Below are 57,671 nucleotides of genomic sequence, written 5' to 3'. Positions count from 1 at the left end.
CTGATCGCCTTGGTGCAGCTCGACCGACAGCGGATCGTAGCCCAGCTCCCGGGTCATTTCACCGCGGGCCTGCCCGTCTTCCTCCCACTCGACTTTCCACTGCGGGTCCCAGTTCCAGACGTTCGCCACCAGGTGGTCGGGCTTTTCGGGTACTGCACCCACCGGGTAGAGCCGCAACTGGTGGGTTTTGTCATGCCCCACGGACTTGTAAAACCAGGCGATGTCGCCGCCCTTTACTTCGTAGACGCCGTAGCCGCTGGGCGTGCCGTCGTAACAAATCGGGCCGGTCCACCACGCGCCACAGACCGTGCCGTGCACGTGCTCGATCACGTTTTCATGTTCCTCGTCTAATACCTTTTCATTGAAGTGCGTATGGCCGGATAGGATGTGCGCGCGGTAGGGTTGCAACAGGCGGTACAGTTCTTTGCGGTTCGCCACGGTGCCACCCAGCGAAGGCTCGATTTTTTCGCGCGTGCTGTTGCGTCGGATCTGTCCGGTGTTGGCCGGAATGTGGAGCGACACCACCACCGTGTGACCTTCCGGCACGTGGGCGAGGTCCTGTTCAAGCCACGCCAGTTGTCGCTCCGTCAGGTACCCGATGTACTGTTTGGCGACGCCGATGAAAAAGACGTCGTCCAGCACCACGTAGTGGACTTCGCCCCGGTTGAAGGAATAGTAGGTCGGCCCGAAACGCTCTTTGAAGGTGTTCGCGGAGTGATCGTCCGTGCGGGCCTCCAAATCCATGTCGTGGTTGCCGATCACCTGAAAGAACGGAATGCCCGTCGTCGCGACGGCCTCCTGGTAATCGTCGAACAGTTCGAAGTGGTCCCAGACCAGATCCCCGCAGCCGATGCCGTGCAACAGGGTTCCCTGCGGGTAGCTGTCGACCAGTGCGCGGGTGTCAGGCGCCGAAACGGTTTTGAGCTGGGCAGCGTCCTCTTTCGAAATGATTTGCGGATCGGCCCACACGATGAAATGGTGGTTGGTGTCGTCGCCCGATAGGGGTTCGAGTTCAAAATCCGCTTTGAACTGTTTCTGCCCCCCGCTCGGTTCGATACGGCGGTAGAAGCGAGCGATGCCCCGCTCGTGCGGAAAGGCGTAACCGCGGGGCACCGAGAGGTACACAAACTCGGCGGTGGCCGGACTGTCGAAGGCGTAGCGTCCTTTGGCGTCGGTCCGCACCACGTTGATGCCGTCGGTGACCGCCACGTTGGCGAGGCCCTGCCCGTTGGCAAGCACGCGGCCACTGAGGCGAACGACGGACACATCCTGCGGCAGTTTGGGTTCGGGGGCCGCGACTACGGCGGGGGCCAGCGGAAACGCCAGGCTACTCAGGCCCAGGGTTTTGAGAAAAAAGCGTCGATTGTGAGACATAGAAGAATAGGGGAGAATGTGAAGCCATCGGTAAAGGGCCGGACGGGAGTGGGCTCCGCCCGGCCACAGGCAAATGCAAAACAGGAGTTTACTGGTCCCACCACATGTGGGAATTCACGTCGTCGCCTCCCATGCGTTCGGAGGCCTCCTGGTAGTGCGTCGCGTTGACTGACTGCACCAGAACGGGATAGAGCAGCCGCCGGGGCATCTGCCCGCCGTTGAGTGTGCCTTCGCCCACGGGCAGTTTCGGGAAGCCGGTACGGCGGTGTTCGAACCACTGCTGGAAGTCGGTGAACAGCAGCGCGTAGTATTTCTGTAGCATGATCTGTTCGAGCGTGCCGTCGTAGGCCACGCCTTCCCTGGCCAGAAACCCGTTGAGCATTTCCACCTCCCAGTAGGCCAGCGAAGCCTCCACGCCCGTTTCGTAGAGCGGTTGGGCGTCGGCGGGGATGAGGTCGCGCTGCGCGAGTTCTGCCAGAATAAAGGCCACTTCCGGGTAGCCCATGATCACACCCAACAGCGGCGACGTTTTCAGGTCGAGCTGGTAGGTGGAGGCCGCAATGGTGTTCATCTCGGCGGTCGCCGTTACCGGATAGCCGCTGGGCAGGCCCGTGTAGCTGCCTTCGGGTTGGGTGGCCCACACCGGAAGGCGCGGATCGTCCGTCGCGGTCAGGTGTGCTAGGAAGAATTCACTGTAAGCCCGCTCGCCGTTGAAGTCGTAGTTCCGGTACGTGGTGAAGGGATTGATGTAGGGTGCCGTTTCGGTGTAGCGAATCACGGCCGCGTCGTCGTTGCTCTCAAAAATCGGGTACTGCGCCGGGTTGGCGACCATCGCGGCGAGGGTTTCGCGGGCCTGCGATGCGGGCTTGTCGAGGACCCGCAGCAACAGCCGCAACCGCAGCGAGTTGGTAAATTTCTGCCATTTGGCCACGTCGCCGTCGTAGAGCACATCCCCGCCGTACACGAGTCCTTCGTCGGGCGCATACAACCGGTTGGCCGTTTCCAGGTCCTGCAACATTCCGGCGTAAATGTCCTGTTGCGGATCGAAGTTGGGCTGGAAAATCTGCTCCTTGTAGCCCAGCGTCGCCTCGCGGTACGGCACGTCACCGTACAGGTCGGTGAGGAGCGAGAAAATCCAGGTGCGGAGCGTCAGGGCCACGGCCTGGTAGTTCACGTTTTCGGTCTCAACGGCGCGGTCGTAGATGTCTTCCACGTTGGTCAAGTGACGGTAGAGCCGGTCCCACAGGTAATCCGACTCGCTGGAGCGGATTTCGTAGCGGTGGAAGTCGTTGTTGGCGATCTTGGTCACCGAGACCTGCATCAGTTCGTTGTTGAGGCGGTGCGAGCGGCTCAGCGTAGCGGCTTTCACTTCGTACAGCACCGGCGTCAGCAGGCTGCCCGGCGTGGCCTCTTCCACCACGTTCGGGTTCAGGTTCATGTCGGTGAGCTGGTCGTTGCAGGAGGTCGTTAGCGCGAGCGTTCCTGCCAGGGTCAGTATCAAATAGCGTTTCATGCGCTTGGTTGGTTCTTGGTTACAGGGTAATGTTCAGGTCGATGCCTATCGTGCGGGTGGACGGAAACTGGCCGGTTTCGATGCCGGGCACGATGGAGCCGTCGTTCAGTGTCGCTGCTTCCGGGTCGTAGGCCGGGAAGGAGGTGAACAGCAGCAGGTTGCGGCCGTAGAGCCCGAGGTTGATCTTCTCGACGTGGATTTTGCGGGTGATCTGCGCTGGTATCGTGTAGTCGAAGCGGGCTTCACGCACCTTCAGGAACGAGGCGTCGAACACGCTGCTCTCCACGTTGTTGCGGTTGTAGTGACGTCCGTAGTACGTGCCGATCTCTTCGGCAACGATGTCGTTGGGGCGGTAGGTGCCGTCGCCGTTGGCAATAACGCCTTCGCCGATTAGCCCCTCGTAGCGGCCGGGAATCGTGCTGGTCAGTTTCCCCTGCGACGCGCCCGTCTGGTACGTCAGCGAGTAGACATCGCCGCCCCGCTGCCCGTCGACCAGCACGCTGAGGCCAAAGGCTCCCCATTTGAACTGGTTGTAGAGTCCGGCCCGGAAACCGGGGTTGGCGTTGCCGAGTTTCTTTACTTCCTGGGTCAGCAGCGGATAGCCCTGTTCGTCGTACACGATCTGCCCGTCGGGGGCGCGTTCGTAGCCCAGCCCGTACAGGTCGGAGATGCTGCCGCCGGGCCGGGCTTGGATGGTGACCCGGTTGGCGATGCTCGCGGCGCGGATAAAGGTTTCGACGCCGTCGGCCAGTTGCACCACTTTGTTGCGGTTCGCGGCCCAGTTGGCCGTCAGGTTCCAGCGGAACCGCTCGGTCTTGATCGGCGTGGCGTTGAACTGGATTTCCAGCCCCCGGTTGGTGATGAGCCCGGCGTTGAGCACGGCGTAGTTGTAGCCCGACGCCCGGTCGATCGGTACTTCCAGAATCTGGTTGCGGCTGTTGTTCTGGTAAGCCGTCACGTCCAGCCCCAGCCGTCCCCGCAACAGGCGGATGTCCAGTCCGAACTCGGTGCTGGAGGTGATTTCGGGTTTGAGCTGCGTATTGGGGATGAACGTTTGGTTCTCGAAACTGCCGCTGAACTGGCTGGCGGTGTAGTACTTCCGCAACTGGTACGGATCGGCGTCGTTGCCGACCTGCGCCCACGAGGCCCGCACCTTGGCGAACGAAATGGCTTGCGGCAACGGCAGAAGCTCGGAGACTACGGCGCTCAGGCTGGCGGACGGGTAGAAGTACGAATTACCGCCGGCAGGCAGAGTGCTCGACCAGTCGTTGCGGCCCGTCAGGTCGAGGAACAGTTTCTCGTCGAGCGCAAATTGCGCCATGCCGTAGAGGCTGTTGATGGCGCGCTCGGCGTAGGACGACCGCACCACGGGCGGGTCCATGCTGTTGGCCAGGTTGTAGACGTTCGGCAAAATGAGCCGGTCGGCGTAGGCGCGGAGCGAACTGCGGTAGGTGTAGCGGCGGTTGCCCCCGGCCGACAAGGAGAAGTCGAGGCGGTCGAACAACAGCTTGTGATACCGCGCCAGGAAGTCGGAGTTGATCTCGTAGTCGGTGAACTTCTGCTCACGGTACATCCCTTCCTTGAATTTCTCGGTGCTTTTGGGCCGTTGCTGCGACCGCTCGTCGTTTCCGAAGTCGATGCCGCTACGCACCATCAGGCTCAGGTCGTCGGTGAAGTGATACGTCGCCGACAGGTTCCCGATGAAGTTATGCTTCTGCATCTTGTTAAGCATCTCGTACACCTGTAGGTAGGGATTGTCGATCAGCCCACTGAAGGGGGCGTTTTGCACCAGCCCTTCCTGACCGGGCAGCCAATAAGGTTGGTACCAGTCGAGGTTGACGTTGGGCGACTGAAACATGATGAAGTACATCAGCGACTGGTTGTTGTAGCCCGCCGTGGGCAGGTTGTCGCTCTGCTTGTTCACGTAGTTGGCCTTGGCCTGGATTTGCAGCCGTTCCGAGACGTTGTGGTTCAGGGAAAACGACGTAGTGACACGTTCATACCCTGTGTTGGGCACGATCCAGCGGTTGTTCAGATGCGTGAGGGAGAGGCGGGCCTGCGTCTGGTCGTTGCCACCGAACACCGATAAGCTGTTGAGGGTGTTGACGCCGGTCTGAAAGAAATCCTTGCGGTTGTCGGGATAGGCCACCCAGGGCGTCCGCTCCAGCCGGTTGCCTTCTTCGTCCTGCGGCGAATTGTACTGGAAGTACGATTGCCCCTCGAAGCGCGGTCCCCAGGTCGAGCTGGTGTTGCGGGTGTTCGGGCCGTCCTCGCTTTCCCCGTACGAATACCAGGTGTCTTGTCCCGGTGTGCCTTGTCCGTACTCGTACTGGTAGTCGGGCCAGCGCAGCACATTTTCGAAACTGGTGTTGGAGTTGAACGCGATGCCCAGGCCCTTGCCCTGGCGTTTTCCCGATTTGGTGGTGATGATGATGGCACCGTTGGCCGCGCGCGAACCGTAGAGGGCGGCCGCCGTGGGGCCTTTCAGTACCGACACGCTGGCGATGTCTTCCGGGTTCAGGTCGCCGATGGTGTTGCCGTAGTCGACGGGCGACTCGCCCTGGAGGTAGGCGGTGCTGCCGGTGCCGTTGATCGTGTTGTTGAGGGGCACACCGTCAAGGACGATCAGCGCCTGGTTGTTGTCCAGGTTCAGGGAGGCGTCGCCGCGCAGCGTGATCCGTTGCGATCCCAGCGGCCCGCTTCCCGCCGAACTGAGGGACAGGCCTGGTACTTTGCCTTGCAGGGCGTTGGCCCAGTTGGTCGACATCGCGCCGGTCAGGTCGCGGTTGTCCAGCGTCTGCACGGCGTAGCCCAGCGCTTTTTCTTCCCGCTCGATGCCTAGCGCCGTCACCACCACCTCGCTGAGTTGCGCCACGTCGGGCTCCAGCGTAATGTCGATTTCTTGACGTGACCCGACTGTCACTTCCTGCGGCAGGTAGCCGATGAACCGCACCAGCAAAACGTCGGCTCCCTCGGGCAGCGTCAGTGAGAAGTGGCCGTTGACGTCGGTCACGGTGCCTTGCGTCGTGCCTTTGATCAGCACGTTGGCACCCGGCAGGGGTTGGTCGTTTTCGTCGTAGATCGTGCCCTGAATCGAACGGGCCGGGGCCGCGTCGGGGTTTGGAGCGATGGCGATCGAGGTGCCCACCACCTGGTACTGTAGGCCGGTATTTTTCAGCAAGGCGTCCAGTACGGTGTGCAGCGGCGCGTTCGTCACGTCCTGACTGACCGGCGGCACCCGGTCGAGCAAAGAATGGTTGTACGTAAAGGTGTAGGGAATCTGGGTTTCCAGTTGCGTCAGGGCGTCCTGCAACCGGATCTTCTGCACGTGGAGGGTCACCTGTGCTTGGAGTTCTGGTTCGGGTTGCGCACCCGCCTGTGCGGGCACCATCAGGGTAGACCCCAGGAATAAAACGAGGGTCCAGAGGGCAAAGCCGGCCGTGCGTCGGCGGGCAATTCCACCGCCTCCCGGCAAGAGATAAAAACTTTTCATACTTTTCACAGTTGTTAATGGCCTTTAGGGTTGTTACTCATTGCAATTGACGGGGGTGGAAACCACCTGCCGGAAGCAAGCCAGGTCCGCGGCAACGGGCCTGGCTTTTTTACAGACATGGTCCCACCCGGAGGGTTAGGGTTCGTCCATGTTGCTCATAGGTTAAGGGGGTTGTTAAACTCAATAAATCAAGGGCTTGGGTCAGGGTCAGGTGGTCGAGGGTTGTGGTGAAGCGGCAGGGCTGCGGCGTCTCCTGCACGAGCGTGATGTCCACGTCGTACCAGCGTTCCAGTTGTTGCACCAACTCGGGGAGCGGCGTGTTGATCAGCCGCAATTTCCCCTCCTGCCAGGCCGTCACCTCGTCGGCCCGCACCGAATCCCGCCGAACCTGCCCCGTCGCGGGCATGTAGGCCAGGCGTTGACCGGGGAGGAGTTGATCGAGCGGTTGTTGCAGTGAGTCGCGTACGTCCACTTTTCCGGTGGTGACGGCCACCGTTACCTCTTCTGCCTGCGGATAGGCCCGCACGTCGAACGACGTACCTAATACTTGCACCTGCACGCGACTCGTCATGACCCGAAACGGCCGATCCGGATCGGGCTTGACGTCGAAATAAGCTTCTCCCTGTAACCGGACGGTCCGCTCCGATTCGCCGAAGTGGCTCTCGTAGGCCAGCGTGCTTTCGGCATTCAGGTAGACCCGGCTGCCGTCGGGCAACTGCAACGCCGAGCGTTCGCCCCGTTCCGTTTGTTTGACGATCCAGTGCTCTGGCGCCGTCGTGTCGGCCAGCCAGAATCGATAGGCAATCGTTCCGACCACGAGGAGGAACAAGCCGCTGGCCAGCACGGCGAGGACGCGGCGGGGGCGCTTGCGGGAAGGAGAGGGTGGCGGAGTCGGGGCTGTAAACGGGGCCTGGGCGTCGATTTCCCGCGCGAGGCGTTCCCACGCCTGCGTCGGCGCTTCGAAGGCGGCCTGATCCAGGGCAATGTCCTGACCGTAGCGTTCCAGTTCCTGCAAAAAGGTGGCGTGGTCGGGGTGTTCGGCCAGCCAGGCGTCGACCCATTGGTGGTCGGCCGGAGAGGCGGTTCCCCGTACGTAGCGCAGCAGCCGGTCTAGTTCATGTTCCGTCACACCTCAAAGAGGCGAACGGCACAGGACTTCCCTGGAAGAAATCGTTAGGAAAAGGTTAAGGGATTGTTAACTCCGCTTACTTCTGCTGGTAGCCCCGCTTTACGCGCTCGATCGATTTCGCCAGCCGGTACTCTACGGTTTTGACCGAAAGCTCCAGCGTCTCGGCGATCTCTTTGTACGTAAGGCCGGACATTTTGAGGCGCAGCATCAGGCGGTCAGGGTCGGGAAGACGGTCGACCAGGTGATCGATGCGGTAGTTCAACTCACGGAACAGCAGCACGTCCAGCGGATTGAACGGCTCGGTTGCGGCGTGCTCGACCGATTCATCCAAACCGTCCCAGACGTGTTCTTTCTTGACGACCTGCAAGGCCCGACGGCGCACCGCCACGTACAGATACGCGCGCAGTGACGTATGAATTTCCAGCTCCCGGCGCTTTTGCCAGAGGATCAGAAAGATGTCGGCGACCACCTCTTCGGCCAGGTCAGGACTTTTCGTAAGCTGGCAGGCAAAGTCGCACAGCGGGCGGTAGTGCCGGGTAAAAAGAGTTTGCAGGGCAGCTTGTTCACCCGCACGGAGTCGGGCAAGGAGAGGAGAGTCTGTAGCGTCGTGCGGTAGCATCAAATTCAACGAACACCGGGGCCTCGGATCAGACTACGTCACCGGTAAGCCCCACCAAAAAGGCAACACGACAAAGCTATGGAGGAATCGGGGGGAGAGGCTGCCGTAGGGTATTATCAAATCATTAACTCCTGCGGAGAACCCGCAGGGCCAAGCTCCGTACGGTTGGCCGACCGCAGTCCGACGCACGTACGCAGCATTCCCTTCCTCGAACGTTGGGCAGACCCAGGCGCTACAGCGGAATGTTCCCGTGTTTCTTTTTGGGCAGGGTATCGACCTTGTTTTCCAACATTTTGAACGCGCGGATCAGTTTACGTCGGGTATCTTCCGGTTTGATCACCTCGTCGATGTACCCCCGGTGGGCGGCGCGGTACGGGTTGGCAAACTTGGCGGTGTAATCGTCCACCTTTTCCTGAAGCTTGGCCTCCGGATCGTCGGCCGCGGCGATTTCCCGACGGAAAATAATTTCGGCAGCTCCTTTGGCACCCATCACGGCGATTTCGGCGGTGGGCCAGGCGTAATTGAGGTCTGCCCCGATGTGCTTGGAGTTCATCACGTCGTAAGCTCCGCCGTAGGCTTTGCGGGTAATGACGGTGACGCGCGGAACGGTGGCCTCGCTGAAGGCGTAGAGCAGCTTCGCGCCGTTGGTGATGATGGCGTTCCACTCCTGATCGGTGCCGGGCAGAAAACCGGGCACGTCTTCCAGCACCAGCAGTGGAATGTTGAACGAATCGCAGAAACGCACGAACCGGGCAGCTTTGGTGCTGGAATGAATGTCGAGCACACCGGCCAGCACGGCGGGCTGGTTTCCCACAATGCCGATGCTGCGACCGGCCAGTCGTGCAAAGCCCACGATGATGTTCTCGGCAAAATTGCGGTGCACTTCGAAAAATGTTCCTTCGTCGACGATGCCGTCTACCACTTCGCGCATGTCGTAGGGTTGGTTGGGGTTGAGGGGCACCAGGTCGTTCAGGGCCGGACGCGTTTCGTCGCCGGGTGTATAGGGTAGCATCGGCGCCTCTTCTTCGCAATTCTGCGGCACGTAGCTGAGCAGCTTTTTGATGTATTCGATGCACTCCACTTCGTTGGCGCAGGCAAAGTGCGTCACGCCACTTTTGGTGCTGTGGGTGGAAGCGCCGCCGAGTTCTTCGGCCGTGACGTTTTCGTGCGTTACGGTCTTCACCACGTTGGGGCCGGTCACAAACATGTACGACGAGTGTTCGACCATCAGAATGAAATCGGTGATGGCAGGAGAGTAGACCGCACCGCCGGCACACGGTCCCATGATCGCCGAAATCTGCGGCACTACGCCCGACGCCAGCGTGTTGCGGTAGAAAATGTCGGCGTAACCCGCCAGCGACACCACGCCTTCCTGAATGCGCGCCCCGCCCGAATCGTTGAGGCCGATGACGGGTGCCCCGTTTTTCATCGCCAGGTCCATGATCTTCACGATCTTTTCGGCGTGCGATTCGGAGAGCGACCCCCCAAACACGGTGAAATCCTGCGAAAAGACGTAGACCAGTCGCCCGTGGATGGTGCCGTACCCCGTCACGACCCCGTCGCCCAGAAAGTGCTGCTTGTCCATCCCGAAATCTTTGGCGCGGTGCATCACAAACTTGCCGATCTCTTCGAACGAGCCTTCGTCGAGCAGCAGGCGGAGCCGTTCGCGGGCGGTCAGCTTGCCTTTTTTGTGTTGCGCGTCGATTCGGTCGGGGCCACCGCCCTGCAGGGCTTCTTCGTTCTTACGGTTCAGCTCGGCAAAACGGTCGGGGGCGGGGGTGTCGTTCATGCGTACGTGTGGGTTGCGTTGGTAAAGGACGGTAAAAATATTCCTAATAAATGACTTATGGCGGCCCGCGCGGCGGTTCTTTTGGTGAAAGTCGTGCTTTGACCCGAAACAAGGCGTGTAGAACGGCCCGAACGTTCGCCGGTTCCGGACCAGCGTCTATATTTGCGCGGTAAGACACAAATTATGGAGGATGCTTCACGGCGTGTGGGGGCCATCGACATGGGTACCAACACGTTTCACCTGCTGATTGCCGAACCGGTCGCGGGCGAATCGCCCCGCATGCTGGAACGCGACAAGCGGTTTGTTAAAATCGGCTCCGGCGGAATTTCCAACGGCTATTTGACCGAGGCGGCTTTTGAGCGGGCACTCGGCACGCTGCGCCAGTTTTCGGAGCGGTTGCAGCACTGGCAGGTTTCGCCCGAGCGAGTGTTTGCCACGGCCACCAGCGCGGTTCGCAGTGCCAAAAACGGCGGCGAACTGGTCGACCGGATCAAGGCCGAAACCGGCATTCAGGTGCGCGTCATTAACGGCGACCAGGAAGCCGCCTACATCTACGAAGGCGTACGGCTGGCCCTGCCGCTGGCCGACGAGCCGAGCCTGATCATGGACATTGGCGGGGGCAGTGTAGAGTTCATCATCGGGAACGACGCGCGCATCTTCTGGAAACAGAGTTTCGAAATCGGGGCCCAGCGCCTCCTCGATCGTTTCGGGCAACAAGATCCCCTGGGGCCGGCTGCTGTCCAGCGCCTCTTCGATTACCTGGACGAACAACTGTTGCCACTGCACAACGCCGTGCATCAGTACGCACCGCAGACCCTGGTGGGCTCGTCGGGTTCGTTCGATACGTTTTGCGACATCTACTATCAGGAAAACGGCCTGCAAGCCGCCGAACACCAGACGGAGTACGAACTTCCGCTGGCGGTTTACCGACAGATCCACCAGGAGCTGCTGGAGAAAAACCGCGAAGAGCGGCTGGCCATTCCGGGGATGATCGACATGCGCGTCGACATGATCGTGGTGGCTTCCTGCCTGATTCAGTTTGTGTTGTCGCGGTACGGCCTGACCCGGATTCGCGTCTCTACCTTCGCCCTGAAAGAAGGGCTACTGGCCGCGGTGCTGGCCGGTAAAATGGTCTAAACACCCTATCTACGGCCTGCAAGCCTTGCGTAACGCCTTCCCACTTTGTAACTAGCAGCGAGTGGGGGAACGCTCTTACTTGCCAGTGGACTACTTTTCGTCCGGACGGCCCAGCGGATCGGTACCGGAATCCCACCAGCGCGACAGGCGATCGCTCGGAATGGCTGGAATGGCCAGCCCCGTTTCGGCATAGTGCGACGTATCGTTGAAAAGCGTGAGGCGTGCCCGCACCGGATCTTTAAAGTCGATGATGTTGAGGGCTGCCGGGCTCTGGTCGAGGGCATCGCGGTAGCGCCGGGGCTCGAAACCCAGCAACGAACTGAGCAACAGGCGGATGGTGGCCTTATGCGACACGATCAGCACCTTTTCGCCGGGATGGCTGCGTACGATGTCCATCACCGTAGGCAGGGCCCGGGCCGTGACGTCGAGGCCGGTTTCGCCGTCTTTCGGGGCGTAGGTGAAGGGGTCTTCTTCCCAGGCTGCCGCTTCGTCCGGATATTTCTCGTCTACTTCTTTTCGGGTCATGCCTTCCCAGTGGCCGTGCGAAATTTCCTGCAAGCCTTCGCGGATCTGCAAGGTAAGTTTGTGGGTTTTGGCCAGGATCTGCGCTGTTTCGATGGCCCTGCCGAGTTGCGAGGAGTAGACGGCCGAAATGGTTTCGTTCCGAAGGCGGAAGGCCAGCCGCTGGGCCTGCTCGCGTCCTTCGTCGGACAGGGGCACGTTGGCCGAGCCCGAAAAGCGAGATTCTGCGGTGGAGAGGGTGGCCCCGTGGCGGACCAGAAAGATGCGGGTCGTTTTGGACATAGAAGAAGGGTCAATGGGCAAACTATACATTGGGTACGGGGGGATCCGCGTAACGAGTTACGCATTTGCGCGGAAATAACCTTGTTGTGCTGTACTGTGCAGCGTGGGCGTTGGCTACGCCGTCTAACAGAAAAGGCCGTACATCTTTGCGATGCACGGCCTTTTGCACGAGAATTTTATGCGATTTACTGCACGATCAGGCGTCGGGTTTCGATGGCCTCACCGTGAGTGGCACGCAGGATGTACACACCCGGCGGCACTTGCAACTGAAGCGCCTGCCCGTTGCGCAGCGACTGCCGCGTAACTTCCTGACCTGTGATGTCCATCACCTGTGCCGAGAAGGTTTGTCCGGCGGCCTGAGGCCAGTAGACCTGCACGGTGCCCGCCGACGGGTTGGGGTAAAGGCGGAACTGATCGGCCGGCGGGGTGGTTGCTACCGGCGTAATTTGCGTGTAACGTTGGCGCGCTGCCTGAGCACTCTGGCGCAGGTCAGTCAGGTTGTCGGCACCGATCAAGGCAAAGGCCACGGTCACCGAGGCTTCGGGGGCCAGCGAAAAGGGACCGGAGCCTACCACGTGCGAGACGTCTTCGCCGGCGGTGCCGCCCGCAGTGAGGTACGTTTGGCCGGAAGAAAGCGAAAGGTACTTTTCGCGCTCCGAGTAGCCGTCGTACACCCCCAAGGGCGCCGTGCCGGTATCACCGTTGGTAATGGCGTAGTAGGTGGCTTCGCCCGGAGACAGAAGTTGAATCGCCGCAAATTTTCCTTCTTCCGCCACGTCGCGCACGTAACCGACCTGCAGATCGCTTTCCCAGTTAGCGCGGTCCAGGCCCTGTGACGATACATCCCAATCGGCGAACAAGCCCGCGTAAAATTGCTCCAACGCTTCGTTCCCATCGTTCGTGATGGTGTACTCGACGATCACGTATTTGTCGTCCGGCGCTTCCGACCAAGCAAAGCTGCGGTAGCCGACGCTGACGTTCAGGTGTTGTGGCAGGGTGTCGATGAGCCCATCGTCGAAATTGCCGCCCAACTCCAGGTCCGAGCGCGTGGAGGGGAGCACGCTGATGAGCTCCCGGGGGATGAAGTCGTCATTCTGTTCGATGCCGGTGGAATCGCGAACGGCACTGGCCACGCGGTTCGGGGCGTTGGCCATGATCAGGCCCATCTCGTAGAGCATGTCGGTGTCGTTGTACTGAAAGCCCAGCCCTTTGCCGGGACCGTAGGATTGGTAGCCGATGCGGCCGTTGCTGGTGATGGACGTGCTGACCTGGTTCACGGCGATGTCGAGCCACGTCTGGTTGACCAGCAGCGTAAAGTATTCGTAGTCTTGATAGCCCTGGTCGGTATACGTGAGTTTAAACTGAATTTCTCGTTCCAGCGGTGTGGTCGGGTCGAGTGCAATCTGGAAGGGTGCGGCACTGTTGTCCACAAGTTCGCCACTCCCGATGATGCCCAGCGTCGATTCGTCCGACAAAATCTGCACGTAAGGATCTGCACTGCTGAGGGTTACCTGGCAGGCGGCCGTTGTGGCACGCAGAAAATTGATAAAATCCAGGTCCAACGTTACAACGTCGCCGCTGTAAAGAAACTCGCTGCCCGCTTCGTTGGTGGCACGCAAACCCAGCTGGCGCACCGAAGGCTTGGATTCCGTCAGGGCACGGTAGAGGTTCAGCCGTCCGTGGCCCATTTTGTCTACGTACTGCGGGTTGAGGTCGTAGATCCCCGCGTCGGCCGTGACGCGAAGCTGCTCGCCCACCTGAATGGCATCGTAGTCGGGAAACGCCGCTTTGACGATGCCTGCCGCGCCGGCCACCATCGGAGACGCCATCGACGTGCCGCTGCTGCGGCCGTAGCCGTTCGTGTCGCTTTGCAGAATCGTACTGGTCAGGCTCACACCCGGCGCGCTGATGTCGACCGTGGCGTGGTAGTTCGAAAAGGAAGCTTTCTGATCGGTATTGTTGGTGGCCGTTACGGACAGGACGTAATCGTACGCTGCCGGATAGAAAGCCTGCTCCAGGCCGTCGTTGCCGGCAGCCGCAACGATCAGGCAGTTTTTTCCGAACGTGACGTAATTGACGATGTCTTGCCCGAACGAAGAAAAGCCCTGGCCACCCCACGAGCAGTTGATGATGTTGGCGCCGTGGTCGGCAGCGTACACAATGCCCTGGTAGCCAAACTGAATGTAAGCGCTGCCGCCCGCGCGCGTATCGTTATCGGACGCACACTTGATCGGCAAAAACCGGCAATTGTACCCCATGCCGGCAACGCCGATGCCGTTGTCAGTCCGGGCCGCGGCAATGCCGCCCACGTGCGTGCCGTGGTTGGTGCTGGGCGTACGGGTGGCCGGGTCGTTGTCGGCCTGAACGCGGTTGTAATCGGACCCGCCGAAGTCCCACCCGCGGTAGTTGTCGACGTAGCCATCGCCGTCGTCATCTACGCCGTTGATGGGGTCGTCGTAGTTCAGTTGCAGGTTGTCGATCAGGTCGGGGTGGTCCCATTTGGTGCCGGAGTCGACAATGGCGATGGTCACGGTCGTGTCGCCGGTCGAAACGTCCCAGCCGTCGTAAGCCGAAACCGCACTCAGGTAACCGCTCTGCTGGCTCGACAGGAGCGGATCGTTCGGAACCTCCAGGGTGCGATGGTAAAAATAGGGCTCGGCGTATTCTACCCGACCGGTGTGCAACACACGGCTGATGGCCTGGGGTAGGGGGACGGAGGCGTCGTAATGAATTTCGTAGATCAGCGAAAGATCAGCCTGCTTCCGGTAACGGTTTTGCGCCGTACTGCCCTGCAATCGGGTCGCGATGGGGGGGCTATGGTGCGGGAAAATCTTCTGAGGTTGTGCCTGGAGCGCGTCCAGTACCGTTTTGAGCGCGGGCTCGTCGATGCCGTCTTCGCGGCAGAGGTAGCGGTACTCGGGGCGTACTTTCAGGACGATCGTTTGAGGCGCGTGCGGTTGCTGGTAGTCGGTTTGCGCGTACGCAGCGGTGGCCAGCCAGGCCCACAGCACGCCGAATAGCGGAACATATCGGAACATAATAAACGGGTTAAATCAAGAGCACACCAGTCGGCCGATTACCGGCCTATAGGGTAACGTAGGGAAGGTAGTAACACGTACCATGCACCAAACGTTTTTGTGCCATTTACAAAACTACGGCAAACCGGGTAAACCGGATCGAACCGCTTGTGTGGTCAGGGGTTTCGAGTAATTTTGGCACCCTTATGCAAATCCTGATCCTCAACGGTCCTAACCTGAACCTGCTGGGCGTGCGCGAACCGGGCATTTACGGATCGCAGTCGTTCGAAGCGTACCTGGAGCAGCTCAAAGCCAGTTTCAGTGACGTGCAAATAGCGTATTTTCAATCGAATCACGAAGGCGAATTGATTGATAAACTGCACGAAGTGGGTTTTTCGTTCGATGGAATCATTTTAAACGCCGGTGGGTTCACCCATACGTCGGTGGCGCTGACCGACGCCGTGGCGGCCATCAAAACGCCCGTCGTCGAGGTGCACATTTCCAACATTTTCAAGCGGGAGGCGTTTCGGCACCACAGTTACCTGAGTCCGAACTGCGTGGGCATCATCTCGGGGTTGGGCATGGACGGCTACCGCCTGGCGCTGCTGTACCTGCTCCACGCCAAAACGACCACTTCGTAGCGTGACCCCGGTAACCGTTTCTGGTCCGAGCCGTTGCCTTTTATACACTTCTCCGCAGACCTTACTCAACCGAATACCTCAACCGTTACTCATCTACGTTTCATGATTACTTTCTTCCCCGGCCCTTCCAAAGTTTACGATCGCATCAGCGAGTACCTGCAAGACGCGTTTCAGGAAGGCGTGCTCAGCATCAGCCACCGCAGTACGGCCTTCAACGAACTGTCGCGGCGGGCCATCGAAGCGACCAAAGCCAAACTGCACATTCCCGACGATTACACGCTGATGTACACCTCGTCGTCGTCCGAAGGGTGGGAGATTGTGGCGCAGTCGCTGATCCGGGAAAAAAGCCTGCACCTGTACAGCGGGTCGTTCGGCGAGCGTGGATTTCAGTACACGAATTACCTGCACGAAGGGGCGTTGCCGTACGTGCTGGACGTGAACGAAGCCATTCCGGTACAGGACCTGCCCGTGGACGACAGCACCGAGCTGATCGCCTGTGTGCAGAACGAAACGTCGAACGGCACGCAAACTTCGGTCGATACCATCCGGGCGCTGCGCGATGCCTACCCGCAGGCGCTGATCAGCGTAGACGCCACTTCGGCCATGGCGGGCATCGCGACCGATTACACCGCCGCCGACATCTGGCATGCGTCGGTTCAAAAGTGTTTCGGTATGCCGGCGGGGTTGGGTCTGCTGGTCTGCTCCCCGCGTGCGGTGGCGAAGGCGGAAGAGATCGGCGAGAAGCGCCACTACAACAGTCTGTTGACCATCCTGAAAAACATCGAGAAGTGGCAGACCAACACCACACCCAACGTGCTGGGCATTTACCTGCTGATGCGGGTGATGGAGACGGCCCCCGATATCGCCGAAGTGGATGCGCAGCTTAAACGCCGGGCGGCACAGCTGTACGCCATGGCTGAGCAACTGCCGCACTACCAGCCGCTGGTGACCAACCACGCCGTTCGTTCGCAGACGGTCGTGACGGTTAAGACCGACGCTACCCGCCTGGCGGCAACCAAAGACGCGGCCAAAGCCGAAGGACTTTTGCTGGGCAACGGCTACGGTGAGTGGAAGGATTCGACGTTCCGCATCGCCAACTTCCCTGCCCTGCTCGACAGCGAGGTGGCACAACTGGTAGATTTCCTGACGGCCTACGCGAACCGACCGGCGTAAGTGGGTTGGTGGGTCGGGAAACCTGACGCGGTACATGATAATTCCGTATGTTGAGCGTTACGTTCTAAACCTAGCCCTTTATGAAGCGCTTGCTCTCTTTTTTCGTACTGATCCTGTTGACACATCCGCTGGCCGCACAATGGACCAAGGGACGCTTGTTTACCTGGGAGGGCGACACGCTAAAAGGGCAGGTGCGGTATATCGCCAACGACGTGGTGGAAATCGACCAGCAGGGACAGGTCCTGAAGTTCACACCCGAACAAATTCAGGGCTTCGATTTGTGGGATGCCTACCTCAACGGCGTGCGCTACTACCAGGCCTTGAAGCGGGGAGAGGGTAATGAAGAGCTGCTCAACATCGCGGCCTTTTTCGAGGTGATTTACGAAGGCGAACCCTATTCTTTGCTGGGGCGCCGTGTGACCATGCGCACGCCCGACCGCCCGGTGTATCCGTCCATGTCGCCCTATGCCTACCGCTACAACTATTTCTACGACCCGTTTTTCAACCCCAGCCGCTTTAATTCGTCCAGCACCAAACTCTTCGAGATTCTGTACATCCGCAACGCGAAGCGCGAGGAAATCGAACAGTATACCGACGAAACGCTGGTGAACCAGAACCGCATTGCGCTGAGCTTCGACAACCCCAACACCGTGATGCTCGACCGGCTCTTCGCGCGCCAATCGGAGGCCATGCTGGCGTTCATCAAACAGAACAAGCTCAACCCACGCAAGCGCCAGGACGTGATCGACATGCTGCGGGAGTACAACGCGCGGGCGGAGACTCCATAAGATTAGAGACAAATGCAACAAAAAAGCCTGTCTGGGACCAGACAGGCTTTTTTGTTGTAAGAAGTCGGAGGGCTCAACCCCCGTAGCCGGGGTTTTGCTGCAAGCCGGCGGCATCCACTTCGCGCAACGGAATGGGATACACCAGCCGATCGGCATCGAACGGAATGTCGTCAACCGCTTGCTCGGTACGCTTGGTGTCGTGAAGCGAATGGCCTTCAAACGCCAGTTCCAGCTTTCTTTCCAGCAAAATGGCTTCCAGCGTGGCCGACGTGGGCGACAACCCGACGCGCTCCCGAACTACCGTCAGGTCTTCCTGCGGAGTAGCACCGACGGTCGAACCGGCCCGCAGGTTGGCTTCGGCGCGCGTTAGGTACATTTCAGCGAGGCGAATCAACGGAACGTTGCCGTACTGGTTTTTCCACTTGCCGGTACGGACCAGGGTTTGCGGATCGCTCGGATCGTCCACGTAGAACAACGACAGGCGCTCGTCGCCTTCTTCGTACAGTGCCAGGTGAGCCGGCAGAATGTCGATGTCACCTCTACCACCGTTGTCCGGGTTGGCGTAGAACGTATGCAGGCTGTTGACGCCATCTTGCGTCGTTACCTGAATCGCAAAAATATCCTCCGAAGTAGACGTAGCCGTGTTATTAAACGCGTTGGCGTAGTTTCCTACCAGCGCATAGTCACCTTCTTCGATCACCCGGTTGGCGGCTTGGGCGGCTTTTCCGTACTCCTGCTGTTGCAGATAGATGCGGGCCAGCACCGCCGAAGCGGCATACGTGGTCGCGAAAAATCCGTTCTCTTCAGGCAAAAGTTCTACTGCGCGGGTCAGGTCAGTAATCGCTTGGTCATAGACCTGCGCCACGGTGTTGCGCGGCACGCGGCTGCTTTCGTCGATGGTGCGCGTGGGTGCGGTAACCAACGGAACCGCGGGGTTTTGTGTGGGGTCGCCGTCGTTCCAGGCTTTTCCGTATGTGCGGGCCAGGTCGAAATACACCAAACCGCGGATAAACAGGGCTTCCCCCTCTACGCGGTCGCGCTCGGCTTCGTCCACGACGTCGAGCGCGCTCAACACGTTGTTCGCGATGTTGATGGCCACGTAGGCCGCCAGGTAAGTGGATTCAACATTCGCGTTGTTAGTTTGGATGCTTTTGACGTAAAACTCGCGCGGCTGGATGTAGGTCCCCGACCAGAACACCTCACCGTCGTCGGCCAACAGGTCCGTGTCTTTCATCAGTTGTCCTCCGTACAGATCGCCGTCGCCCAGGGCATCGTAGGCACCCACCAGCACCGCCTGAACGTTTTCCGACGTACTTAGGGCTTCGCCCTCGTCGATCGATTGCTGAGGCTCAATATTCAGTTTGTCGCCGCAGCCTGTGGTAAGGGCGGCCGCTAACATAAAACTTGCTATAGAAAAATATGAAAAGTATTTCATTGCAGAGTAAAGGGTAAATTAGAAACCAAGGTTGATACCGGCGGTGATGGTACGGGGCTGTGGTGCCGAATAGAAATCGTTCCCCAGGCTGATGTTGCCCGTCGACGAAGTCGTCAGGTAGTCAGCATTCACTTCCGGGTCCCACCCTTCGTACTTGGTAAACGTCAGCAGGTTTTGCCCTGTCACGTAGATGCGTACCCGATCCAGCTTCAGTTTCGAGATCACCGCGCTGGGCAGGGTATAGCCCAACGTCACCGTTTTGAGGCGCACATAGCTGCCGTCAGAAAGGAAACGGGACGACTCCCCGGTGCCGTTGCCGAAGAACAGACGCGCCTGCGGGACATCGGTGATGTCGCCGGGCTGCTGCCAGCGGCGCAGTTGGTCGGTCGTTTGGTTATCGAAGAAGTCGGCGCTGGCTTGGAAAAACTTGCCCCCGCCGTTGTAAATCTCGTTGCCGAACACACCTTGGAAGAACACCGTCAACTCCAGGCCTTTGTAGCCGAAGGTATTGTTGATCCCGCCGATCCAGTCCGGGTTCGGATTGCCGATGACAATCCGGTTGGCGGCGTTGTAATCGTTCGTGGTTTCACGGCTGCCGGGCTGTTCCGGATCGTTGATGTAATACAGGGCGTCACCGTTCTCAGGATCTACACCGGCGTACTCACGCTCGTAAAACACGCCGATGGGGTAACCTTCGATGGCGCGGTTAACAAAGCCTCCTTCAATCACCTGACCGTCCAGATCGGTAATTTTGTTCCGGTTGATCGAGAAGTTCAGGCTGGTGTTCCACGTAAAGTCACCTACCAGGTTGGAGGTGTTGACCATGAACTCAAACCCTTTGTTTTGCAGCTTGCCGATGTTGCGCATCTGGGTCGTAAAGCCGCTCGATCCCGGTACGTTCACGTTCAGCAGAAGGTCGCGCGTTTGCTTGACGTAGTAGTCTATTTCACCGGAGATCCGATTTCTCAGGAAACCGTAGTCAATCCCGATGTCGGTCTGGGCCGTAGTTTCCCACTTCAGGTTGGGGTTGGGCGACTGCGAAGGGCGCAGGCCCGGCACTCCACCGTAGGCACCATCGCCCGAAAACAGGCCGCGGGCGGCGAAGTTGCTGATTTCAGCATTCCCCGTTAACCCATAGCTCGCGCGCAGTTTCAGGAAACTCAGAAACGCCGAGGTATTCAGGAACGACTCTTCGGTCAGTACCCAGCCCATCGACGCTGCCGGGAAGAAACCGTAACGTTCGTTGGCACCAAAGCGCGATGAGCCGTCGATCCGGCCGCTGAGCGTTAGCAGGTAGCGGTTGGCGTACGCGTAGTTGGCGCGGGCAAAGTACGAGAGAAAGCTAAAGGCGGTCTCTTCGGTGGTTCCGGACGTGATTTCAGCCGCGCTGGCCAGTTGCTTGAACGCATCGCTGGGAAACTGTTGCCCCTCTACGTACGACATGTCGCGGCGCGACTCCTGAAAGCTCATCCCGACGGTGGCTTCGATGTTGTGCTGCGTGCCGATCGTCTGGTTGTACTGGAAGAAGTTGTTGGTCGTATAGTTCAGCAACTGTACGTACCGGTTGGCACCCAGGCCGTTGGACGTGCCCACGTTGCGGGCGGTCAGCTTGCCGTAGTACTCTTCTTCGTTCTGGTTCAAGATGTCGACCCCGAACTCGGTACGGAATTTCAACCCGGGCAGAATGTTATAGCTCGCGTAGAGGTTGCCCAAATTGCGGAACACCGTCGTGGTGTATTTGGCATTGTCTACGTAAAGCAGCCCGTTGAAATAAAGCGTATAGTTGCCGCTCAAGGCGTTGGTGCGTGGGTCGATGACGGGCTGAATGGGGGGCTGGGCCACCAATTGCAGCGGCGTCGCGAACGAGTTGTCGTCCGACAGGCGGTCGTTGACGGTACGCGACAAGCTCAGGTTCAGGCCCAGATTCAGGCGCTCGGTGGCCTGGTGATCCAGGTTGATGCGTCCGTTGATGCGCTCGAAGCTGTTGCGGATCATGATGCCTTTCTGGTCGCTGTACGATCCCGCCACATAGAAGCGCGTTTTTTCATTACCGCCGCTGGCGTTCAGATCGAGTTGCGTGATGCCGCCTTTCTGAAAAGCCTGCTCCTGCCAGTTTTCATCGACCGCAGGGGTCGAATTCAGCGCCTGCCGCCAATCGGTGCCTGCCGCATAGCGATCGAAGCGGCTTTCCAGATACGCCACGTAATCGAACGAAGGATCGAGGGCATTGGAGTTAGCCGCGGCCTCGGTGAAAAGTTCGACGTACTGCTGCGCGTTCAGGTACTCGCGCTTGCCCGTGGGGTTGCTGACGCCTGACAACAGGTTGACCGAGAACTTGGTTTTGCCCGACTTCCCTTGCTTGGTCGTGATCAGTACCACACCGTTGGAGGCACGCGAGCCGTAAATGGCTGCCGCAGAGGCGTCTTTCAAGATGTTGATCGACTCAATATCGTTGAAGTTGATATCGGCCAGGGGGTTGGTCGGCGCGCCGTTGCCCGACTGGCTTTGTGCTGTAATCGGAATCCCGTCAATCACGTACAGCGGTTGATTGCTGGCCGTTACCGACGAAGAACCCCGTACGCGGATCGAGATGCCCTGACCCAGTTTGCCGTTGTTCGATTCGATAAACACCCCCGTCGCACGGCCCTGAATGGCCTGCTCTACGCTGGTCACCGGGAGGTTTTGAATCTCTTCGCCGGAAACCTGGGCGATGTTGCCCGTCAGGTCCGCCTTCTCCTGCGTTCCGTAGCCGACCACGACTACTTCGTTCAGGGCCTGGACGTCTTCGGCCAGCGTCACGTCTACAACGCTACGGTTGTTGAGCGCCACTTCCTGAGCCGTAAAGCCGATGAAGCTGAAAACCAGCGTCGCATCGCCCGATACTGTAAGGCTGTAGCGGCCGTTGACATCGGTTACGGTGCCGTTCGTCGTACCTTTTTCCGATACGTTCACGCCCGGTAAAGGCGTTTGGTCCTGTGCGGACACCACTTTGCCGGAAACGGTACGGCTCTGCGCTAGGAGGTTGCCCGTGAGCAGAAGCAGTACCATTAAAACAAGGAGTAATGGTTTTTGCATTGAAACAGATCGATAGTTAGAGTATAAAAAAAGAGAAAGATTTCGTGTCATTCAGGATCGTTACACGGCTGATCGCTCACAGAAGCGAGCATCACCGGTTCAGGTCCACAGAAACTACCTCCACGCGCTGCACGCATGGAGTAAAGAAGCTGATAAACTTCCAAAAGTGGTGGAAAGAGTGGTGGGGAAGCCAGCAAATTACTCGAAAACTCTTGAACCACAAATATCTTCTTACGTCCGGCCGGCCTGTTTTTGTGCAGCGTGCTGGTGCTTTCCAACCGGTACGCCAAGCGCGACCGGCCAGGAGAATTCGGCCTGCAAAAGCCACCCCACGCCCCGACCATTGCCGAGATTGTGTACTTTCGGGGGTGGGATGAATCGTCAGAAAAAAATCTTTTTGTGGCTTAGCCTTTTGTTCACGTTGGGCGTCATCGTGATGACCATCGACTTCATGTCGCGCACTACCCCGCCGGGTGCGAAACGCAAGCACATCGTCGATGCGGTGGCTCCGTTGCAGGACTCGACGCGCGCCGACAGCGTAGCCCCCTGACGCTTCTGACAACCCTTTGAATCCGATTTTTTAACGCAGTTTTCTATGTCCTCTCCGGATCTTTCTTACATTCTGAATGAACTGGGCGAAGACCACAGCCTCCACTACGGAGCCGTCTCGCCCCCGATTTACCAGACCACCAACTTCTGCTTTCGCGACGTGGCGCACATGCGCGAGGCGTTGCAGCACGAGTCGTCGATTCCGTTTTACACACGCGGCACCAACCCGACGATCGACGTTGTGCGGAAAAAACTGGCCGCCCTCGAAGGGGCCGAAGATGCGCTGCTGTTTGCCAGCGGAAGTGCGGCCGTGGCGGCCGCGGTGATGGTCCACCTCCGGGCGGGCGATCACGTGGTGTGTGTGCAGAAGCCCTACAGTTGGAGCAACAAGCTGCTGAACGTGATGCTGGCGCGCTTCGGCGTGACTACTACCATGATCGACGGCACGCGCCCCGAGGCGTTTGCCGAAGCCCTGCAACCCGCCACCAAACTGATCTTTCTGGAAAGCCCGAACTCCACCACGTACGAGTTGCAGGACCTGGCCGCCGTGGCGAAACTGGCGCGCGCCAGGGGCATTGTGACGGTGATCGACAACAGTACGGCCTCGCCGCTGGGGCAGCAACCCATTGCGCTGGGCATCGACCTGGTGGTGCATTCGGCCACGAAATACATCGGTGGCCACAGCGACGCCATTGCCGGGGTAGTGTGTGGGACACACGCCATGATGGAGCGGATTTTTGCGTCAGAGTTTATGACATTGGGTGGGGTGCTGTCGCCGTTCAACGCGTGGTTGCTGTTGCGTGGCCTGCGCACGTTGCCGCTGCGCTACGAACGTTCCTGTCGCACGGCCGAACGGCTCGTCGCTTTTCTGGAGACGCATCCGGGCGTAGAGCGGGTCTATTATCCCTTCTCTGAAACGCATCCGCAGCACGAGCTCGCCCGCCAGCAGATGACGTGGGCAGGAGGGCAGTTTTCCGTCTTATTGCGTACGCAGGCGTGGGATGCCGTCGAGCGGTTCTGCAATACGCTGAAGCGCTTCCTGCTGGGGTGTTCGTGGGGTGGGCACGAGTCGCTCGCCTTCCCGATGTGCACCCTGTACGACTCGGCCAATTACCAGGCCGTGCTGCCTTTCAACCTTGTGCGGTTTTACGCCGGGCTGGAGGAGCCCGAGGTCTTGATCGAAGACTTGCGCCGGGCCCTGGCGGCCATGGACGCGGTGCCGCAACCTGCGAAACCGCATTAGCGACGTTCCGGGAAGCACGTCCGGTGTACGGATTCCCCACCGGGGATCTTTGGCAATGCCGACCGGAAGTTCTACTTTGAAGAAAATTGCCTTCGTATGTGCCCACCACACATAGCGTCTTTTGTACGTGTTGCCGTGCTGCTGCTGTTCGGGGCCGGCTGGAACGTCGCCTTGCCGGGGCAGCCGTTGAGGTTCCGGCACCTGTCTACGGGCGATGGCCTGTCGCAAAGTTCCGTGCTGTTCATAACACAGGATGCGCAGGGGTTTCTATGGTTCGGTACGCACTACGGCCTGAACCGCTACGACGGCTATGCCTTCAAAGTCTTTCATCACCGCGAGGGCGACTCGACCAGCCTGGCGCATAACGAAATTACGTCGCTCTTCACCGACCGGGAGGGCGTGGTGTGGGTCGGCACGCATCAGGGCTTGAGCCGCTACGACCGGACGCAGGAACAATTTCGGACGTTTCGACCCCAGGCGGGCGAGCCCAACCACCTGCCGGCCCTGACGGTCCACGCCATGACCGAAGACGAAAACGGTACCTTGTGGCTGGGCACGGCCTTGGGCCTGAGCCGTCGGGACGGTGAGCATTTTCGCAATTACCTGCCGCAGGTCAGCGTACAGGCGTTGCTGTCGGACGGTCGGGGCGGGCTCTGGATCGGCACCGGTACCGGCTTGCTGCACTTCGATCCGTCGAGCGGGACGTTGCAAACCATAGGTACCGCGGAAGCGGAATTGCCTGCAAGCGACGTGCGCGCGCTCTGTTTCGATGCGGAAGGGCAACTCTGGATCGGGACGTACGGCAACGGCTTGTACCGGCTTGCACCGGAACAAAACCGGCTGGAACGCTACCGCCACCGTCCCGACGATCCGAACAGCCTGATCGATCACCACATCCGTTCTTTATGTCTCGACAAACGTGGCGATCTCTGGATCGGCACGTTGCGCGGCCTCAACCGCCGTGACCGGGCAACGGGCACCTTTACCCGATTTACGAGTGACGTCAACCATCCGGAGGGGCTGAGCCATAGCTCCATCCATGCGTTGTATGCCGACCGGCAGGGAAGTTTGTGGATCGGGACGTACTATGGCGGCATCAACCTTCTGAATCCGCTTTACAACCGGTTCACGTACCTTCAGCACCAGGCCGACCCCAACAGCCTGAGCAACAACGTAGTCAGCACGCTTCGGGAAGACGAGGCGGGCAACCTCTGGATCGGTACGGAGGGCGGGGGGCTGAACTTGCTGGATCGGGAAACCGGTCGGTTTACCCACTTTACCCACCAGCCCGATGCGCCGGGGAGCTTGAGCCACAACAACGTAAAATCCCTGCTGCTGGACCGCACCGGCGGCGTCTGGGTAGGGACCTACTGGGGTGGACTGAACTACCGCCCGCCGGGCGCGCAGGAGTTTCAACATTATCAACACGAAACCGAAGACACCAGCAGCCTGAGCCACAGTTCGGTCTATGCCCTATTGGAAGACCGGAACGGAACCCTCTGGGTAGGGGCATACGGTGGCGGCGTTGACCGGCTCGACCGGCGCACCGGCGCGTTTACGCATTACCGGCATGATAAGAACGACCCCCACAGCCTCAGCAGCGATGTGGTGCGCACCTTGCTGGAAGATCGCCTGGGTTTGCTGTGGATCGGCACCCGCGACGGACTCAATTGCCTCGATCCGCGGACCGGACGCGTCACGGTCTTTCGGCACGATCCCGCCACTCCGACAAGCCTGAGCCGCGACGACATCAACACGCTCTACGAAACGCGCGATGGTGCGTCGCTCTGGGTAGGCACCTACGGCGGAGGACTGAATCGTTTCGATCGGCACAACGCCACGTTCCGGCATTACCAGACCGGGGAGGGACTGCCTGGCGATGTGGTGTACGGCATCCTGGAAGACGACCGGGGATACCTCTGGATCAGCACGAACCACGGCCTTTCGCGCTTCGATCCGCAAACGGAAACGTTTCAGAATTTCGAACTGGCCAGCAACTACTTCGGCAACGAGTTTACCAGCGGGGCCTGCCTGCGGCGGCGCGACGGGACCATGCTGTTCGGGGGGCTGAACGGCATCCTCATGTTTCACCCCGACAGCCTCCGGCCCGATCCGTACACCGCGCCGCTGGTCCTGACCGACTTCCGGCTGTTCAACCGTTCCGTTTCCGTCAGTCACGAAGGACCACTGCCCCGGCCGATTGGGGAAGTCAGCGACCTGACGCTCTCGCACCGCCAATCCATTTTCAGCCTTTCGTTTGCCTCGCTCAACTTCGTCTATCCCGAAAAAACGCAGTACGCTTACCGCCTGCGGGGACTGGAAGCGCAGTGGAACCGCGTGACCGGCAAACCCACCGCCACCTATACCAACCTGGAGGCCGGTACGTACCAGTTTGAAGTAAAAGCCGCGAACCACGACGGCGTCTGGAACGAGGCGGCGGTTCCGCTGACCATTACTGTGCTGCCCCCGCCCTGGAAAACCGGATGGGCCTATCTGCTGTATGCGGTGGCGCTTGCCGGGGCCATTTTCTACCTGCGGAAGCACCTGTTGTTTCAGCAGCGCTTGCAAAACCACCTGCGCCTGGAGCAGTTCAAGCGCGAGCAGCACGACAAGCTGCACCAACTCAAGTTACGGTTCTTCACCAACGTCTCGCACGAGTTTCGCACGCCGCTGACCCTCCTGTTGGGGCCGCTGGAAGAGATGCTCGACACCGCAGAGGGCAGCTACAGCAGCAAACGCAAATTGCAGTTGATGAAACGCAACGCGGACCGCCTGTTGCACCTGACCAACCAGCTGATGGATTTCCGGAAGATGGAATCGGAGCACATGCAGCTGCGGGCGGCTTCGGGCAACGTGGTCAGGTTTGTACAGGAAGTGATGCTCTCGTTTCAGGAATACGCCCGCCAGCGGCAGATCACGTACGCGTTCCAGACCAACCAGGAGGACGTGATGCTCTGGTACGACCGCGACAAACTGGAAAAAGTGCTTTACAACCTCTTGTCCAATGCGTTCAAGTTTACCCCCGACGGCGGGCAGATTGGCCTGGAAGTAGAAGCGCAGGAAGAAACGGTACGCCTCCGGGTGAAAGACACGGGCCGGGGCATTGCGGCGGCGCAACTGCCCCACGTATTCGAGCGGTATTACGAAGGCGCACACGAAGAAGCCGCCTGGGCCGGAACGGGCATCGGGCTGGCGCTGACCAAAGGACTGGTGGAACTGCACCGGGGCACCATCGCGGTGGCCAGCGAAGTGGGGCGGGGCACGTGTTTTACGGTGACGCTGCCGCGGGGTGACGCCCATTTGCGCGCCGACGAGAAGCTGCCTGACTTCAAAGACAGCGAAGACGAACGCCATTACCGGCACGTTCCCCTGGAGGTGGAAGCGACACCTTTGCCCGAAGAAGAACCGGCGACGGAAGTTCCAACATCCGAAGCCGAACGGCCGCTTCTCCTGCTGGTGGAAGACAACAGCGACGTGCGCTCGTACCTGCGGCATCACCTGGCGTCGGCGTACCGCATTCGCGAGGCTACCGACGGCGAGATGGGCTACGAAGCGGCCCTTGATTGCCAGCCCGATCTGATCATTTCTGACGTTATGATGCCCCACCGCAACGGCATCGAATTGTGTCGCCAGTTAAAAACCGACGTGCAGACGTCGCACATTCCCGTCATTCTGCTGACGGCCCGTACCTCCCTCATCTTCCGCATCGACGGGCTGGAAACCGGCGCGGATGACTACATCACCAAGCCGTTCAGCCCCCGGCTGCTGCGCGTCCGTGTCCAAAATCTTCTGGAAAACCGGCAGCGTCTGCGCGAACGGTTTGTCCGTACGCTGCAACTGGAGCCCCGCGAAATTACGGTCACCTCGGCCGACGAAACCCTGCTGCAACAGTTGTTGAACGCCGTCGAGGCCCACATGGGCGACGTGCATTTCGATGTGCAGGCGCTGGCGACCGAAGTAGGCCTGAGCCGCACCGTGCTTTACACCAAGGCGAAGGCGCTCACGAATCAAACGCCGCACGAGTTTATTCAGACGCTGCGGTTGAAGCGGGCCGCGCAGTTGCTCAAACATCCGCACCTCACCGTGTCGGAAATCAGCTACCAGGTCGGGTTCAGCGATCCGAAATACTTCAGCAAATGTTTCCGGAAACATTTCGGTCAGACGCCTTCGCAGTACGCCGCCAATCCGGTAAAAGTGTAATGCTTGCTACACAGTCGTGTGGTGGGCTTCGCGTAGCCGCGTCATGGCCCGGTGGAGGTGATTCATGACGGACTGATAATTGATCGACAGTTGCTGGGCAATTTCCTGCACCGAAAAATCGTCGAAATAGCGCAGGTAGACCACCTCGCGCTGGCGCTTGGGCAACTGGCACAGCAACTGCTGAATGCATTGCTCCTGGTACGCGTGCCGCTCCTGCCGGATCAGCAGCTCTTCCGGCGAGTCGCAGGGCGGAGACGGGGGCAACAGTTCCAGCCGCCCTTCCCGACGGGCATTTTGTTGCATAACGGCGCAGATCTTGTACCGGATGGAGGCCCGCAGGTAAGCGCCCACCGACCGGACGTCCTGGAGCCGCGCCCGCGCGTGCCACAGGGTGATGAAGACCTCTTGCAGGCAGTCTTCCGCCACTTCCGTTTCGTCCGCGAAGCGCAGGGCGTAGGTATACAGTTCTTCGTAATGCCGGTCGAACAGTTGGGCGAACGACGTGTCGCACCCGTTGCGCCAGCGGTTCCAGAGTTCACGCGAATTGAGCGTAGTAGAGGAGGCGATGTTCATAAAAGCTTCCGAGACGTGAGGTAAACAGAATTTACTGGCCTTTGCCGGGCGGGGGCACCACCAGATAAGCCCCTTTGAACGATTGATTGCGGCATTCGATGACGGCATCGCCCGCGCCGGGAATCAACTCGATCACGGCCCGTCCGTTCGCCATCTGGATGACGGCACTGCGGTCGGGAGTGCCGTAGTTTTTGAGCAATTGCCCCGCTCCGTTGTGGTCGAAGTAAACGAACGCTTCGTAGTCGAGGCACCGCTGCCCGGTGGCGTCTACTGCCAGGGCTTCGATCTGTTGATGGCCGTTCGGCAGCGTTTGTGCCGACAAGCGGATTGCGGCAGGAGGGCCGGCACGCCGGTACGTGTAGTGGATGTTCAGGGTATCGCGCGTCACCGCGTTTCCGTCCGCATAGCCAATGGCCACTACCTCATTTTCGCCCTCAGCGAAGTTGTACTCCCACGTCAGGCCACAGGCAGGAAATTTCGTCAGGTCGCGTGTCCGGTGTCCCAGCGATCGGCCGTTGGCCTGCAACTCCACTTCGTCGCAGTTGCTGTACACCGAAAGGGTGCGCGCCAGGCCTTCGGGACCGCTGCGTTCCGTCCACGTGTGCGACTCGATGTAACAAAATTGGGGGCTGTCGGTCCAGTAGCTTTTGAATACATAGTAAGCATCTTTCGGGCGTCCGGCGCGGTCGACCAGGCCTTTCTGGTTCATGTAGGGGATGGCGTTTTCCGGCCGGAGTGGCGTGCCGAAGTCTTTGAAAGCCCACTGCGCATTGCCTACAAAATCGTCGAGTTGTTCAGAGACGTGCAGGTGCCAGTCAAAAAGATCGACGATGTAATTTTCGCTCCAGTCGCCGCTGTTGGCGATGTTTTTCACCGCTACCTGATTCACCGCTTCTTCCCACTCGTTGGGGTTCAGGCGGCCTTCGCCCGTGATGGGCTGTTCGGTGTGGCGGCCCAGGTGACTGGAACCGCCGTATTCCACGTGCAGCAGACGGGGATGCTTTTGCATCGCTTCGCGGATGGCTGGCTCGTAACTTTTGTAAACGCCGGAATACCACCCTGCCCAGATCGATGGCGAAAACACATCGACAATGGCCGCCGCGCCGGGGTATTTCCGCAGGGCGGTCAGGCGGCTGCCGTCCAGCGTGTGGGCGAGGTCGTTGAGTTCCTGCAGAAAGGCGTCGATGGCTTCTTCGTGGTCGCCTCCCGGAAAGTCAGGAAGCCAGTCGATTTCGTTGCCCAGCGACCAGAGGATGATGCTAGGGTGGTTTCGGTTCTGGTCGATCTGCTCGCGGAGCAATTGTTTGGTTCGTGCCTTCCAGACGTCGTCGCCCACGCCGCCCCGGCACCAGGGCAACTCGTCCCAGACCAACAGGCCCAGGCTGTCGCACTGGCGGTACACTTCCGGGTCTTGCGGGTAATGTGCCAGCCGCACGAAGTTGGCGCCCATCGCTTTGATCTGTTGCATGTCCTGCCGATGCAGGCTGTCGGGCAGCGCGCCGCCATAGCCCGCGTGTTCTTCGTGACGGTGGGTGCCGCGCAGCAGCAGACGCTCCCCGTTGAGGTAAAACGGACCGTGTTCCTTAAACTCGAACCAGCGGTAGCCCACTTTTTCGGTGAGTTCGTCCACCACCCGGTTGCCGTGGCGCAACTGGACGTGCAATGTGTACAGCGTCGGGTGGGCGGGCGACCAGAGTTGCGGTGTGCGCAGGGTCGGGAGCTGCACATGCACCGCCGAGTCGGCAGGCGAAGGAGAGCTACGCTTCGTCAGCACGGTTTTTCCGGCCGCATCGCGCAGTTCGGCGGTGAGTTGGTAGCCTTTCGGCAGCGGAGTGTTGAAAAAAACGTCCAGCTCGGTGCGGGCCGCCCGGGCCGAAACCTGTGGGGTATGCACGTGGACATTGGTCAGGTAATGCGCCGGAACAATCTTCAGCCAGACGTCGCGCGTCAGGCCTCCGTACAGAAAAAAATCCGATTTCTGCGACGGAATCAACTGCGGATCGTAGCCATTGTCCACGCGGATCAGCAATTCGTTATCGCCCTCTTTCAACCAGGAAGTGAGGTCGATCTCGAATCCCAGGTAACCGCCGAGGTGCCCGCCGGCGCGTTGACCGTTTACGTAGACGTCCGATTTGAAATTGGCGCCCTCGCAGTACAGCAGAAGGCGGGCGTTGGCCGGGACCTCAGGTTTGCGGAGGCGTTTGCGGTACCATCCGGCGTCGCGGCGGTAGCCCGGTTCGGCGTCGACGGCATCGAACGCATTCCAGGTATGCGGCAGGTCGACCGCTTCGCCTGGTGCCGTCAGTTGCTCGGGCGTGGGTGCAGCGTCTTCCATATATTCCCAACCCGGGTTGAGGTTGAGCTGTTGCCGGGGCGCGTTCGGTTGGGCAAAGAGACCTCCGCTGAACATCAGCGAGAAAAACAGAAAAGAAAGGCGCATGGGAAAAGTTATGACGGGTCCTGAAGGTGCTGCCGGCGCAGCAGCGCTTCTACAAAATAGTAGTCGGCGTAACTGATCGGGACGTCGATCTCGTCGCCGTGCGGCACGTGACCGGTGCTGTGGCGCAGCAGAAAAGGCGTTTCTACGGACGTGGTGCGGTAACGGTCCGACGCCAGCGTCGTGAGAAGCCGGTCGGCGGTGGTGCGGTACGTGTCGGCCCGTTTGCCGCCCAGCGTGCTCAGTTCCAACAAGGCCGAAGCCATGATGGCCGCAGCCGACGCGTCGCGGGGTGCTTCGGTGGCCTCGGGGACGTCGAAGTCCCAGGGGGGAATGCCGTCGGTAGGCAGGCGCTGCAGCAGGTAATCGGCGATGCGGTGTGCATGCTCCAGAAACTGCGCCTCTCGTGTCTCGCGGTAGGTCATCGTGAAACCGTACAGTCCCCAGGCTTGTCCGCGCGCCCAGGCCGATTCGTCGGCGTAGCCCTGGTGCGTCTGGTGGGCCAGCGGCTGGCCGGTCAGGGTGTCGTAGCTCACGACGTGAAACGAGCTGGCGTCGGGACGGTAATGGTTATGCAGGGTGGTGAGGGCGTGTTGCCGGGCGACGCTATAAAAGCTGGAATCGCCCGTGAGACGGGTAGCCGCAAACAGAAGTTCCAGGTTCATCATGTTGTCGATGATGACGGGGAATGCCCATTCGTCCTGATGGTGATCCCACGAGCGCAGCGCACCGACCGTGGGGCGGAAGCGCGTCATCAGCGTCCGGGCACCCTGCACAATCACGTCGCGGTAATGCGGGTCGTCGGTCAGGCGGTAGCCCTGCCCAAAGCTGCAATAAATCTTAAAGCCCATGTCGTGCGTGCGGCCGTTCCATTTTTCCTGTTCCAGGCCGGCCGTCCAGGCCTGTGCCGCTTGTTTGAGCTGCTGGTTTCCGGAGTAATCGTACAGCATCCACAGCACGCCCGGGTAAAATCCGCTGGTCCAGTCCCGGGAGCGAACGCCCCGCACCGAGCCATCCGCTTCCAGCGAGCGGGGAAAGCCGTCGGCCGTGTCGAGCGGATAGTGCGCCAGCGCCTGGTGTGCCTGATCGGTCAGTTGCTCCAGTACCGCCGCAGGGTCGAACGCCGACGTGTGGTGCTGCGCGGGCGAAGGCGACGCGCACGCCCCGGCCAGCAACAAGAGAAGTACAAAAAAGGATTGCTTCATGAAGGTGTGAAAAAAGCAGCCCGGGGCCTTGCGGGGACGAGCGTTGCCCCGGAGCTGCCACTCAACAAAAAATTAGTTGCCGTAGCCGGTGTTTTGTCCCAGGTTCTCGTTCAGCGAAAGGTCGAGTTGCGGCACCGGATAGATCGTTTTGTAAGGCGCGTACCCTACGTTGGCAATCGAGTCCTGCGCCATGGCCTGGTCCAGGGTGTTCCAGCGCACCAGATCGAAACGGCGTTTGCTTTCGAAACAAAGCTCGAAGCTGCGTTCCTGCCGGATGGCCTGCCGAAGTTCTTCCTGGCCCAACCCGGAAAGTTCGGCGAGCCCTGCGCGGGTCCGCACCTGGTTCAGCGCGGCGAAAGCATCGGCGGTGGGGCCGTTGGCTTCGTTTTCGGCCTCGGCAAACATGAGGAGCACCTCGGCGTAGCGGAAGACCGGAATGTTGGTGTCGGTGCGGCGGCTGCGGTCCTGGAAGTTGCTGCGCCCGGCGTCGTACCATTTTTTGATGTACGGATGGTTGGTCAGCGGATTGTCCGGATTTCCGAAGACGGTGTACGGGTACGTTTGGTCGGGAGTGACCACTTCGGTCAGGAAGCTGGCGGCCTTGCGCTCGTCCTGATCGTCGAACTCGTTCATAAAGTCCAGCGAGGTGTGCCAGAAGCTCCAGCCCGATTCGTCGCCCACGGAACCGGGCCGCGACTGGACCGACATGATCGAGTAGGCGTTGTTCGGGTCGGCGTGGTTCTGAATCGAGAAGATGTGCTCGGCGCTGTTCTTGTGCTCGATTTTCCACAGATCGGCCACGTCTTCCAGCAACTGGTACTGGTTCGATGCCATCACTTCTTTCGCTTTCGCGGCGGCCTGTGCCCAGTAGGACGTTTCGTTCAGCGGCGCGCCGGCCATGGTCATGTACACTTTCGCAAGCAGGGTTTTGGCCGCGCCCTGGGTGGGCCAGCCTTCGCCGCCGCCCCAACTGGTCGGGAGGGTCTGTTCGGCCGCCTGCAAGTCGCTGACAATCACCTGGTAAATTTCCGCAACGGGCGAGCGTTCCAGCGTAGCGCCCGCTTCGAAGTCGTTCACCGGCTCGGTCAGCAACGGCAGGTCGCCGTACAGCCGCACGAGGTGGAAGTAGTTCAGCGCCCGCATGAACTGCGCCGCGCCCAGGTACCGGCCGCGTTCGGCGTCGGTCAGGGACGCGATGGCCGGAATCCGCTGAATCAGCATGTTCGCCTCGTTGATGGTCTGGTAGGCTTCGCCCCACACTTCCCGCACGTACTGATGATCGACTTGGTAGGTATAGGCGTCGATTTCGTAGCGCAGTCCGCTGGTGTAGGCCGCGAACGTATGGTCAGAGCTCACTTCGGCCAGGAAGTAGAAGGCGCGGTCGTAGTACGCCTGTCCGCGCATGTAGTTCTGCAAACCTCCCAGAGCAATTTCCACGTCGGCGGCCGAAGCCGGAAAATTGCTGGGCGACAGAAAGCTTTCGGGCGCTTCGGTCAGAAATTCGGAGCAACTGCCCAGACTCAGGGTGGTGCCGGTGAGGAGGGCGATGACGTATTTTTTCATGAGTAATGTCGAATGAGGTGGTGGATTAGAAAGAAAGGTTCAGGCCCACGGTGTAGGTTTTCACGCCGGGGTAGCCGCCGTTGTCGTAGCCCAGTTCCAGGTTTTCGGACGAAGTGCTGCCGCTGCCGCCCCGCGAGTTGACCTCCGGATCGTAGCCGGTGTAGTTCGTCCAGGTGAAGAGGTTCTGCGCGCTGACGTACACCCGCAACTGGCGCAAATGCAGCTTGTCGCTCACGGTGTTCGGCAGGTTGTAGCCCAGCACCAGGTTCCGCAGGCGCACGTACGAGCCGTCTTCCACAAAACGCGTCGACATTTCGCCGGGACTTTCGCCGGGGGCCTGAATCGTGTTGCTGGTGCCTTCGCCGCGCCAGTAGTTCAGGGTGGTGGCCAGTGCATTGTTCGACCCGCCCACGCTCTCCAGGTAAAAGCGGTTCAGGTTCAGCACGTCGTTCCCCTGCACTCCCTGGAGGAAGATGCTCAGGTCGAAGCCCTTGTACGAAAATTGGTTCGTGATGCCGAAGACGTACTGAGGCAAGGCGTTGCCGATGATGGTTTTGTCGTCGTTGTCGATTTTGCCGTCCTGGTTCAGGTCTTTGTAGCGCACCGTGCCGGGCTTGGCACCCGACTGCGCCAGTGCATCGGCTTCTGCTTCGTTCTGGAAAATGCCGTCGAACACGTACCCCCAGAAATTTCCGACCGGCTCACCCACGCGGATGATACCCGTTTGCGAGAAACCCGCGCCCATTGCGCCTCCGGAAGCGTTCAGCGGAAACTCGGTGTCGTCGCCCAGTTCCAGCACCTCGTTGCGGTTCCAGGAGATGTTGGCTGAGGTGGTCCAGGTAAAAGGCCCGATCAGGTTACGCGTGGTCAGGCCCAGTTCCAGTCCGCGGTTGCGCATGCTCCCGATGTTTTGTACCTGGCTGGTGTAGCCGGTGTAGGTCGGCAGCAGCTTGCTGTAGTGCAGGTCGTAGGTCTTCTTGTCGTAGTAGTCGGCGGTCAGGTCGATGCGGTTGTTGAACAGCCCCAAATCGAATCCGACGTTGGTCTGGCCCGTGGTTTCCCATTTCAGGTCCGGGTTCGGAACCCGCCCGGGCTGCACGCCATTGGTGTAGGTCGTGGTGCCGAGGGTGTAGCGCGAGCCCAGGTTGAACGACGCCAGCGACTGGTAGGGGGAGATGGCCTGGCTGCCCGTAATGCCGTAGCTCAGCCGCACCTTCAGGTTGGAAACGGCAGCGATGTGCTGCATGAACTGCTCTTCGCTGATGCGCCAGCCCAGCGCCGCCGACGGGAAAAACGCCCACTTGTTGTTGGCCGCAAATTTGGAGGAGCCATCGGCCCGCCCCGAAAGGGTCAGCAGGTAGCGGCTGTCGTAGCTGTAGTTGATGCGTCCCAGAAAGGAAGCCAGCGTCTGCTTGGTATAGTTGGAGGCGGGGGTGAGGGGCGTTGAGGCCAGCGACAAGTTTTTGTAGGTCAGAATGTCGCTCGGAAAGCCGCTGCCGCCGGTGCGGTTGTAGACGTCGCGAATGCCCTGCGCCGTAAAGCCTGCCACGCCGGACAGATCGTGCCGCTGGTTGAACGTGTGCTGGTAGGTCAGGGTGTGCTCCAGGAGCCAGTTGGTGTTCCGGCCGTTGGCGATGGTGGCCTGCCCCGCGTTCAGGGCCGACTGCAAACGGCGCGAATCGTAGCGTTCCGACAGATCTTCATCCAGTATATAGCCGAAATTTAGCTTGTAAATCAGGTCGTTCAGAATTTTATACTCTGCAAAGGCATTGCCCAGCAGGTAGTTGCGTGTGCGGCGGTCGATGCGGTCCGACAAAATCAGCAGCGGGTTGTCCAGTTGGTCGCCGGGCAGCAGCGAAGGCGAGTAGGTTCCGTCGGCGTCGTACGGCGCGATCAGCGGCGAAAAGCGCAGGGCCGACATCGTGACCGGACTTCCCTGGCTGCCGTAGCCGTCGTTCATTTTTACGAGGTTGTTGACCGACCGGCTGTACGTGATGTTGTTCCCGAAGCGGAGCCGGTCGTTGACGGTTTGCGTCAGATTCAGGCGGAACGTGCCGCGCTGAAAGTTTGAGTTTTTGATGACGCCGTCCTGATCATAGAAGTTACCCGACACCAGAAAGCGGGTCTTTTCGCTCCCGCCCGAAGCCGAAAGCTGATAGCTCTGCATGGGGGCCACCTGAAAAATCTGGTCTTGCCAGTCGGTGCCGGTGCCGTAGCTGGCGGGGTCGTTGGGGGTGTAGGGCCGCAGCGGATTGGCCAGCAGAAGTTCGGCGTGTTGCTGCGCGTTGAGCATGTCTAGTTTCTTGGTGATCTGCTGCCAGCCGTAGAACGACGACACGTCGATCTGGACTTTTCCGGCCTGCCCTTGCTTGGTCGTGACGATGATCACGCCGTTGGCACCGCGCGATCCGTAGATGGCCGTCGCCGATGCATCTTTCAGGACTTCGACCGAAGCAATGTCGTTCGGATTCAGCAGTTGCAGGTCACCCCCCAGCATTCCGTCGATGACCACAAGCGGATTGTTGCTGCCTTGCAGGGAATTACCCCCCCGAATCCGGATCTGGACCGTGCCGCCGGGGTGCGCACTGGTGGTGGCTACCTGCACCCCGGGAACGCGTCCTTGAATGGCCTGATCGGGCCGGGGGGTAGGGATGGCCTGTATCTCTTCGGACGAAACGGAGGCGACCGAGCCGGTCAGGTCCGATTTTTTCTGCGTGCCGTAGCCCACCACAATCACCTCGTTCAATTGTTTGGTATCCTCGGCCAGGGCGACGTCGAGCGTGGCGCGGCCGTTGACCGGAATTTCCTGCGAGGTAAACCCGATGGAGCTGAACACCAGCGTGGCGTTATCGGTCGTCTGGATCTGGTACTTGCCGTCGAGGTCGGACGTGGTGCCTTGTGCAGTGCCTTTTACGATGACGGTGACGCCGGGAAGCCCCTGTCCATCGGAAGTAGACGTGACCGTGCCGGATACCGTACGCGCGGCTTGTGCCCAGACCGGCGCGGAACTGAGGAATCCCAGCAGACCGAGCGCTAGGCTAAGCCCACGCAGGAGGAGAGTAGTTTTGTACATCATGTATCGTTGTTTGAGAAGTAAGGATTCTACAGGAGGTAAATAAGAAACAGCACCATGCTGACGATGAAGAAGCCCAGAATCAGTTCGAGCGGAGAAACGGGTGGTGGCGATTTCATACGTAGCGTGTGGTGGGAATAAGAACCGCCGTAAAGCAAGTGCAAACGTTTGAATCGAGCGTGCGAAGGTGGGGGGAGAATCGTCCGGCAGGAGGAGAATCGTCCGGAATGGGGTGGAAAATCGTCCGGGAGGGCAGGTAAGCGCCTCGGCACGCCCGCAGCGGCGAGCAACGTGTCAGGCGTGACTACCAGATGGAGATGCGAGAATAGAATACGCCTATATTACATATTCGTCATATTTATTCTTAGCTTTCTTATTTTCGTTCTCCGTTCACGCTTTCAACCACTTTTAATCGTATGAGAAAATTTTTTCCGATTCTTTTGTTCGGCACCTGTGTAGGAGTACAGGCGCAGTCGCTCGGACCGACACTTCTCGCCCCGGCCGGAGGGGTCTCGACCGACGGCGCGTTTACGCTCAGTTGGTCTGTCGGCGAGCCTGTCGTTGAAACTTTTTCGACACCGGAAATAACCCTTACCCAAGGGTTTCATCAGGCTAATTTGGTCATCAGCAAGGTCGACCGACATCCGGAGGCATTTCAGGTCCAGGTCTTTCCGAATCCTACCAGCGATCAGGTCACCTTGGAGCTGGCACAGAAGCCCGGGCAGTACGTGGTCTGTAAACTGCTCGATGTGCAGGGGCGTACCCTCCTGACCGAGCGCATCACGCAAGACCAACAGCAGCTTGACCTGCGTGCATTGTCGGCCGGCACCTACATCTTGATGCTCCTGACGCCGGAGCGTGAGCAGCCCGTCGCTACGTACAAAATCCAAAAAGTGAAATAACCTTTCTTTAACCAGTTTTTTGATATTCTATGCGAAAATTGATACTCCTGCTGTGCGGCATGCTGAATTTTGCCGTGTTCGCACAAGCGCCTCATTCGTTCAATTACCAGGCTGTGTTGCGCGATGCGGCCGGCACGCTTCTGACGGATCGCTCCGTAACGATGCGCCTGAGCATTGTTCGTGGAACGGCCGACGGGCAAGCTGTCTATGCTGAAACCCACGCTACGCAGACAAATGCTTATGGCCTTATTACCCTGAAAGTGGGGGAGGGAGAGACCAACCTGGGTGATTTCTCTTCGATTGATTGGCAGACCAACGACTTCTTTCTGAAAGTCGAGCTGGACGAAAACGGTGGTGTTGCCTACCGTCAGTTGGGAACGTCCCAACTGCTCAGTGTTCCCTTTGCGCTGTATGCCGACCGGGCCGGAAATGTCGTCGACTACGAAGGCGGCGAAGGAATCGGGATTGCCGGAAATGTTGTTTCAAACTTAGCCCCTTCGCCCTGGGTTCCGATAAACACGGGCATTTCCTACAATAAAAAAATCGGTATCGGGTACACAACCTCAACCTTCAGGGGGCGGGTGCACATCAACAGCAAAGACAGCATTGGAGGCGAATTGCCCCTGTGGATCAACGGAACGACAACCGGACTCACGTTCGGCAGCAACACACACGGCCGGTTGTTGCGTTTGCAGCAAAACGCGGACGATAATCGTGTTTTCGACCTGGGGATCGACCGCAATCAGGCGTTCTTTATTCAAAACCACATGAATGGTTACCATCCGGAGTTTACCATCAGCGCCGGAGGAAACGTGGGCATTGCCACGGCGCAACCCAAAAGCCGCCTGCAGGTAACCGACGGCGATGTATACGTCGACAACAGCAGCCGAGGCATGATTCTGAAGTCGCCTAATGGACAGTGTTGGCGGGTGACCCTCGACAACAACGGCGAGTTTGTGAAAACACCGATTACTTGTCCTTAATCCAAGCAACGGTCACTAAAACGCATAAAAAAGGCGCCTCCTTCGGGGGGCGCCTTTTTGCTGGTTGAGGGTTGCCTGGAGAGCAATGGGCTTACGGTTCGAGGGTGACTTCGCGGAGGGTGTTGTCGTAGGCGGGTACCTCGTCGAGGATGTAGTAGTCCACCCCGGCGTAGGAAAAGAGGTAGTCGACCTTCTCGGGCAGCTGAGCGACTTGCTGGGTTTGTGCCTGCAGGTTGCCGTCCAGGTCATAGACCTGTTGCGTGAAGGTGATGGTAGGTTCGGCGGTGGTGTCGTCGTCTTTCTGCGGGCCGGAAGGACCAGCCAGGGTGGAGAAGGAAACGACCAGGAGAAGGGCGAGGGTAGACAGAAGAGTTTTCATGAGGGGGTAGGAGTAACGTGCTGAGAAATATGGGTTCGGTCAGGTAAAGTCCAGAAGTGTGCCAAACCCATGAAAAGCCCCTCAGAAGCGCGTATAGGTATTTTTATTCCTGTCTAGATGTACGATTTCGTACACCATGCGTGCATCAGCGGACAGTGTAAAGGCGGAGGGCAGACCACATCTGGAGGCCGGGGAGCTTGGCAGAGGGAAGAAGAAGTTTCGGCCACTAAAAGCGCCCGTTGGTAGAGATCTGAAAAATAGCGGCCGCAAACCGGTGACCTTTGGGCCGATTCAGCGATATATGCTAAAGAGTACCTACGCTCTTTTTCGCAGTCACTGACCTTGCCCCAGCGTGGACGCCACACTGGACGAGCAACCAAACGTCACTATACAATTTGACTCTCCCTGAATCCGTGCGCGCGATAAGGCATTGATTGACCTTATGGGAAATTCATAAGCGAAAAGATCTGGGGAATACTTTGCAATGATCTGCTCGCGATGGCCGCTGCCCGATCTGAACAAGAGGGGCGGCGGCTTTTTTTACGGCAGACGCCGGTCGATGTACGCAAACAGGTTTTCCTTATAAAGGTCGCCAATGGGAATCGAGAGCTTGCCGATGGCAATCTGGTTCTTGTTGATGGTTTCAATGCGGTCGAGGGCCACGATAAACGAGCGGTGTACGCGCATGAATCGGTCGTCGGGGAGTTTTTCTTCCAGGCTGCGCAAGCTAAGCAACGACAGGATGGGGCGGGGCTCGGGGGTGTGGATCTTGACGTAATCCTTGAGGCCCTCAATGCAGATGATGTCCTGAAACGGAATCCGTACCAGTTTGTAGTCGGCCTTGACAAAGAGCGCATCCGGCGCAAGCGTGGTGGTGCCTTTGGCTTTCTCCCGCATTTCGAAGTACTCGTGTGCCTTGGTCGCGGCTTTCAGAAACTCTTCGAACGAAAAGGGTTTGAGCAGGTATTGCAACGCATCGAGGCGAAACCCTTCCAGGGCGTACTTCTCGTAGGCCGTGGTGAAAATGACCTTGGGGCCGTTTTGCAACGACTTCATCAACTGAATCCCGTTTAAGTCGGGCATCTGAATGTCAAGGAAAATCAGGTCGATGGGATGCTCGCTCAACCGTTGCAGTGCCTCCGTCGCGTTTCTGGCCGTGCCCACCAGGGTCAGGAAAGGAACGCGCTCGATGTAGTGCGCCATTTGTTTTAGGGCAAGCGGCTCGTCGTCAACGGCCAAGCAGCGGATGTTCATCAGAGAAATAGTTTGATTTCGACAGCGAATTGAGAATTGACCTCTTCCATCTGGAAGGTATGGCGTTCAGGATAAAGCAGGTTGAGTCGGCGGCGTACGTTGCTCAGGCCAATGCCGGAGCGATCTTCCAGCGGATCTTCGCGCCGGAATACCCGGTTCAACGTACGAAAAACGATGGCGTTTTGGTCTTGGGTCAGCTCGATCCGGATGTTGCAGGGTTGCTGGTAGCTTACGCCGTGTTTAAAGGCATTTTCGACCAACGGAATAAACAGCAGTGGGGCCAGCAGAAGTTGCCCGTTCTGCATCTGGAACGTAAACTCCACGGTTACGTCGTCGGTCAGTCGGAGGCGCATCAGGTCGATGTAGTGGCGCAGAAAATCGATTTCCTGTTGCAGCGTGACCTGCGATTTTTCGGTTTCGTACAGTACGTACCGCATCATCCGCGAGAGCTGGTGGATGGCTTTTTGCGCCAGCGCGGGGTCTAGTTCGGTCAGCACGCTGATGTTGTTCAGCGTATTGAAAAAGAAGTGTGGGTTGATCTGGGTCTTCAGGAAGGCCAGTTCCGAGGCCAGGTTTTCTTTCTCTAGTTGGTCCTGTTTTTCTTCGTCGCGTAACCACTTGCGGATGGTCATCAGGCTGGTGCTGACGCTCAACACCACCAGCGAAGCAAAAAACGGATAGAGCCGGAACGTAGGAATGCGGAAGAACGGCCCGGCGGGCGGGCGGCCCCGGTTGAACTCCGGCCGGGGAGGGAGGGCATTGCCACCCATCCCGTTGGTATTGGGGAAGTTAGGGCGCTGCATGCCCAACTGCGGATGGTCCATCAGAAAATAGTGCAGCAGAAAATCGGCCGCTAAAATAACCACCACACAACCTACCAACGCCAGGCTGTAGACCAGCACCTTCCGCTGGAACAGAAGCCGCGGGATCAGCACGTGAACGTTCAGATAGTAGAGGCCGCAGAGCAGTGACGCGATCAGCAGATACCGGAGCGTCAGGAAGAGGGGGAGGCGAAACGCCGGACCCTGAAACGCCAGCGGAAAGGAAAAAATGGCGAGCCAGACCAGGATGGGAAATACCAACTGAATGCGTCGCGAATATTTTTGCCGGGGCGTAGCGAGAGTCATGAATCGGGGACGTGCAACTTCGGGTGGAGGCACCAATTTTACGCATCGCACGCCGAACGCGCGACAAGTTTATCGTCAAAAATCGGACTTACGGTGGGGAATGGGCCGGGAAATGTACGAAGCAAGCAGATCTCTAGACAGAGCGTAGGGGCTTGTCGCTAAAAAGCATAAAAAAGGCGCCCCCTACGGAGGCGCCTTTTTGCTGGTTGAGGGTTGCCTGGAGAGCAATGGGCTTACGGTTCGAGGGTGACTTCGCGGAGGGTGTTGTCGTAGGCGGGCGTCTCGTCGAGGATGTAGTAGTCCACTCCGGCGTAGGAAAAGAGGTAGTCGACCTTCTCGGGCAGTTGAGCGACTTGCTGGGTTTGTGCCTGCAGGTTGCCGTCCAGGTCATAGACCTGTTGCGTGAAGGTGATGGTAGGTTCAGCAGTGGTGTCGTCATCTTTCTGCGGGCCGGAAGGACCAGCCAGGGTGGAGAAGGAAACGACCAGGAGAAGGGCGAGGGTAGACAGAAGAGTTTTCATGAGGGGTAGGAGTAATGTGCTGAGAAATATGGGTTCGGTCAGGTAAAGTCCAGAAGTGTGCCAAACCCACGAAAAGCCCCTCAGGAGCGCGTATAGGTATTTTTCTCTCTACCCAGGTGTACGATTCCGTACACTATGCGTGCATCAGCGGACACCTTTTTGCCTTACACCAGGGGCCAGACCAACTCAAAAAAATCGCGCATGTAGGGATGGAGCGTCCGTTGAAAGTCCGGAGTGTAGTCGTCCGGGCGAACGATGACCGGATCGGAGTGCAGCGCGTCTAGTTTCAATGCCCCCCGGCCGCGTGCAAATAGCATGACGTTGAACGAGTCGGTACCACGTCCGTGCCCAAACGGATCGGTCTGGAAGTAGGTCCGTGCGCACCCAACGGTCTGTAAGTCATATAGTTCCAGATTACACTCCGCTTTGGCTTTGCGAAGGGCCGAGTCTTCGGGCGAGAGGCCGCGCAGTTGCCGCCCGCCGATGCACCAGAGTTCGCCTTTGGCAGGTTCGTTGTCGCGCACGATCATCAGAAAACCGCCTTCGTAAGCGATCATGATGTCGTGGCAGGCGATGACCATACCGGCGTGGGCGGCCCGATAGGTGGGGTCGGACATAAAATCGGCTTCGAGAGGAGCCAGCGCTACGGGGTTACCGCCTTCGATCGCGTACTGTTTCATAGAACGAAAGTACGCAGCCATCTCCGGAAAAAGCCATTTTAAAAAGAGCGCTTGATTGTCCGAAAAACAAAATGTAACTAGAAGCCCAGTTCATTTTTCCTCCTCTATGCAAATCAAAGAAAATCCCACCACCTTCGATGTCTGCGTGGTTGGTTCCGGTGCGGGCGGCGGCATGGCTGCCAAGGTCCTGACCGAGAGTGGTGCCAAAGTCGTCATCATCGAGGCTGGTCCGCTGTTCGATTCTTCCAAAGGCGACATGTTCAAGTGGCCGTACCAGTCGCCCCGCCGTGGCGCGCCTACACACCGGCCTTTCGGAGAATTTGATGCCGCGTTTGGCGGGTGGGAGATTGACGGAGAGCCTTACACCACCGTGGGCGACACCCAATTCGACTGGTTCCGTTCGCGGATGCTGGGCGGTCGTACCAACCACTGGGGGCGCATTTCGCTACGCTTCGGGCCGGACGACTTCCGCAAGCGTAGCATCGACGGCCTGGGCGACGACTGGCCCGTGACGTTTGAAGACATCAAACCTTATTATGATAAGGTCGATAAACTGGTGGGCGTGTTCGGCGTTAATTTTCCGAAAGAGCTGGGCCTGACCAACGAGCCCGACGGCGTGTTTCTGCCGCCGCCCAAGCCCCGAGCCTACGAACTCCTGGTCAAACAGGCGTGCGACCAACTCGATATTCCCGTTGTGCCGTCGCGCATGTCGATCCTGACGCAGCCCCATAACGGCCGCGCGGCCTGCCACTACTGTTCGCAATGCAACCGGGGGTGCTCGACCCACTCTAACTTTTCGTCGCCCTCCGTGCTGATTCCGCCGGCGCAGAAAACCGGTAACCTGACCATCATTCCCAACAGCATGGCCCGCGAAGTGCTGACCGACAGCGAAGGCCAGGCCACGGGCGTTTCGTACGTCAGCAAAGAAGACGGGCAAGAATACGCGGTGCGCGCGAAAATCGTGGTGCTGGCGGCTTCGGCCTGCGAAACGGCACGTCTCATGCTCAATTCCAAATCGAGCCGCCATCCGAACGGCATCGGGAATTCGAGCGGGATGGTCGGAAAATACCTGATGGATTCGACGGGCGCCTCGCTGGGCGGGCTGGTGCCGCGCATGATGAACGGCATTGCCTACAACGAAGACGGTGTCGGCGGTATGCACATGTACATGCCGTGGTGGAAAAACAACCTGCGCGACAAGCTGGACTTTCCGCGCGGGTACCACATCGAATTCGGGGGCGGTCGCCGCATGCCAGGCTACGGCTTTATGGGAGGCTTGCAGAATTACAACGCGTACATTTTCAACGACAAAGACGAGAGTCAACTGCCGACGCGCCGGGCGGGCGGCTACGGCAAGCAGCTCAAAGACGACTACCGCCGCTTCTACGGCGCGCAGATCGGCTTTGCGGGCCGGGGCGAGCCAGTAGCGCGGGAAGACAACTATTGCGAGATCGACCCGCACGTGGTCGATCAGTGGGGCATTCCGGTGCTGCGGTTCCACTACAAATGGAGCGATTACGAAGTCAAGCAGGCCAAGCATATGGTCGATACGTTCGAAGAGATCATCGAAACGATGGGCGGCAAAGTGCTGGGCAAAAAACCGGGCGAAGACGAGAAATACGGACTGGCCACGCCGGGGCGCATCATCCACGAAGTGGGCGTGGTGCGGATGGGCAACGACCCCAAGAAAGCGCCGGTCAACAAGTTTTGTCAGTCGCACGACGTAAAGAATCTGTTCGTGGCCGACGGTGCGTCGTTTGTCACCAACCCCGACAAAAACGCGACCTGGACCATCTTGGCGCTTTCGATGCGCACGGCCGAATACATTGTCGATCAACGGAAAAAAGGAAACATCTAACCCCATTCTCCCGAATTACCATGAGTCATAAAATAGATCGTCGTACGTCTCTGAAATACCTCGGCGCAGCGTCGCTGGCGGGTGGCCTGACGTTTATCGGTTGCGACCCGGCCGACAAAAATGCCTCGACGGCAGATTCGACCGAGGCCATGCACGGGCACGAACACGCCGCCGGAGACGGGGAGATGAAGCTCAGCGAAGAAGATCAGGCCCTGATGAAGGAGCGGTTCTTCGACGACCACGAGATGGCGACTGTAACCGTACTGGCCAACCTGATTCTTCCGGCCGACGACCGCTCGGGCAATGCCGAAGAAGCGGGCGTGCCTGAATTCATCGAGTTCATGATGAAAGACCAGCCGCACTACCAGACCAGCATGCGGGGCGGTTTGCGTTGGCTCGACGTGCAGTGCATGAAGCGGTTTGAGACGTCGTTTGCGGAATGTACCGCGGCGCAACAGACCGAAATGCTGGACGACATTGCGTATCCGGAAGAGGCCAAACCGGAGATGAGCCAGGGCGTTCGCTTCTTCAACCAGTTTCGCGATTTTGTAGCCACCGGCTTTTTTACGAGCAAGATGGGCATCGACGACTTGCAGTACATCGGCAATCGGCCGACCGTCTGGAAAGGCAGTCCGCCCGAAGTGCTCGAACAGCTGGGCGTGAGCTACGACATGGTCAGCGAGTATACGTTTGTGAACTGAACGTGACCTCTGTGGTAAGAAAAGGAGTGGGGCTTGGGCACCTCGGCGACGACGTGTAAACTTGCTCCATTCGTTTTGCTCCTAATCTTTTTATTATGCCGAATGCTTCTCTGCCGCTGGGCGTCATTTTCGATATGGATGGCGTGATCGTCAACAACTTAGCGTACCACCTCGACTCGTGGGACCAGTTTTTACAACACCATCGCATCGACATCCAGCGGGACGAAATTCTGCCTCGCATCAACGGTCGCACCGCAAAAGACATTTTCGAGGATCTGTTCGGGCGCACCATGTCGGACGAAGAAGTGGCCACGTTGTCGGACCAGAAAGAAGGCGCTTACCGGGAACTGTACCGGCCGCACCTGGCCCTTTCCGACGGATTACAGGAATTGCTGGACGCCCTGCGGGCACAACAGGTACCGATGGCCGTAGGCACTTCAGCCCCGCCCGACAACGTGGTGTTTACGCTGGACGGTTTGCAGGTGCGTAAGTATTTCAAAGGCGTGACCGACGCCTCTCAGGTTACCAAAGGCAAGCCCCACCCCGAAGTGTACCTGAATTCGGCGAAGATCGCGGGCGTGGAGCCGCGTTTCTGCGTGGTGATCGAAGACGCTAAAGCCGGTGTCGAGGCCGCGCTGAACGCCGGAATGTCGGTCGTGGCCATCACATCGACGCACCGCGCCGACGAATTAGGCACCCCCCATCTGTTGATCGACAGTTTCCGGGAACTGACCGTGGAAAAGCTGCGGGAGTTGGTCGCGGCTCGCAACGCTTAGCCCAACAAAAGGCTAACGGGTCGGCGGGTCGGTGCATCCCTGCTCCTGACGCGTATCGGCAATGTGGAAAATCTTCCAGCCGTCGGGCCCGCGAAACAACTGAAACGCATCCGTGCCACAGTGGTGCAGGCGATCGTCTAAGTAAAAGGCGTAGCGTTCCCACACGGTCGCGAGCGCGCCGTCGATCCGTACCTCGATGTCCCACACGCGTTCGTTCCACACTTCTTTGTGTGGGGTGCCGATCGCTTTGATAAAAGCGTCGATGGACCCCTCCTGCAACACCGGCTGGCCCGCCTGGGTCACCACCGAGAACGCCCGTGCATTTTTTGTAAAAACGGTCCGGGCCATGGTGCTATCTCCCTTCTGCATGGCCTCGAAAAGCTGATCCACAACGTCGAGGACCTCGTCCTGTGCCGTGCGGTTGGCCTGCGCGCAGAGCGCATGACTCAAAAGAAGAGTACAGAAACAGGCATAGAGAAGAGGTGCGCGCATGAGTGAAAATCAGGACAGTGAATCGGGAAAATAATCGGTTTGAGCCGACTTGCCAAGTGGGGCGCTCCTTTAGAGGAGCGATTCGTCTTTCTGCCCAAAACCTTACTCTTATCAGAAGTAACGCCAGATGAAGTACTCAGTGTCAGGCGGTTGCGCATAATCGTTCAATAAATTATTTGAATGATTAAAAATTGATTCCGATTTGTTCACAGAAGCTTTTGATTGAGTTTGTTTAACAATATATGTTCGAACACGTAATCGTCGAACATTTCGAAAGACTTCTCGACAAACCGGCATACTTTTTTTTGCGGTTGACACTGCACCGGCGATTCTTACAGCCTGGCGAAAGCCTCTTTTTTAGTCCGTACTAAAATATCCTTATTGTTGAATTCCTTTTGTGCAGACCAGCTGAAGAATATGAAACTATTAGGATTTTTTATTGGCATTATCGGGCTTATTCAGGTTGTAAACGGACAATCGATCTCGCACCAGGTGGTGGCTTCCGTAGGAGGCAGCGCCGTCGTTCAGGACTTTGGCCTGGACTGGACCGTGGGCGAAGTTGCCGTGGAAACGAAGGACCCGGAGCGCTTTACGCTCACCCAGGGGTTTCACCAACCGCGCCTGACCATCACGAGCCTGACCGGACCGATGCGGAGTGTCTGGAGCGTGAAAGTCTACCCGAATCCTACGCTTGATTTTCTGATTCTGGAAGGCCCCGAAACGGGCACCCGCATTCAACTGGAATGGACCGACTTGCTTGGTCGCCGCATCGATCATCTCCCCAGCGAAATTAGTTCCCTCCCTGCCCGGCTCGACCTGAGCCAATTAGCGGGTGGACAGTACCTGTTGCGCCTCTCTGCTCCGAATCGCCAGGTTTACTCCACCTACAAAATCCAGAAGTTAAACTAAACACCAGCTCCATGAAGCACTTAGCAACTGCGTGCCTCATGATGTGGTTGAGTCTGGCCGCCTTGGCGCAAAGTCCTCAACGCATCAACTACCAGGCCGTTGCCCGCGATGCCTCCGGCAACGTCCTACCCAACCGCGAGATGAACGTCCGCATCACCATCCTGAGCGGACAGCTCCAGGAAGACATCAGCTATGTCGAAGTGCACGAAGTGACGACCAATGCCTTTGGCCTCTTCACGCTGCAGATCGGCAACGGCACCCCCGAATTTGGTACGCTGGGCGAAGTTGCCTGGGAAAGCGGGTCGCACCATTTGCAGGTCGAAGTAGACCCCGACGGCGGTACGAACTACATCGCCATGGGCGTAAATCCCCTCGTCTCGGTGCCTTATGCCCTCTATGCACAAGACGTCGCCAACAAGGACGACGCCGACGCCGACCCGACCAACGAACTCCAGACGCTGACGTTGCGCAACGATACGCTCTTTCTGAGCGACGGGAGTGCCGTCAAGCTGGCCGACAACAGCGCCACGAACGAACTGTTGCAAAGCGCGCGACTGAACGGTAAAACCCTCGAGCTTGTCGACGCGGGTGGTACCCAAACCATCGACCTGAGTGGCTTGGTAACGGGCCTGGAAGATGCGGACGCCGATCCAACCAACGAATTGCTGACCGGCGCTCAGTTGAACGGCACCAAGCTGGAACTGACCGACAACGGCGGCAAGAAAACTGTCGAACTCGCATCGCTGAAAAACGACGCGGACGCCGATCCCGGCAACGAACTGATCGAAGAAGTAAAGCTGACGGGCACCAAGTTGCAGATCATCGATGCGGGCGGCACCAAAACGGTAGAACTCGCGTCGCTGCAAGACGGCGTAAACGACGCGGATGCCGATCCTAACAACGAGCTGTTGACTAATGCTGTGCTGAACGGCACCAAGCTGGAATTGACGGACCGTGGCGGGAAGAAAACCGTTGAACTTGCGTCGCTGAAAGACGGCGTAAACGATGCCGACGCCGACCCCAACAACGAGTTGATTACCGACTTTTCGATGACGGGCACTACGCTGACCATCAAAGATCGGGGGGGCAACAAATCGGTGAGTCTGGCAGGATTGATAAACGATGCCGACGCCGACGCTACCAACGAATTGTTGACCAGCGCGACGTTGGACGGGATGGACCTGAAGCTGACCGATGCCGGTGGCACCAAAACGGTGGACCTGTCCAGCCTGAAAAACGACGCCGATGCCGACGCTACTAATGAATTGCTGAGCAATGCGCAATTGAGTGGAACAGAGCTGCAATTGACCGATGCGGGCGGTACCAAAACCGTCGATCTGGCCAGCTTGGTGGACGACATTGACGCCGATACAACGAACGAACTATTGACCAGCGCGACGTTGGACGGTATGGACCTGAAACTGACCGACGCGGGCGGCACCAAAACGGTGGACCTGTCCAGCCTGAAAAACGACGCCGATGCCGACGCTACCAACGAACTGATTCTGGGCCTGGGCCTGGTCGGCACCAAGTTGCAGGTTGTAGAGCCCGACAATACGCAGGAAATCGATCTGGCACCGCTTCTGGCCGACACCAGTTGGGCCCTGACGGGTAATGACGTAAATACGGGCGAATTCATCGGTTCGAAAAATGCGGCCGATCTGGTTTTCAAAACCGATAACACCGAACGCATGGTGCTGTCGGCAGCAGGCCGGTTGGGCATTGGTTATACGTCGGCCGCCATGCCGGACTCAAACCACGTTTCGGTGGGAGAGGCCACCGGCGATGCGCACGCTGCGGTAGCGGGCTACGCCAGCGGTAAGGCCATCGGGCTGCTTGGCATCAACCGGGGCGACGGGGCAGCGGTGTTGGGACAAGGCGCGCGGGGAGTCGTGGGGCAACAGACCCGCACCAACGCCGGCGATGCCGCTGTCTTTGCCAACGGCGAACTGCTTTCGTCCGGCACGCAGGGCATTGTCATGGATCATCCGGCCGACCCTACGGGCCAAATGCTGCGTCATTTTGCTCTGCAATCGAACGAAGTGCTGCACGTATACCGGGGACGCGCTACGCTGGACGGCAGCGGTTCGCTGACCGTAACCCTGCCGGCCTACTTCGCCGACATCAACGGATTAACGTACACCTATCACCTGACGCCCATCGGCAAGCACGTCGATCTTTACGTCCAGACGGAAGTGAGCGGCAACACCTTTGAGATCGGGGGCGGTACCCTGGCCGACGCGGGTACGGTTGTTTCCTGGGTCATTTACGTGGATCGTGACGACGCCTACCTGCAGGCATATCCGCAGCAAAAACAGGCAGAAGTCTCAAAAACAGCAGGTGATGCGGGCAAGTACCTGCAACCCGCCCTCTACGGTGCGCCCGCTTCCGGCGGCATTTTCCCACAGCGCTAAATGTTCATCCGTATAAAGCTACCCGTTCCTCTAATTTTGAGAGGAACGGGTTTTTACTTTTTAGAGTATGTTATGTTGTATAAAAAGCTCCGTAACATTTTTTTAACATTGTGCCCGATACTCTTTACTTTTACATCCGGGCGGCGTTCCGCCCAAGCCTGACACTAGCCTATCCGTAATGCTGTTAGATTTTGAAAAGCCGATCGTGGAGTTGGAGTCTAAGCTGGCCGATATGAAGCGCCTGGCGGACGAAAACGGAGTTGACGTAAGCGAAGCGGTGCGAACGCTGGAAGAGCGGATCAACCAACTAAAACGCAACACTTACACCAATTTGACGCGCTGGCAGCGCGTACAATTGTCGCGTCACCCGGACCGACCCTATACCCTGGATTACATCGAAGCCATTGCCGATCGGTTCATCGAACTGCACGGCGACCGTACGGTAGGCGACGACAAAGCCATGGTCGGGGGCCTGGCCGACATCGAAGGACAAACCGTAATGGTGATCGGCCATCAGAAAGGGCACAACACCAAACAACGCCAGTACCGCAACTTCGGCATGGCGAACCCGGAAGGATACCGGAAGGCCCTCCGCCTCATGAAAATGGCGGAAAAGTTCAACAAGCCGATCGTTACGTTTATCGATACCCCCGGCGCTTATCCGGGTGTAGAGGCTGAAGAACGTGGCCAGGGTGAAGCCATCGCCCGTAACCTGCGGGAAATGTTCATGCTGCGCGTGCCCGTGATTTGCATCGTGATTGGCGAAGGTGCCTCGGGTGGTGCCTTGGGCATTGCTATTGGCGACCGCGTATTCATGTTGGAAAACACTTGGTATTCTGTCATTTCGCCCGAAAACTGCTCGACCATTCTGTGGAGGAGCTGGGAATACAAAGAGCAAGCGGCCGAAACGATGAAACTGACAGCCAGCGACATGCTGGAATTCGGTTTGATCGACGGCATTCTGGACGAACCTCTTGGCGGCGCGCACACCGATCCGGTGTTGATGAAAACCGTGGTGAAAGAGGCTATTCTCCAGCAGATCGAAGAGCTATCGCAGATTCCGACGGATGAGCTGATCCACCAGCGCATCGAAAAATTCACCCACATGGGCGTTGTCCTGGAATCGGCTCCGAAAGTGACCGGCTCTTAATCGAAGAAATACACTTCCTCAGTAAACCACCGTCTGCCTAAGATTGGTGGTTTTTTTATGCCTCCTTGCCCGGAAGCCTACGTCATCGCGATTCGATCCCCTAAACTTCTTATCTTTCGGAACAGGAAGGGGTGGCGAAAGAGCGCATTGCTTTAAGTCGAGTGATACTTGTTAATAATAGTACTCAAAAAGTAACAATTCTGATGTTAAATAGTTACTTTTTAAGGCCAGCGTCAATACACAAAAAAGTGATTTCGTTCGTTTTATAAGCGGAGACGAGCGCAGATCAAACCAACAACCTGGATCGTTTTTTGAGGCATGATCCCCCTGAAGCGCCTCCCCGAATTGTAGGTAGCGTACGTAAAAAACCACGCAGTGGGGAGATCAGGCGCAAAATTAGTGTAGCACCAAACACCATTGTATGAAGATTGGCATTGCTTTGTCAGGCGGAGGAGCGCGGGGAATCGCTCATCTGGGCGTCCTGAAAGCGCTGGAGGAAAATGGCATTCGCCCCCACATGATCACCGGTACCAGCGCGGGTGCTTTGGCCGGTGCCTTTTATGCTGCAGGTCTGAGCCCCGAACAGATTCTGAGCATCATTACGCAAACGTCGTTTCTGCGCGCGCTCCGACCGGCCACCAACTTGCGCGGCTTGTTGAGAATTGACCTGATTCAGGCGGTTTTTCGTCGGCAGATGCCGGTGGATACGTTCGAAGAGCTGAACACAAAACTGATCGTCGCCACGACCGACCTTACCTACGGGGAGCTGGTCTACTTTTCGTCGGGAGAGTTGCTACGCCCGGTGACGGCCTCTACCTGCATTCCCGGGCTTTTCGCGCCCATCGAAATCAACGGCCATTGCCTGATCGACGGCGGTGTGTTGAACAATATGCCCGTCGAACCTCTGGTCGGTCACAGCGATTTTATCATCGGCGTGCATACCAACTGTTACCCGGAGCGCCCCGAGATCCGGTCGTTACGCTCCACCATGGAACGGGCGTTTCAACTGGCGATCAACGACAATGTGCGCGAGCGGATTCCCTTGTGTAATTTATTCATCGAACCGCCTGAGCTCTCGAAGTTTACAATTTTCGATCTGAAACGGGCGCAGGAAATCTTCGACATCGGCTACGAGTACACCAAAAGCCTGCCTGCCCTCGAAATGATTGGCCGCCGACTGGCGTCGTAAGTTCTTAGTAAAGTAGAAAACCCGATGCGTCGTCTCTTTCGAGCGGCGCATTTTTGTCGTATCGCATGCGTATTACCTGTACCTACCTTCCGTATCAACTGCGTTTCCGCTTCGAGGCGGGCACTTCGCGGGGAGTTCTCACCGAGAAGAAAACGTGGTTGATCCGCCTTACGGTCGAGGCGTTTCCCGGCCGCGAAGGCTGGGGCGAATGCGGTCCCCTGCGCGGGTTAAGCCCTGACGACCGTCCCGATTTCGAAGCGCGGTTGCATGAGATCTGCCAGAACCTCAGCGCGGTGACGTACGATCCGAACAACGAGGCCGCCCTGTTGGATGCCCTGGTACCGTCCGAATTTCCATCGATTCGCTTTGGTCTGGAGTCGGCGCTGGCCGATTGGCGGAACGGAGGAGTACGCCGGATCTTCGACAATGCCTTCAGCCGGGGTGACGCGGGGCTGCCCATCAACGGGTTGATCTGGATGGGGAGTGCGGCGTTTATGCGGGAACAAATGGAACAGAAGCTGGCGTCGGGGTACAACTGCCTGAAAATGAAAATCGGTGCGATCGATTTCGAGGCGGAATGTGCGTTGCTGGAAGAAATCCGGAAAAACTATTCGCCCGATCAGATTACCCTGCGCGTAGATGCCAACGGGGCCTTTGCACCCGACCAGGCACTGGCGCGACTGCAACGGTTGGCACAGTATGAGCTGCACTCGATCGAACAGCCCATCCGCGCCGGCCAAGTAGCTGAAATGGCGAAGCTCTGCGCCGAAACGCCGCTGCCCATCGCGCTTGATGAAGAACTGATCGGCGTTTACGGTCGTGAGGCAAAAGCGCGGCTGCTGGACCAGGTTCGCCCGCAATACGTCATCCTGAAACCTACTTTGGTGGGGGGCTTCCGGGCCTGCCGGGAGTGGATCGAACTGGCCGAAGCACGACAAATCGGCTGGTGGATTACGTCGGCGCTGGAATCGAACATCGGTCTGAACGCCATTGCCCAGTTTACGGACGAATACGACATTCATCTGCCCCAGGGTCTGGGTACCGGGCAACTCTACCACAACAACGTGCAAGCCCCGCTGACCATCCTCCAGGGATTTTTGCATTATGATCCGCAGGGTACGTGGCAGTTCCCCACGGCCGGGCCCATGCCTCCTGCCTGATCGGCACGCCATTCCATTGACGGTCCCCCGGATTTTCAGTAGATTGCTTCGATCATCCTACTTTTAAACACAGATTATTTTGGAAAGACGAGAAGCCCTGCGCCGGGTGACTTACCTGATGGGAGGCACCCTTTCCGCTCCGGCCCTGACGTATCTGCTGAGCGGGTGCGATCCCAAAAAGAGCACGGAGACCGCGGAACAAGCTGAAGAAGGTTTTCTGAACGACCAACAGCAGGCCATTGTGGCCGAAACCGCCGAACTGATTATCCCCACCACCAGCACGCCCGGTGCCAAAGCCGCAGGCGTTCCGGCGTTTATCGTCATGATGCTGGAAGAGTGCTATCCACAGGCGGACCGCGATAGCTTCAAAGCTGGCCTGAAAGACATGGAAAAGCGCAGCAAGGACAAATTCGACAAAGAGTTTATGGAGGCGACTCCTGAACAACAAGCCGAAGTGCTGAAAGAAATGGCGGCTGCGTCAGTACAGGAAGCCACGCCCGGGGCAGCAGAAGGAACCGAAGACCAGGGGCGTCCTTTCTTCCGCCTGATGAAAGAACTAACGTTGCTGGGATATTTTACCTCCGAAATCGGGGCGACGCAGGCGTTGGCCTACGTGCCGGTGCCGGGGCGCTTCGACGGCTGCATGCCGATGGAAGAAGGTCAGAAAACCTGGGCACTGTAACTTACTTACGCTTCGCTGAGCCTCCGAAAGAGGCGATTGCTTCCGCCGCTCAGCGGGTATGCACTTATTTTTTCGAACAACCTCATGCAAGTAAACGGAAAAGCCAAAGAACAAAATACGTACGACGCCATCGTGATTGGCTCAGGCATCAGTGGCGGTTGGGCCGCTAAAGAACTCACCGAAAAAGGCCTCAAGGTACTGATGCTGGAACGTGGCCACCAGCTCGAACACGTCAAAGATTACGTCACCGCTACCAAAGCCCCGTGGGAGTTCAAACACCGGGGGCGCATCACCAACGAACAGCGCGAGTCGCACGAGTTCCTGTCGCGCGACTACCCTTACAGCGAGCACAACGAAAGCTATTGGTTTAAGGATGCCGATGCGCCGTATGCCGAAAAAAGCCGCTTCGACTGGTTCCGTCCCGACATCGTCGGCGGAAAATCCATCATGTGGGGGCGGCAATCCTACCGCCTGAGCGAAATGGATTTCGAGGCCAATGCCAAAGAAGGCGTCGCCATCGACTGGCCGGTTCGTTACAAAGACATGGCCCCCTGGTACGATTACGTAGAAAAATTTATCGGCGTCAGCGGGCAGAAAGAAGGCCTGCCGCAGTTGCCCGACGGGCAATTTATGCCACCGATGGAGATGTACTGCGTCGAGAAAGAGGTGAAGAAGGGCATCGAGTCGAATTTTAAAAATCGGAAGATGACCATCGGGCGGGTGGCGAATATCACCCAGTCGCTGCCGGGCCGTACCAGCTGTCAGTACCGCAACCTGTGCAGCCGGGGCTGTCCGTACGGAGCGTACTTCAGTACCCAATCGTCTACGCTGCCGGCCGCGCTGGCCACCGGCAACCTGACGCTGCGACCCAACTCCATCGTGAACGCCATCATGTACGACAACGACAAGGGCAAAGCCTCGGGCGTGCGCGTGATCGACTCGCAGAGCAACGAGACGATGGAGTTTTACGCCAAAATCATCTTTTTAAATGCGTCGGCAATCGGCTCGGCCTTTGTGCTGCTCAATTCTACCTCGGACCGCTTCCCCGAGGGACTGGGCAACGACAGCGGGCAGGTAGGGCGCAATGTGATCGACCACCACTTCCGCACCGGTGCGGCAGGTGAGTGGATGGGCTTTGAGGACCAATACTATTACGGCCGCCGTGCCAACGGCATTTATGTGCCGCGGTACCGCAACGTGGGAGGCGACAAGCGCGACTACCTGCGGGGGTTCGGCTACCAGGGAGGAGCCAGCCGCCAGGGATGGCAGCGGGGCGTGGCCGAAATGGCCTTCGGCGCAGATTTCAAGGAAGAACTGACCCAACCCGGCACGTGGCAAATGGGACTCGGTGGCTTCGGGGAGACCTTGCCGTACGAAGACAACCGCGTGTACCTGGACAAAACCAAAACGGATAAATGGGGGCAGCCCACGGTGGTGTTCGACGTCACGTTCCGCGAAAACGAAGAAAAAATGCGCAAGGACATGATGAACGATGCCGCCGAAATGCTGGAGGCCGCCGGGGTGAAGAACGTGCGTACCTACGACCGGGGTTCTTATCCCGGCATGGCCATCCACGAGATGGGCACGGCCCGCATGGGGAACGATCCTAAAACGTCGGTGCTGAACAAATGGGCACAGATGCACGCCGTACCGAACGTATTCGTGACCGATGGCTCGTTCATGACGTCGGCCGGGTGTCAGAATCCGTCGCTGACTTACATGGCGATGACGGCCCGCGCTGCCGACTACGCCGTAAAGGAACTGAAGCGTATGAATCTTTAACCTATTCCGAAACCGATTTCTTGAAAGCCTCGACTCTGCATAGGGTCGAGGCTTTTTGCTGAAGGGGCTTGCCCTCGGCTAACGGGCGGGGGCGGTTCGCTAGCGGATAATTCTAATACTTTTTAGAGGCACGCTCACGGGTATGCACGGACGAAGGGATGATTTGTGTGACATTTTGAGGAAAGGAAGCACCGTCGGGTGCGTGATGGCTACCTTCAAAAGAGGTGTTTTGGGCTAGGTTAATTAGTTCGGTTCACAGCTAGGGAAAGGTAGTTGCAACGTCTAGTAGTGGGTGTAGTGCACTGGCGTGCTGGTATTGGTTGTTACAGAATCTCCTCCTGATGTTTATTGCTCCTGTAAGAAACCCGGCCGGATCAGCGGGGTGCGAATTTGGACTCTCTCTAGCTTTGAGCATTGCCTGACGAGCGAGATAGAACCGTACCGCATCAAGCCTTTATCGGTGCTCTGGTGCCACCTTTACTCACGTATCACGCAGAAAAATAGCATTTACGTGGCCTCGGTCGAACAGGCCATCAACCATTACACCATTACCTCAATGTTATGTCGGCCAGATTGCTGGAAACATGCGCCGACGAACGTCCCTTTATTCATCATCTATCTCAAAAGCCGTGGTGTTCGCATCACGGCTTTTCTTTTTACAGACGAATCATTTTTTTACCATGGAAAAAAAGTTGCGGGGCGGTTGTGATATTCCGGAGGTACCTGCGAATCATAGGACAAATCAAAAATCGCAACGTGTTTATTTCCTTCCATCATGGTGTTGTGCTTGCCTCCTGGCTTTGGTTACCCGATCCGCTGCGCACGGCGATCTACCGCCTGCAGGCGTCGCTCCGAAGCGATGGCCCGAACGAGGGGGCCGCGGTGGCACACGACGCAGTAGCCTCGGACCAGCCCGCGAGCGAGGACGCTTTTCTTGAACTCCTCAACGCCCACAAAGGCATCGTCTATAAAGTAGCGAACGCTTACTGTACCCACGAAGAGGACCGGAAAGACCTGACCCAGGAAATCATACTGCAGGTCTGGAAAGCGTTTCCCCGGTTCGACCACCGCCACAAATTCTCGACCTGGATGTACCGGATCGCGCTGAACGTGGCGATCTCGGCCTACCGAAAGGCCCGGCGGACTGCCGCTACCACACGCCCGTTGCCCGACGGCGATCTGTTGCTGTTTACCGAAACGAACTCGGTCGAGCTGGACGAAAAGCTGCACTACCTACAGCGCTTTATTGCGGAGTTGAAGGAGCTGGACCGCGCCCTGATGCTGCTCTACCTGGAAGGCAACGACCAGAAGGAAATCGGCGAGGTGCTGGGCCTGAGCGCCACGAACGTTTCGACCAAAGTGGCCCGCATCAAACTGAAACTGAAACAAAAATTTGACACCCTATCCTTTTCCTAACGAACATGAACGATCTTGAACTGAAATCCCTTTGGGCCGCGTACGACCAAAAACTGGAGCAATCATTGGCCCTGAACCGGGCGCTGCTCTCGGATGTAAAAAAGATGAAGGCGGCCTCGGTCGTGGCCTCGCTCAAACCATTGAAACACTTTGCCATCCTGGTCGGCATTCCGTGGGTTCTATTCCTGAATGTCCTCCTGGTTACGTTTTTCTCGGTCGGGAGTCCGATGTTCCTGATCTCCGTCGGCCTAGTGTCCCTCCTGACCACGCTGGCCATCGGCTTTTACATCTACGACCTGGTGCTGATCTACCAGATCGACACCAGCGAATCTGTGCTGGACGTACAGGAAAAGCTGGCCAAACTGCAAACGGCTACGCTCTGGTCGGGCCGCCTGATGTGGGTGCAGATGCCGCTGTATTCGACGTTTTACCTGACGCAGGGCATGGTGGCCCACGCCGGTACGTG

General features: G+C 58.4%; 42 protein-coding genes (2 of these 42 running past the window's edge). 21 read left to right on the top strand and 21 right to left on the bottom strand.

The genetic code is table 11. The features are described from left to right. From BLR44_RS13220 to BLR44_RS13195, 6 genes are all read right to left on the bottom strand, one after another. Window positions 1-1,374, bottom strand: partial view of a calcineurin-like phosphoesterase C-terminal domain-containing protein gene (locus BLR44_RS13220; protein ID WP_089682581.1) — the 5' portion only. The gene continues 150 nt to the left of window position 1, outside the view; only the first 1,374 of its 1,524 coding nucleotides appear in the window; the start codon lies at window positions 1,372-1,374; its stop codon lies beyond the left edge, outside the window. Between the two features lie 88 nt (window positions 1,375-1,462). Further along, window positions 1,463-2,887, bottom strand: coding sequence for a SusD/RagB family nutrient-binding outer membrane lipoprotein (locus tag BLR44_RS13215; protein ID WP_089682579.1), 1,425 nt, complete (start codon window positions 2,885-2,887; stop codon window positions 1,463-1,465). A gap of 19 nt (window positions 2,888-2,906) precedes the next feature. Beyond that, a complete protein-coding gene (locus tag BLR44_RS13210; RefSeq protein ID WP_089682578.1) occupies window positions 2,907-6,380 on the bottom strand; it encodes a SusC/RagA family TonB-linked outer membrane protein in 3,474 nt (1,157 codons plus the stop codon). Window positions 6,381-6,489: 109 nt separating this feature from the next. Continuing rightward, a complete protein-coding gene (locus BLR44_RS13205) occupies window positions 6,490-7,509 on the bottom strand; it encodes a FecR domain-containing protein (RefSeq protein ID WP_089682576.1) in 1,020 nt (339 codons plus the stop codon). Between the two features lie 76 nt (window positions 7,510-7,585). Next, window positions 7,586-8,128 (bottom strand): sigma-70 family RNA polymerase sigma factor, encoded by a 543-nt coding sequence (locus BLR44_RS13200; RefSeq protein ID WP_089682574.1) that lies wholly within the window; start codon window positions 8,126-8,128, stop codon window positions 7,586-7,588. A 232-nt stretch (window positions 8,129-8,360) separates the two neighbouring features. Further along, complete coding sequence (locus BLR44_RS13195; RefSeq protein WP_089682571.1) at window positions 8,361-9,917, bottom strand: acyl-CoA carboxylase subunit beta; 1,557 nt, start codon at window positions 9,915-9,917, stop codon at window positions 8,361-8,363. 183 nt (window positions 9,918-10,100) lie between these two features. On the opposite strand from BLR44_RS13195, the gene BLR44_RS13190 reads away from it, so the two are divergent. Further along, window positions 10,101-11,054, top strand: coding sequence for a Ppx/GppA phosphatase family protein (locus tag BLR44_RS13190; RefSeq protein WP_089682570.1), 954 nt, complete (start codon window positions 10,101-10,103; stop codon window positions 11,052-11,054). A 90-nt stretch (window positions 11,055-11,144) separates the two neighbouring features. Here BLR44_RS13190 and BLR44_RS13185 read toward each other — a convergent pair whose 3' ends face one another. Together BLR44_RS13185 and BLR44_RS13180 are read right to left on the bottom strand one after the other, a co-directional pair. After that, window positions 11,145-11,858, bottom strand: a complete 714-nt coding sequence (locus tag BLR44_RS13185; protein WP_089682568.1) for a histidine phosphatase family protein — start codon at window positions 11,856-11,858, stop codon at window positions 11,145-11,147. 185 nt (window positions 11,859-12,043) lie between these two features. Continuing rightward, window positions 12,044-14,896 carry a S8 family peptidase gene (locus tag BLR44_RS13180; RefSeq protein WP_089682566.1) on the bottom strand — a complete coding sequence of 951 codons (2,853 nt, stop codon included), beginning with the start codon at window positions 14,894-14,896 and terminating at the stop codon, window positions 12,044-12,046. 185 nt (window positions 14,897-15,081) lie between these two features. Between BLR44_RS13180 and aroQ the strand changes: the two genes are divergently transcribed. The 3 genes from aroQ (at window position 15,082) to BLR44_RS13165 (ending at window position 17,477) form a co-directional block, all read left to right on the top strand. Further along, window positions 15,082-15,516 carry a type II 3-dehydroquinate dehydratase gene (gene aroQ / locus BLR44_RS13175; RefSeq protein WP_089682564.1) on the top strand — a complete coding sequence of 145 codons (435 nt, stop codon included), beginning with the start codon at window positions 15,082-15,084 and terminating at the stop codon, window positions 15,514-15,516. A 102-nt stretch (window positions 15,517-15,618) separates the two neighbouring features. Beyond that, complete coding sequence (locus BLR44_RS13170; RefSeq protein ID WP_089682562.1) at window positions 15,619-16,689, top strand: aminotransferase class V-fold PLP-dependent enzyme; 1,071 nt, start codon at window positions 15,619-15,621, stop codon at window positions 16,687-16,689. Between the two features lie 80 nt (window positions 16,690-16,769). Beyond that, on the top strand, window positions 16,770-17,477 hold the full coding sequence (locus BLR44_RS13165; protein WP_089682560.1) for a hypothetical protein: 708 nt from the start codon (window positions 16,770-16,772) through the stop codon (window positions 17,475-17,477). 73 nt (window positions 17,478-17,550) lie between these two features. Here the strand turns inward: BLR44_RS13165 and BLR44_RS13160 are convergent, their stop codons facing one another. Both BLR44_RS13160 and BLR44_RS13155 read right to left on the bottom strand, forming a co-directional pair. Next, complete coding sequence (locus BLR44_RS13160) at window positions 17,551-18,876, bottom strand: RagB/SusD family nutrient uptake outer membrane protein (RefSeq protein WP_245706048.1); 1,326 nt, start codon at window positions 18,874-18,876, stop codon at window positions 17,551-17,553. Between the two features lie 54 nt (window positions 18,877-18,930). Then, entirely contained in the window at window positions 18,931-21,960 is a 3,030-nt protein-coding gene (locus BLR44_RS13155; RefSeq protein ID WP_245706047.1) for a SusC/RagA family TonB-linked outer membrane protein, read from the bottom strand. A gap of 400 nt (window positions 21,961-22,360) precedes the next feature. Between BLR44_RS13155 and BLR44_RS28880 the strand changes: the two genes are divergently transcribed. The 3 genes from BLR44_RS28880 (at window position 22,361) to BLR44_RS13145 (ending at window position 27,979) form a co-directional block, all read left to right on the top strand. Beyond that, a complete protein-coding gene (locus BLR44_RS28880) occupies window positions 22,361-22,537 on the top strand; it encodes a hypothetical protein (RefSeq protein ID WP_176956026.1) in 177 nt (58 codons plus the stop codon). A gap of 45 nt (window positions 22,538-22,582) precedes the next feature. Continuing rightward, window positions 22,583-23,779 carry a trans-sulfuration enzyme family protein gene (locus tag BLR44_RS13150; RefSeq protein ID WP_089682554.1) on the top strand — a complete coding sequence of 399 codons (1,197 nt, stop codon included), beginning with the start codon at window positions 22,583-22,585 and terminating at the stop codon, window positions 23,777-23,779. Between the two features lie 96 nt (window positions 23,780-23,875). Next, a complete protein-coding gene (locus BLR44_RS13145; protein ID WP_089682551.1) occupies window positions 23,876-27,979 on the top strand; it encodes a hybrid sensor histidine kinase/response regulator transcription factor in 4,104 nt (1,367 codons plus the stop codon). A 6-nt stretch (window positions 27,980-27,985) separates the two neighbouring features. Here the strand turns inward: BLR44_RS13145 and BLR44_RS13140 are convergent, their stop codons facing one another. From BLR44_RS13140 to BLR44_RS13120, 5 genes are all read right to left on the bottom strand, one after another. After that, window positions 27,986-28,552, bottom strand: a complete 567-nt coding sequence (locus BLR44_RS13140) for an RNA polymerase sigma factor (RefSeq protein WP_176956024.1) — start codon at window positions 28,550-28,552, stop codon at window positions 27,986-27,988. Window positions 28,553-28,583: 31 nt separating this feature from the next. Then, on the bottom strand, window positions 28,584-30,992 hold the full coding sequence (locus BLR44_RS13135; RefSeq protein ID WP_089682547.1) for a glycoside hydrolase family 2 protein: 2,409 nt from the start codon (window positions 30,990-30,992) through the stop codon (window positions 28,584-28,586). An 8-nt stretch (window positions 30,993-31,000) separates the two neighbouring features. After that, window positions 31,001-32,194, bottom strand: a complete 1,194-nt coding sequence (locus BLR44_RS13130) for a glycoside hydrolase family 88 protein (protein WP_089682545.1) — start codon at window positions 32,192-32,194, stop codon at window positions 31,001-31,003. Between the two features lie 72 nt (window positions 32,195-32,266). Further along, window positions 32,267-33,757, bottom strand: a complete 1,491-nt coding sequence (locus BLR44_RS13125; protein WP_089682542.1) for a RagB/SusD family nutrient uptake outer membrane protein — start codon at window positions 33,755-33,757, stop codon at window positions 32,267-32,269. A gap of 25 nt (window positions 33,758-33,782) precedes the next feature. After that, on the bottom strand, window positions 33,783-36,833 hold the full coding sequence (locus tag BLR44_RS13120; RefSeq protein WP_089682541.1) for a SusC/RagA family TonB-linked outer membrane protein: 3,051 nt from the start codon (window positions 36,831-36,833) through the stop codon (window positions 33,783-33,785). Between the two features lie 413 nt (window positions 36,834-37,246). Between BLR44_RS13120 and BLR44_RS13115 the strand changes: the two genes are divergently transcribed. Together BLR44_RS13115 and BLR44_RS13110 are read left to right on the top strand one after the other, a co-directional pair. Continuing rightward, on the top strand, window positions 37,247-37,732 hold the full coding sequence (locus tag BLR44_RS13115) for a T9SS type A sorting domain-containing protein (protein ID WP_089682539.1): 486 nt from the start codon (window positions 37,247-37,249) through the stop codon (window positions 37,730-37,732). Window positions 37,733-37,761: 29 nt separating this feature from the next. Then, window positions 37,762-38,715 carry a hypothetical protein gene (locus BLR44_RS13110; RefSeq protein ID WP_143017264.1) on the top strand — a complete coding sequence of 318 codons (954 nt, stop codon included), beginning with the start codon at window positions 37,762-37,764 and terminating at the stop codon, window positions 38,713-38,715. Between the two features lie 91 nt (window positions 38,716-38,806). Here BLR44_RS13110 and BLR44_RS13105 read toward each other — a convergent pair whose 3' ends face one another. The 5 genes from BLR44_RS13105 to BLR44_RS13085 form a co-directional block, all read right to left on the bottom strand. After that, a complete protein-coding gene (locus BLR44_RS13105; protein ID WP_089682535.1) occupies window positions 38,807-39,094 on the bottom strand; it encodes a hypothetical protein in 288 nt (95 codons plus the stop codon). A 540-nt stretch (window positions 39,095-39,634) separates the two neighbouring features. Beyond that, window positions 39,635-40,348 (bottom strand): LytR/AlgR family response regulator transcription factor, encoded by a 714-nt coding sequence (locus BLR44_RS13100; RefSeq protein ID WP_089682534.1) that lies wholly within the window; start codon window positions 40,346-40,348, stop codon window positions 39,635-39,637. After that, window positions 40,348-41,475, bottom strand: coding sequence for a sensor histidine kinase (locus BLR44_RS13095; protein ID WP_089682532.1), 1,128 nt, complete (start codon window positions 41,473-41,475; stop codon window positions 40,348-40,350). The genes BLR44_RS13100 and BLR44_RS13095 overlap by 1 nt, the downstream gene beginning before the upstream one ends. Window positions 41,476-41,708: 233 nt before the next feature. Beyond that, complete coding sequence (locus BLR44_RS13090; protein WP_089682530.1) at window positions 41,709-41,996, bottom strand: hypothetical protein; 288 nt, start codon at window positions 41,994-41,996, stop codon at window positions 41,709-41,711. A gap of 164 nt (window positions 41,997-42,160) precedes the next feature. Beyond that, entirely contained in the window at window positions 42,161-42,676 is a 516-nt protein-coding gene (locus BLR44_RS13085; protein WP_143017263.1) for an NUDIX hydrolase, read from the bottom strand. A 106-nt stretch (window positions 42,677-42,782) separates the two neighbouring features. Between BLR44_RS13085 and BLR44_RS13080 the strand changes: the two genes are divergently transcribed. The 3 genes from BLR44_RS13080 (at window position 42,783) to BLR44_RS13070 (ending at window position 46,011) form a co-directional block, all read left to right on the top strand. Further along, window positions 42,783-44,534, top strand: coding sequence for a GMC family oxidoreductase (locus BLR44_RS13080; RefSeq protein WP_089682526.1), 1,752 nt, complete (start codon window positions 42,783-42,785; stop codon window positions 44,532-44,534). A 20-nt stretch (window positions 44,535-44,554) separates the two neighbouring features. Beyond that, entirely contained in the window at window positions 44,555-45,235 is a 681-nt protein-coding gene (locus BLR44_RS13075; protein WP_089682525.1) for a gluconate 2-dehydrogenase subunit 3 family protein, read from the top strand. A gap of 95 nt (window positions 45,236-45,330) precedes the next feature. Beyond that, complete coding sequence (locus BLR44_RS13070) at window positions 45,331-46,011, top strand: HAD family hydrolase (protein WP_089682523.1); 681 nt, start codon at window positions 45,331-45,333, stop codon at window positions 46,009-46,011. A 12-nt stretch (window positions 46,012-46,023) separates the two neighbouring features. Here the strand turns inward: BLR44_RS13070 and BLR44_RS13065 are convergent, their stop codons facing one another. Beyond that, window positions 46,024-46,503, bottom strand: a complete 480-nt coding sequence (locus BLR44_RS13065; RefSeq protein WP_143017262.1) for a nuclear transport factor 2 family protein — start codon at window positions 46,501-46,503, stop codon at window positions 46,024-46,026. A gap of 417 nt (window positions 46,504-46,920) precedes the next feature. On the opposite strand from BLR44_RS13065, the gene BLR44_RS13060 reads away from it, so the two are divergent. The 9 genes from BLR44_RS13060 to BLR44_RS13020 form a co-directional block, all read left to right on the top strand. Next, window positions 46,921-47,412, top strand: a complete 492-nt coding sequence (locus BLR44_RS13060) for a T9SS type A sorting domain-containing protein (protein ID WP_089682518.1) — start codon at window positions 46,921-46,923, stop codon at window positions 47,410-47,412. 38 nt (window positions 47,413-47,450) lie between these two features. Beyond that, entirely contained in the window at window positions 47,451-49,826 is a 2,376-nt protein-coding gene (locus BLR44_RS13055) for a hypothetical protein (protein ID WP_089682516.1), read from the top strand. Window positions 49,827-50,004: 178 nt separating this feature from the next. After that, a complete protein-coding gene (locus tag BLR44_RS13050) occupies window positions 50,005-50,976 on the top strand; it encodes an acetyl-CoA carboxylase carboxyltransferase subunit alpha (RefSeq protein WP_089682513.1) in 972 nt (323 codons plus the stop codon). 421 nt (window positions 50,977-51,397) lie between these two features. After that, window positions 51,398-52,165, top strand: coding sequence for a patatin-like phospholipase family protein (locus BLR44_RS13045; RefSeq protein WP_089682512.1), 768 nt, complete (start codon window positions 51,398-51,400; stop codon window positions 52,163-52,165). A 65-nt stretch (window positions 52,166-52,230) separates the two neighbouring features. Continuing rightward, on the top strand, window positions 52,231-53,325 hold the full coding sequence (locus BLR44_RS13040; protein ID WP_089682851.1) for an o-succinylbenzoate synthase: 1,095 nt from the start codon (window positions 52,231-52,233) through the stop codon (window positions 53,323-53,325). Window positions 53,326-53,404: 79 nt separating this feature from the next. After that, window positions 53,405-54,007 carry a gluconate 2-dehydrogenase subunit 3 family protein gene (locus tag BLR44_RS13035; protein WP_089682510.1) on the top strand — a complete coding sequence of 201 codons (603 nt, stop codon included), beginning with the start codon at window positions 53,405-53,407 and terminating at the stop codon, window positions 54,005-54,007. A gap of 84 nt (window positions 54,008-54,091) precedes the next feature. Further along, window positions 54,092-55,789, top strand: coding sequence for a GMC oxidoreductase (locus BLR44_RS13030; protein WP_089682849.1), 1,698 nt, complete (start codon window positions 54,092-54,094; stop codon window positions 55,787-55,789). A gap of 783 nt (window positions 55,790-56,572) precedes the next feature. After that, window positions 56,573-57,205, top strand: a complete 633-nt coding sequence (locus BLR44_RS13025) for an RNA polymerase sigma factor (RefSeq protein WP_245706046.1) — start codon at window positions 56,573-56,575, stop codon at window positions 57,203-57,205. Window positions 57,206-57,210: 5 nt separating this feature from the next. Next, window positions 57,211-57,671, top strand: partial view of a hypothetical protein gene (locus BLR44_RS13020; protein ID WP_089682505.1) — the 5' portion only. The gene runs 202 nt beyond the window's last position; the window shows 461 of its 663 coding nt (coding positions 1-461); it begins with the start codon at window positions 57,211-57,213; its stop codon lies beyond the right edge, outside the window.

Origin of the sequence: Catalinimonas alkaloidigena (genome assembly GCF_900100765.1) — a bacterium.
Lineage (GTDB): Bacteria > Bacteroidota > Bacteroidia > Cytophagales > Flexibacteraceae > Mooreia > Mooreia alkaloidigena.
This window is presented reverse-complemented; position numbering and strand designations above follow the sequence as displayed.

Coding starts and splice junctions, on each gene's coding strand:
- BLR44_RS13170 (WP_089682562.1), top strand. CDS start 15,619: ATGATTACTTTCTTCCCCGGCCCTTCCAAAGTTTACGATCGCATCAGC.
- BLR44_RS13065 (WP_143017262.1), bottom strand. CDS start 46,503: ATGCGCGCACCTCTTCTCTATGCCTGTTTCTGTACTCTTCTTTTGAGT.
- BLR44_RS13050 (WP_089682513.1), top strand. CDS start 50,005: ATGCTGTTAGATTTTGAAAAGCCGATCGTGGAGTTGGAGTCTAAGCTG.
- BLR44_RS13045 (WP_089682512.1), top strand. CDS start 51,398: ATGAAGATTGGCATTGCTTTGTCAGGCGGAGGAGCGCGGGGAATCGCT.
- BLR44_RS13085 (WP_143017263.1), bottom strand. CDS start 42,676: ATGAAACAGTACGCGATCGAAGGCGGTAACCCCGTAGCGCTGGCTCCT.
- BLR44_RS13180 (WP_089682566.1), bottom strand. CDS start 14,896: ATGTTCCGATATGTTCCGCTATTCGGCGTGCTGTGGGCCTGGCTGGCC.
- BLR44_RS13040 (WP_089682851.1), top strand. CDS start 52,231: ATGCGTATTACCTGTACCTACCTTCCGTATCAACTGCGTTTCCGCTTC.
- BLR44_RS13095 (WP_089682532.1), bottom strand. CDS start 41,475: ATGACTCTCGCTACGCCCCGGCAAAAATATTCGCGACGCATTCAGTTG.
- BLR44_RS13210 (WP_089682578.1), bottom strand. CDS start 6,380: ATGAAAAGTTTTTATCTCTTGCCGGGAGGCGGTGGAATTGCCCGCCGA.
- BLR44_RS13055 (WP_089682516.1), top strand. CDS start 47,451: ATGATGTGGTTGAGTCTGGCCGCCTTGGCGCAAAGTCCTCAACGCATC.
- BLR44_RS13120 (WP_089682541.1), bottom strand. CDS start 36,833: ATGATGTACAAAACTACTCTCCTCCTGCGTGGGCTTAGCCTAGCGCTC.
- BLR44_RS13145 (WP_089682551.1), top strand. CDS start 23,876: ATGTGCCCACCACACATAGCGTCTTTTGTACGTGTTGCCGTGCTGCTG.
- BLR44_RS13070 (WP_089682523.1), top strand. CDS start 45,331: ATGCCGAATGCTTCTCTGCCGCTGGGCGTCATTTTCGATATGGATGGC.
- BLR44_RS13195 (WP_089682571.1), bottom strand. CDS start 9,917: ATGAACGACACCCCCGCCCCCGACCGTTTTGCCGAGCTGAACCGTAAG.
- BLR44_RS13215 (WP_089682579.1), bottom strand. CDS start 2,887: ATGAAACGCTATTTGATACTGACCCTGGCAGGAACGCTCGCGCTAACG.
- BLR44_RS13125 (WP_089682542.1), bottom strand. CDS start 33,757: ATGAAAAAATACGTCATCGCCCTCCTCACCGGCACCACCCTGAGTCTG.
- BLR44_RS13080 (WP_089682526.1), top strand. CDS start 42,783: ATGCAAATCAAAGAAAATCCCACCACCTTCGATGTCTGCGTGGTTGGT.
- BLR44_RS13190 (WP_089682570.1), top strand. CDS start 10,101: ATGGAGGATGCTTCACGGCGTGTGGGGGCCATCGACATGGGTACCAAC.
- BLR44_RS13200 (WP_089682574.1), bottom strand. CDS start 8,128: ATGCTACCGCACGACGCTACAGACTCTCCTCTCCTTGCCCGACTCCGT.
- BLR44_RS13135 (WP_089682547.1), bottom strand. CDS start 30,992: ATGCGCCTTTCTTTTCTGTTTTTCTCGCTGATGTTCAGCGGAGGTCTC.
- BLR44_RS13165 (WP_089682560.1), top strand. CDS start 16,770: ATGAAGCGCTTGCTCTCTTTTTTCGTACTGATCCTGTTGACACATCCG.
- BLR44_RS13155 (WP_245706047.1), bottom strand. CDS start 21,960: ATGGTACTGCTTCTGCTCACGGGCAACCTCCTAGCGCAGAGCCGTACC.
- BLR44_RS13030 (WP_089682849.1), top strand. CDS start 54,092: ATGCAAGTAAACGGAAAAGCCAAAGAACAAAATACGTACGACGCCATC.
- BLR44_RS13115 (WP_089682539.1), top strand. CDS start 37,247: ATGAGAAAATTTTTTCCGATTCTTTTGTTCGGCACCTGTGTAGGAGTA.
- BLR44_RS13060 (WP_089682518.1), top strand. CDS start 46,921: ATGAAACTATTAGGATTTTTTATTGGCATTATCGGGCTTATTCAGGTT.
- BLR44_RS13105 (WP_089682535.1), bottom strand. CDS start 39,094: ATGAAAACTCTTCTGTCTACCCTCGCCCTTCTCCTGGTCGTTTCCTTC.
- aroQ (WP_089682564.1), top strand. CDS start 15,082: ATGCAAATCCTGATCCTCAACGGTCCTAACCTGAACCTGCTGGGCGTG.
- BLR44_RS13100 (WP_089682534.1), bottom strand. CDS start 40,348: ATGAACATCCGCTGCTTGGCCGTTGACGACGAGCCGCTTGCCCTAAAA.
- BLR44_RS13130 (WP_089682545.1), bottom strand. CDS start 32,194: ATGAAGCAATCCTTTTTTGTACTTCTCTTGTTGCTGGCCGGGGCGTGC.
- BLR44_RS13150 (WP_089682554.1), top strand. CDS start 22,583: ATGTCCTCTCCGGATCTTTCTTACATTCTGAATGAACTGGGCGAAGAC.
- BLR44_RS13160 (WP_245706048.1), bottom strand. CDS start 18,876: ATGTTAGCGGCCGCCCTTACCACAGGCTGCGGCGACAAACTGAATATT.
- BLR44_RS13140 (WP_176956024.1), bottom strand. CDS start 28,552: ATGAACATCGCCTCCTCTACTACGCTCAATTCGCGTGAACTCTGGAAC.
- BLR44_RS13185 (WP_089682568.1), bottom strand. CDS start 11,858: ATGTCCAAAACGACCCGCATCTTTCTGGTCCGCCACGGGGCCACCCTC.
- BLR44_RS13090 (WP_089682530.1), bottom strand. CDS start 41,996: ATGAAAACTCTTCTGTCTACCCTCGCCCTTCTCCTGGTCGTTTCCTTC.
- BLR44_RS13110 (WP_143017264.1), top strand. CDS start 37,762: ATGCGAAAATTGATACTCCTGCTGTGCGGCATGCTGAATTTTGCCGTG.
- BLR44_RS28880 (WP_176956026.1), top strand. CDS start 22,361: ATGAATCGTCAGAAAAAAATCTTTTTGTGGCTTAGCCTTTTGTTCACG.
- BLR44_RS13075 (WP_089682525.1), top strand. CDS start 44,555: ATGAGTCATAAAATAGATCGTCGTACGTCTCTGAAATACCTCGGCGCA.